Source organism: Streptomyces sp. NPDC102406, from assembly GCF_044765725.1.
Classification (GTDB): domain Bacteria; phylum Actinomycetota; class Actinomycetes; order Streptomycetales; family Streptomycetaceae; genus Streptomyces.
In genome coordinates this window covers 113,161-170,831 of sequence record NZ_JBIWKP010000006.1, presented here as the reverse complement: position 1 = coordinate 170,831, position 57,671 = coordinate 113,161, and the positions used below count along the sequence as shown (strand labels likewise).

At 68.5% G+C, this 57,671-nt stretch carries 50 protein-coding genes and 2 tRNA genes (1 of these 52 running past the window's edge); 33 read left to right on the top strand and 19 right to left on the bottom strand.

The features are described 5' to 3' along the window. Positions 1-67 precede the first annotated feature (67 nt). Positions 68-358, bottom strand: a complete 291-nt coding sequence (gene rpsF / locus ACIRF8_RS24790; RefSeq protein WP_006604399.1) for a 30S ribosomal protein S6 — start codon at positions 356-358, stop codon at positions 68-70. 286 nt (positions 359-644) lie between these two features. Between rpsF and ACIRF8_RS24785 the strand changes: the two genes are divergently transcribed. The 3 genes from ACIRF8_RS24785 (at position 645) to ACIRF8_RS24775 (ending at position 3,392) form a co-directional block, all read left to right on the top strand. Further along, positions 645-965 carry a hypothetical protein gene (locus ACIRF8_RS24785; protein WP_404217763.1) on the top strand — a complete coding sequence of 107 codons (321 nt, stop codon included), beginning with the start codon at positions 645-647 and terminating at the stop codon, positions 963-965. Positions 966-1,093: 128 nt separating this feature from the next. Beyond that, the gene (femX, locus tag ACIRF8_RS24780) at positions 1,094-2,215 is read left to right on the top strand and encodes a peptidoglycan bridge formation glycyltransferase FemX (protein WP_404217760.1); all 1,122 of its coding nucleotides are present in this window, start codon (positions 1,094-1,096) and stop codon (positions 2,213-2,215) included. A gap of 145 nt (positions 2,216-2,360) precedes the next feature. Further along, entirely contained in the window at positions 2,361-3,392 is a 1,032-nt protein-coding gene (locus tag ACIRF8_RS24775) for an alanine racemase (RefSeq protein ID WP_404217758.1), read from the top strand. Between the two features lie 86 nt (positions 3,393-3,478). Here ACIRF8_RS24775 and ACIRF8_RS24770 read toward each other — a convergent pair whose 3' ends face one another. Both ACIRF8_RS24770 and ACIRF8_RS24765 read right to left on the bottom strand, forming a co-directional pair. Further along, a complete protein-coding gene (locus ACIRF8_RS24770; RefSeq protein ID WP_404217756.1) occupies positions 3,479-4,984 on the bottom strand; it encodes a glycosyltransferase family 87 protein in 1,506 nt (501 codons plus the stop codon). A 95-nt stretch (positions 4,985-5,079) separates the two neighbouring features. Continuing rightward, positions 5,080-7,761, bottom strand: coding sequence for a transglycosylase domain-containing protein (locus ACIRF8_RS24765; protein WP_404217754.1), 2,682 nt, complete (start codon positions 7,759-7,761; stop codon positions 5,080-5,082). A gap of 374 nt (positions 7,762-8,135) precedes the next feature. Between ACIRF8_RS24765 and ACIRF8_RS24760 the strand changes: the two genes are divergently transcribed. The 3 genes from ACIRF8_RS24760 to ACIRF8_RS24750 all read left to right on the top strand — a co-directional run bounded on the left by ACIRF8_RS24760 (position 8,136) and on the right by ACIRF8_RS24750 (position 11,327). Then, positions 8,136-8,813 carry a helix-turn-helix transcriptional regulator gene (locus tag ACIRF8_RS24760; protein WP_404217752.1) on the top strand — a complete coding sequence of 226 codons (678 nt, stop codon included), beginning with the start codon at positions 8,136-8,138 and terminating at the stop codon, positions 8,811-8,813. A gap of 43 nt (positions 8,814-8,856) precedes the next feature. Next, complete coding sequence (locus tag ACIRF8_RS24755; protein WP_404217750.1) at positions 8,857-9,939, top strand: inositol-3-phosphate synthase; 1,083 nt, start codon at positions 8,857-8,859, stop codon at positions 9,937-9,939. A gap of 116 nt (positions 9,940-10,055) precedes the next feature. Continuing rightward, entirely contained in the window at positions 10,056-11,327 is a 1,272-nt protein-coding gene (locus ACIRF8_RS24750; RefSeq protein WP_404217748.1) for an MFS transporter, read from the top strand. 195 nt (positions 11,328-11,522) lie between these two features. Here the strand turns inward: ACIRF8_RS24750 and ACIRF8_RS24745 are convergent, their stop codons facing one another. Then, complete coding sequence (locus ACIRF8_RS24745; RefSeq protein ID WP_404217746.1) at positions 11,523-12,995, bottom strand: CCA tRNA nucleotidyltransferase; 1,473 nt, start codon at positions 12,993-12,995, stop codon at positions 11,523-11,525. A 221-nt stretch (positions 12,996-13,216) separates the two neighbouring features. On the opposite strand from ACIRF8_RS24745, the gene ACIRF8_RS24740 reads away from it, so the two are divergent. The 7 genes from ACIRF8_RS24740 (at position 13,217) to trxA (ending at position 22,845) form a co-directional block, all read left to right on the top strand. Next, positions 13,217-15,556 (top strand): DUF6049 family protein, encoded by a 2,340-nt coding sequence (locus ACIRF8_RS24740; RefSeq protein WP_404217744.1) that lies wholly within the window; start codon positions 13,217-13,219, stop codon positions 15,554-15,556. A gap of 45 nt (positions 15,557-15,601) precedes the next feature. Next, positions 15,602-17,845 (top strand): murein biosynthesis integral membrane protein MurJ, encoded by a 2,244-nt coding sequence (murJ, locus tag ACIRF8_RS24735; RefSeq protein ID WP_404217742.1) that lies wholly within the window; start codon positions 15,602-15,604, stop codon positions 17,843-17,845. A gap of 120 nt (positions 17,846-17,965) precedes the next feature. Then, complete coding sequence (locus ACIRF8_RS24730; protein WP_404217739.1) at positions 17,966-19,696, top strand: protein kinase family protein; 1,731 nt, start codon at positions 17,966-17,968, stop codon at positions 19,694-19,696. A 33-nt stretch (positions 19,697-19,729) separates the two neighbouring features. After that, positions 19,730-20,455, top strand: a complete 726-nt coding sequence (sigM, locus tag ACIRF8_RS24725; RefSeq protein WP_404217737.1) for an RNA polymerase sigma factor SigM — start codon at positions 19,730-19,732, stop codon at positions 20,453-20,455. Next, positions 20,452-21,345 (top strand): anti-sigma factor family protein, encoded by an 894-nt coding sequence (locus ACIRF8_RS24720; protein WP_404217734.1) that lies wholly within the window; start codon positions 20,452-20,454, stop codon positions 21,343-21,345. The genes sigM and ACIRF8_RS24720 overlap by 4 nt, the downstream gene beginning before the upstream one ends. Before the next feature lie 142 nt (positions 21,346-21,487). After that, complete coding sequence (trxB, locus tag ACIRF8_RS24715; RefSeq protein WP_404217732.1) at positions 21,488-22,465, top strand: thioredoxin-disulfide reductase; 978 nt, start codon at positions 21,488-21,490, stop codon at positions 22,463-22,465. Positions 22,466-22,512: 47 nt separating this feature from the next. Continuing rightward, the gene (gene trxA / locus ACIRF8_RS24710) at positions 22,513-22,845 is read left to right on the top strand and encodes a thioredoxin (RefSeq protein ID WP_404217730.1); all 333 of its coding nucleotides are present in this window, start codon (positions 22,513-22,515) and stop codon (positions 22,843-22,845) included. Between the two features lie 77 nt (positions 22,846-22,922). Here trxA and ACIRF8_RS24705 read toward each other — a convergent pair whose 3' ends face one another. The 9 genes from ACIRF8_RS24705 to rpmH all read right to left on the bottom strand — a co-directional run bounded on the left by ACIRF8_RS24705 (position 22,923) and on the right by rpmH (position 29,820). Then, positions 22,923-23,540, bottom strand: a complete 618-nt coding sequence (locus tag ACIRF8_RS24705) for a GNAT family N-acetyltransferase (RefSeq protein WP_404217728.1) — start codon at positions 23,538-23,540, stop codon at positions 22,923-22,925. Between the two features lie 303 nt (positions 23,541-23,843). Beyond that, positions 23,844-24,947 carry a ParB/RepB/Spo0J family partition protein gene (locus ACIRF8_RS24700; RefSeq protein WP_404217726.1) on the bottom strand — a complete coding sequence of 368 codons (1,104 nt, stop codon included), beginning with the start codon at positions 24,945-24,947 and terminating at the stop codon, positions 23,844-23,846. Continuing rightward, on the bottom strand, positions 24,944-26,020 hold the full coding sequence (locus tag ACIRF8_RS24695) for a ParA family protein (protein WP_404218193.1): 1,077 nt from the start codon (positions 26,018-26,020) through the stop codon (positions 24,944-24,946). The genes ACIRF8_RS24700 and ACIRF8_RS24695 overlap by 4 nt, the downstream gene beginning before the upstream one ends. A 254-nt stretch (positions 26,021-26,274) precedes the next feature. Next, a complete protein-coding gene (rsmG, locus tag ACIRF8_RS24690) occupies positions 26,275-26,991 on the bottom strand; it encodes a 16S rRNA (guanine(527)-N(7))-methyltransferase RsmG (protein ID WP_404217723.1) in 717 nt (238 codons plus the stop codon). Positions 26,992-27,096: 105 nt separating this feature from the next. Then, the gene (locus ACIRF8_RS24685) at positions 27,097-27,609 is read right to left on the bottom strand and encodes a protein jag (RefSeq protein WP_404217720.1); all 513 of its coding nucleotides are present in this window, start codon (positions 27,607-27,609) and stop codon (positions 27,097-27,099) included. Positions 27,610-27,636: 27 nt separating this feature from the next. Further along, complete coding sequence (yidC, locus tag ACIRF8_RS24680) at positions 27,637-28,935, bottom strand: membrane protein insertase YidC (RefSeq protein ID WP_404217718.1); 1,299 nt, start codon at positions 28,933-28,935, stop codon at positions 27,637-27,639. A gap of 8 nt (positions 28,936-28,943) precedes the next feature. Further along, entirely contained in the window at positions 28,944-29,294 is a 351-nt protein-coding gene (gene yidD, locus ACIRF8_RS24675; protein WP_404217716.1) for a membrane protein insertion efficiency factor YidD, read from the bottom strand. Beyond that, positions 29,291-29,662, bottom strand: coding sequence for a ribonuclease P protein component (gene rnpA / locus ACIRF8_RS24670; protein ID WP_404217714.1), 372 nt, complete (start codon positions 29,660-29,662; stop codon positions 29,291-29,293). The genes yidD and rnpA overlap by 4 nt, the downstream gene beginning before the upstream one ends. Before the next feature lie 20 nt (positions 29,663-29,682). After that, positions 29,683-29,820 carry a 50S ribosomal protein L34 gene (gene rpmH, locus ACIRF8_RS24665; RefSeq protein WP_006381191.1) on the bottom strand — a complete coding sequence of 46 codons (138 nt, stop codon included), beginning with the start codon at positions 29,818-29,820 and terminating at the stop codon, positions 29,683-29,685. Positions 29,821-30,225: 405 nt separating this feature from the next. Between rpmH and dnaA the strand changes: the two genes are divergently transcribed. From dnaA to ACIRF8_RS24620, 9 genes are all read left to right on the top strand, one after another. Then, positions 30,226-32,265: a chromosomal replication initiator protein DnaA gene (gene dnaA, locus ACIRF8_RS24660; protein ID WP_404217712.1), complete on the top strand. Its 2,040-nt coding sequence runs from the start codon at positions 30,226-30,228 to the stop codon at positions 32,263-32,265. Positions 32,266-33,166: 901 nt separating this feature from the next. Further along, the gene (gene dnaN / locus ACIRF8_RS24655; RefSeq protein ID WP_018529725.1) at positions 33,167-34,297 is read left to right on the top strand and encodes a DNA polymerase III subunit beta; all 1,131 of its coding nucleotides are present in this window, start codon (positions 33,167-33,169) and stop codon (positions 34,295-34,297) included. Positions 34,298-34,484: 187 nt separating this feature from the next. Next, positions 34,485-35,360, top strand: coding sequence for a phosphogluconate dehydrogenase (NAD(+)-dependent, decarboxylating) (gene gnd, locus ACIRF8_RS24650; protein ID WP_404217709.1), 876 nt, complete (start codon positions 34,485-34,487; stop codon positions 35,358-35,360). A 126-nt stretch (positions 35,361-35,486) separates the two neighbouring features. Further along, entirely contained in the window at positions 35,487-36,611 is a 1,125-nt protein-coding gene (gene recF, locus ACIRF8_RS24645) for a DNA replication/repair protein RecF (protein WP_404217707.1), read from the top strand. Then, the gene (locus ACIRF8_RS24640; RefSeq protein WP_404217705.1) at positions 36,608-37,174 is read left to right on the top strand and encodes a DUF721 domain-containing protein; all 567 of its coding nucleotides are present in this window, start codon (positions 36,608-36,610) and stop codon (positions 37,172-37,174) included. Before recF ends, ACIRF8_RS24640 begins: the two co-directional genes overlap by 4 nt. Before the next feature lie 275 nt (positions 37,175-37,449). After that, positions 37,450-39,522: a DNA topoisomerase (ATP-hydrolyzing) subunit B gene (gene gyrB, locus ACIRF8_RS24635; protein WP_404217703.1), complete on the top strand. Its 2,073-nt coding sequence runs from the start codon at positions 37,450-37,452 to the stop codon at positions 39,520-39,522. 42 nt (positions 39,523-39,564) lie between these two features. Beyond that, positions 39,565-42,174: a DNA gyrase subunit A gene (gene gyrA, locus ACIRF8_RS24630; protein WP_404217701.1), complete on the top strand. Its 2,610-nt coding sequence runs from the start codon at positions 39,565-39,567 to the stop codon at positions 42,172-42,174. 18 nt (positions 42,175-42,192) lie between these two features. Beyond that, positions 42,193-42,861 carry a DUF3566 domain-containing protein gene (locus tag ACIRF8_RS24625; protein ID WP_404217699.1) on the top strand — a complete coding sequence of 223 codons (669 nt, stop codon included), beginning with the start codon at positions 42,193-42,195 and terminating at the stop codon, positions 42,859-42,861. 122 nt (positions 42,862-42,983) lie between these two features. Continuing rightward, positions 42,984-43,057 (top strand) — tRNA-Ile (locus tag ACIRF8_RS24620). Positions 43,058-43,430: 373 nt separating this feature from the next. Here ACIRF8_RS24620 and ACIRF8_RS24615 read toward each other — a convergent pair. Further along, entirely contained in the window at positions 43,431-43,763 is a 333-nt protein-coding gene (locus tag ACIRF8_RS24615) for a DUF6344 domain-containing protein (RefSeq protein ID WP_404217697.1), read from the bottom strand. Positions 43,764-44,088: 325 nt separating this feature from the next. Here ACIRF8_RS24615 and ACIRF8_RS24610 point away from each other — a divergent pair, with 325 nt between their 5' ends. Further along, positions 44,089-44,217, top strand: a complete 129-nt coding sequence (locus ACIRF8_RS24610) for a DLW-39 family protein (RefSeq protein WP_003999697.1) — start codon at positions 44,089-44,091, stop codon at positions 44,215-44,217. 164 nt (positions 44,218-44,381) lie between these two features. Further along, on the top strand, positions 44,382-45,875 hold the full coding sequence (locus tag ACIRF8_RS24605) for a hypothetical protein (RefSeq protein ID WP_404217695.1): 1,494 nt from the start codon (positions 44,382-44,384) through the stop codon (positions 45,873-45,875). Between the two features lie 9 nt (positions 45,876-45,884). On the opposite strand, the gene ACIRF8_RS24600 is transcribed toward ACIRF8_RS24605, so the two are convergent. Both ACIRF8_RS24600 and ACIRF8_RS24595 read right to left on the bottom strand, forming a co-directional pair. Next, positions 45,885-47,852, bottom strand: coding sequence for a protein kinase (locus ACIRF8_RS24600; RefSeq protein ID WP_404217692.1), 1,968 nt, complete (start codon positions 47,850-47,852; stop codon positions 45,885-45,887). Between the two features lie 153 nt (positions 47,853-48,005). Then, positions 48,006-48,554: a helix-turn-helix domain-containing protein gene (locus ACIRF8_RS24595; protein WP_404217690.1), complete on the bottom strand. Its 549-nt coding sequence runs from the start codon at positions 48,552-48,554 to the stop codon at positions 48,006-48,008. Between the two features lie 183 nt (positions 48,555-48,737). Here ACIRF8_RS24595 and ACIRF8_RS24590 point away from each other — a divergent pair. Next, positions 48,738-48,810: transfer RNA gene (locus tag ACIRF8_RS24590), tRNA-Ala, on the top strand. 90 nt (positions 48,811-48,900) lie between these two features. On the opposite strand, the gene ACIRF8_RS24585 is transcribed toward ACIRF8_RS24590, so the two are convergent. Continuing rightward, a complete protein-coding gene (locus ACIRF8_RS24585) occupies positions 48,901-49,599 on the bottom strand; it encodes a DUF5324 family protein (protein ID WP_404217688.1) in 699 nt (232 codons plus the stop codon). A gap of 281 nt (positions 49,600-49,880) precedes the next feature. Here ACIRF8_RS24585 and ACIRF8_RS24580 point away from each other — a divergent pair, with 281 nt between their 5' ends. Together ACIRF8_RS24580 and ACIRF8_RS24575 are read left to right on the top strand one after the other, a co-directional pair. Next, positions 49,881-50,408 (top strand): peptidylprolyl isomerase, encoded by a 528-nt coding sequence (locus ACIRF8_RS24580; protein ID WP_404217685.1) that lies wholly within the window; start codon positions 49,881-49,883, stop codon positions 50,406-50,408. 126 nt (positions 50,409-50,534) lie between these two features. After that, positions 50,535-51,431: a rhomboid family intramembrane serine protease gene (locus ACIRF8_RS24575; RefSeq protein ID WP_404218191.1), complete on the top strand. Its 897-nt coding sequence runs from the start codon at positions 50,535-50,537 to the stop codon at positions 51,429-51,431. Positions 51,432-51,671: 240 nt separating this feature from the next. On the opposite strand, the gene crgA is transcribed toward ACIRF8_RS24575, so the two are convergent. Continuing rightward, complete coding sequence (gene crgA / locus ACIRF8_RS24570; protein WP_362907744.1) at positions 51,672-51,929, bottom strand: cell division protein CrgA; 258 nt, start codon at positions 51,927-51,929, stop codon at positions 51,672-51,674. Positions 51,930-52,082: 153 nt separating this feature from the next. Between crgA and ACIRF8_RS24565 the strand changes: the two genes are divergently transcribed. The 6 genes from ACIRF8_RS24565 (at position 52,083) to ACIRF8_RS24540 (ending at position 56,598) form a co-directional block, all read left to right on the top strand. Continuing rightward, positions 52,083-52,919 (top strand): DUF881 domain-containing protein, encoded by an 837-nt coding sequence (locus ACIRF8_RS24565; protein ID WP_404217682.1) that lies wholly within the window; start codon positions 52,083-52,085, stop codon positions 52,917-52,919. Positions 52,920-52,949: 30 nt separating this feature from the next. Continuing rightward, positions 52,950-53,627 (top strand): class E sortase, encoded by a 678-nt coding sequence (locus tag ACIRF8_RS24560; protein ID WP_404218189.1) that lies wholly within the window; start codon positions 52,950-52,952, stop codon positions 53,625-53,627. Positions 53,628-53,700: 73 nt separating this feature from the next. After that, positions 53,701-53,862 carry a hypothetical protein gene (locus ACIRF8_RS24555; protein ID WP_404217679.1) on the top strand — a complete coding sequence of 54 codons (162 nt, stop codon included), beginning with the start codon at positions 53,701-53,703 and terminating at the stop codon, positions 53,860-53,862. Continuing rightward, positions 53,859-54,524 carry an aminodeoxychorismate/anthranilate synthase component II gene (locus ACIRF8_RS24550; RefSeq protein ID WP_404217677.1) on the top strand — a complete coding sequence of 222 codons (666 nt, stop codon included), beginning with the start codon at positions 53,859-53,861 and terminating at the stop codon, positions 54,522-54,524. The genes ACIRF8_RS24555 and ACIRF8_RS24550 overlap by 4 nt, the downstream gene beginning before the upstream one ends. Then, on the top strand, positions 54,521-55,819 hold the full coding sequence (locus ACIRF8_RS24545) for a class E sortase (protein ID WP_404217674.1): 1,299 nt from the start codon (positions 54,521-54,523) through the stop codon (positions 55,817-55,819). The genes ACIRF8_RS24550 and ACIRF8_RS24545 overlap by 4 nt, the downstream gene beginning before the upstream one ends. A gap of 47 nt (positions 55,820-55,866) precedes the next feature. Beyond that, a complete protein-coding gene (locus tag ACIRF8_RS24540) occupies positions 55,867-56,598 on the top strand; it encodes a class E sortase (protein WP_404217671.1) in 732 nt (243 codons plus the stop codon). Between the two features lie 82 nt (positions 56,599-56,680). Here the strand turns inward: ACIRF8_RS24540 and pknB are convergent, their stop codons facing one another. Further along, positions 56,681-57,671, bottom strand: partial view of a Stk1 family PASTA domain-containing Ser/Thr kinase gene (gene pknB / locus ACIRF8_RS24535; protein ID WP_404217669.1) — the 3' end only. 1,037 nt of this gene lie beyond the right edge of the window; the window shows 991 of its 2,028 coding nt (coding positions 1,038-2,028); the start codon falls outside the window, past its right edge; its stop codon occupies positions 56,681-56,683.

Genomic DNA, 57,671 nt, shown 5'->3' with positions numbered 1-57,671 from the left:
CTCTCGGCGGGTTTGCTGCGGACTGCTTGCTGCTACTCGGATCCCGGATACCGCTGAACCAGGAGGTTCAGTGGGTCTCGGGACGGAGGACCTTGGTCCGGAGGACCGACTCGTTCAGGTTCATCTGTCGGTCGAGCTCCTTGACGACCGCAGGCTCGGCCTGGAGGTCGATGACCGAGTAGATGCCCTCGGGCTTCTTCTTGATCTCGTAGGACAGACGACGACGGCCCCAGGTGTCGACCTTCTCGACCTTTCCGTTGCCCTCACGGACGACGGAGAGGAAGTTCTCGATCAGCGGGGAGACAGCGCGCTCTTCGAGATCGGGGTCGAGGATGACCATCACTTCGTAGTGACGCATGTGGAACCCACCTCCTTTGGACTCAGCGGCCACGGTCGTTCCGTGGCAGGAGGGTTGTTATGCGTACGCAACGGTATCGGCCACCACTGACAATCGGGCCCTCCGAAGGAGAACCGCGGGTCAGGGGGTACTTGCCCCTTGCCGGGACATGGGCAGACACTGATGCAGACGGTACAGACTACCCGCACCCCGGCTTCCGGTTGAAATCCGGCAGCAGAGGTCCACAATCTGTATACGTCGGGTGTGTACGGCGCTACGATGCGCCGCCTTCCGCAGGAGGTGCCTCATGGCACATGCAATGCGACCGAACAGCACCAGCGCAGGCTCCCTCTTCGCCTCGGACGGCAAGTCCCATCCGCTCCCCGACACCCTGGTCGCCGTGACCGTGGTGCTCGGAGTGATCGCCGCCGTCACGTCGATCTGGAGCGGCCTCCATCTCCTGAGTTCCTGGACCGGCCTCGTCGGGATCCTGACGGGCGCCTACGGGCAGTTCGTCTCGGAGACGACCCGGGAGCGCTTCGCCCTGATCCTCGGCCTCGGGGCCGCGGCGGTCGGCTTCTTCATCGGAATGGCCCATGGCGGCCTCTTCGGAGGCGTCATCGGCTGAGGTCAGCACCCCCAAGGGGCCCGACCTCCCATACGGCCAGTCGGGGCGCTCCCAGGGCGCAGTAGGCTTCGCGCGAGAGCCGGAGCCCCTGTACCCATGGGGACACACCAGCCCGAGGAGCGCCCCGAATGAGCCTGACCCTGAGGACCATCAGCCGAGAGCAGCATCTGGCGTACATCCAGAGTCTGCCCGCGGCTAGCCACATGCAGGTCCCGGCCTGGGCAGATGTGAAGGCGGAGTGGCGCTCCGAGAACATGGGCTGGTTCGACGACAGGACCGGCGAGATGGTCGGCGCCGGCCTCGTCCTGTACCGCCAGCTCCCCAAGATCAAGCGATACCTGGCGTACCTCCCCGAGGGCCCGGTCATCAACTGGTACGCGCCCAACCTGGACGACTGGCTGCGCCCGATGCTCGCGCACCTGAAGCAGCAGGGCGCGTTCTCCGTGAAGATGGGTCCGCCCGTCGTCATCCGGCGCTGGGAGGCCCCATCGATCAAGAAGGGCATCCAGGACCCGGACGTGAAGCGGCTGCGCGACATCGAGGCCGACTTCATCGAGCCCCGCGCCTTCGAGGTCGCCGACAAGCTGCGCAAGATGGGCTGGCAGCAGGGCGAGGACGGCGGCGCCGGCTTCGGCGACGTACAGCCGCGCTACGTCTTCCAGGTGCCGCTCGCGAACCGCTCCCTGGAAGAGGTCCACAAGAACTTCAACCAGTTGTGGCGCCGCAACATCAAGAAGGCCGAGAAGGCCGGTGTCGAGGTCGTCCAGGGCGGTTACCAGGACCTGGAGGAATGGCAGCGCCTGTACGAGATCACGGCGGTGCGCGACCACTTCCGGCCGCGTCCGCTCTCGTACTTCCAGCGCATGTGGACGGCGCTGAACTCCGAGGACCCCAACCGCATGCGGCTGTACTTCGCGCGGCACGACGGGGTGAACCTGTCGGCGGCGACGATGCTCGTCGTCGGTGGGCACGTCTGGTACTCCTACGGCGCCTCGGACAACATCGGCCGCGAGGTCCGGCCCTCGAACGCGATGCAGTGGCGGATGCTGCGGGACGCCTACGCGCTCGGCGCCACCGTCTACGACCTGCGCGGCATCAGTGACTCGCTCGACGAGACCGATCACCTCTTCGGCCTGATCCAGTTCAAGGTCGGCACGGGCGGCGAGGCCGCCGAGTACCTCGGTGAGTGGGACTTCCCGCTCAACAAGCTGCTGCACAAGGCGCTCGACATCTACATGTCGCGACGCTGACTGTGGGCCGGGCACGGTGTCCCTGTGGGCCCGTCCCGGCACACCCGCTCCGCTTCGCTCGCGGACCCGGCACAATTCACGTAGCTCCAACGTCTCTCCACACCTCTGCTTCACCGCAGCCACGAGAAAGGTTCCGGGACCGGCCATGGCGCTCACGCTCTACGTCGACACCGCGCGCTGGCGGGCACACCACAAGCACGTGCTCGAGCAGTTTCCGGGGCTCGTCCCCGTCTGCAAGGGCAACGGTTACGGCTTCGGCCACGAACGGCTCGCGGAGGAGGCCACCCGCCTCGGCGCCGACATCCTCGCCGTCGGGACCACCTACGAAGCCGCCCGGATCAAGGACTGGTTCAGCGGTGATCTGCTGGTCCTGACCCCGTTCCGGCGGGGCGAGGAACCGGTTCCGCTGCCCGACCGTGTCATCCGCTCCGTCTCCTCCGTCGACGGCGTGCACGGCCTCGTCGGCGCCCGCGTCGTCATCGAGGTCATGTCCTCGATGAAGCGGCACGGCGTGACCGAGCAGGACCTGCCCCAGCTCGCGCACGCCATCCAGGACGTACGCCTGGAGGGTTTCGCGATCCACCTGCCGCTGGACCGGACCGACGGCTCGGACGCCGTCGAGGAGGTCATCGGCTGGATGGACCGGCTGCGGGCGGCGCGGCTGCCGCTGCACACCATGTTCGTCAGCCACCTCAAGGCCGATGAGCTGGCGCGACTGCAACAGCAGTTCCCGCAGACCCGCTTCCGCGCGCGGATCGGTACGCGGCTGTGGCTGGGGGACCACGACGCGACCGAGTACCGCGGTGCGGTCCTGGACGTCACGCGGGTCTCGAAGGGCGACCGGTTCGGCTACCGGCAGCAGAAGGCGGCCTCCGACGGCTGGCTCGTGGTCGTGGCGGGCGGTACGTCGCACGGCGTGGGTCTGGAGGCACCGAAGGCGCTGCACGGCGTCATGCCGCGCGCCAAGGGCGTCGCCCGCGCCGGCCTGGCGACGGTGAACCGGAACCTCGCGCCGTTCGTCTGGTCCGGCAAGCAGCGCTGGTTCGCCGAGCCGCCGCACATGCAGGTGTCGATCCTCTTCGTACCGTCGGACGCCGCCGAACCCAGGGTCGGCGAGGAGCTCGTGGCCCATCTGCGGCACACCACGACGCAGTTCGACCGGCTCGTGGACCGCTGAGCGGCATCTACTGAAGACGTACGGTTCGGGGCCGGGCACCTAATGTGCCCGGCCCCGATTTCGTTCCCTTCAGGCGCTTTGTTCTCTCACAGTGAACTGTCGGGCTCCTTGCCCCAGTTCACCGGTGGAAGTTCACCGCCATGGTGCGCGTGCCGCGGGGGATGGGCCGCGTAGCCGAGTACGAAGACGTCCTCGGCGCCGTCCAGCACTCCGCCCGACGGGTCGTCGTCGCCGGAGCGGCGCACGACGTCCCGGTCAGGCATCCAGATGTCGCGCACGATGACGGCGCACAGGTACAAGGTGCCCACCAGATGGGCTCCGATCGCCAGTTGGTAGCCGTCGGTCGGCAGCCCCTGATGCTTGTCGCCGCTGGTCGTGTAGGCGAGGTAGAGCCAGATCCCCAGGAAGTACGCGACCTCGCAGGCCTGCCAGATCAGGAAGTCCCGCCATTTCGGCCGCGCCAGGACGGCGAGCGGAATCAGCCACAGTACGTACTGGGGCGAGTAGACCTTGTTGGTGAGGATGAAGGCGGCGATGACCAGGAAGGCCAACTGCGCGAACCGGGGACGGCGCGGCGCGGTCAGCGTGAGGGCCGCGAGGCCGAGGCAGGCGAGCACCATCAGGGCCGTGGCCAGGGTGTTGACGACGTCGGTGTCGAGGGGCGAATCCATGTGCTGGGAGATGATCAGCCAGAAGGAGCCGAAGTCGACGCCGCGTTCCTGGCTGAACGTGTAGAACTTCGACCAGCCGTCGTGGGCGAGGAGCATCACCGGCAGGTTCACCACCAGCCACGAGACGACCGTGCCGATCGTCGCGATGCCGAACGACCGCAGCTTCCCGGCCCGCCAGCAGAGCACGAACAGCGGACCGAGCAGCAGGAAGGGGTAGAGCTTCGCCGCGGTCGCGAGTCCGAGCAGCACCCCGAAGGCGAGGGCGCGGCCACGTGACCACATCAGCATCGCGGCCGCTGTGAGGGCCACTGCGAAGAGATCCCAGTTGATGGTGGCGGTCAGCGCGAACGCGGGCGCCAGAGCGACCAGGAGGCCGTCCCAGGGGCGCCTGCGGTGGGTGCGGGTGACGCAGACGGCGATGACCACGGCGCAGATCATCAGCATCCCGGCGTTGACCATCCAGTACACCTGTTCCTGGTGCTGGATGGTGCCGCTGCCCGGGGTCAGCCAGGAGGCGACCTCCATGAAGACCCCGGTGAGGACCGGGTACTCCAGGTACTCCATGTCGCCGGGCAGCTTGTCGAAGTACGGCACCAGGCCGTCGGCGAAACCGCGTCCCTGGTAGAGGTGCGGGATGTCCGAGTAACAGGCGTGCGTGTACTGGGAGCTCGCTCCGTAGAACCAGGACCCGTCGTAGCAGGGGAACTTCTGGATCATGCCGAGCGCGAACATGCCGAGCATCACCAGGGCGATGACCCGCACGGGGCTCCACCATGACCGGCCGAGCAGTGCCCGGCGCCCCAAGGGGCCGCCGATGAGTTCGCTGCCTGCCGCCGCGACCTCGTCCTCCCCGGTCGGCCGTACCGGCTCCGGCTCCGACCGGTTCACATGCGTCGTCTCTGCACTGGGCATGCCGCACATCCTGCCGTACGCGGCTGGGAAGACGGCGAGGGCCGCCGCACCCGGTCGGTGCGACGGCCCTCGGTCCGCGGCGTCAGCCTGCTGCTTCGCGCGGCTTATCCCGTCCCTCCGAAGAGGCCGCCGCCCCCGTTCTCATTGCCTCTCGGATTCCCGTTCCCGTCGGTGGCGCTCGCCGTCGGCGACGGGGTCACCCCGCCGTCGGTGGTACCACCCGAGTCGGTTCCTCCGTTGCCCACGCCGCCGTTGTCCTTGCAGCCCCAGTCCCAGGCCTTGCACGTCTCGCTGGCGGACGGGGTCGGCGTCGGCGTCGGGCTCGGGGTGGGCTTGGCCTCCTCCGTCTCGGTCGGGGTGGGGGTCGGGGTGGGGGTCGGCGTCGGGGTCGGCGTCGGGGTGCCGACGATCTCGCCGATCTTCTCGGGCTCGGGGAAGTCCTTGTGGTCCACGCCCTTCAGGGCGGCGGCCATGTAGTCCTTCCAGATCTGCGCCGGGATGTCACCACCGTGGATGGAGGGCACCCCACCCGTGCCGTTCATGGACAGGAGCTTCCTGCCGTTGGACCGCGGGTCGGTACGGAACAGCGTGACGGCCGTCGAGAGTTCCGGGGTGTAGCCCACGAACCAGGCCGACTTGTTCTCGTCCGTCGTACCGGTCTTGCCGGCGACGGGGAAGCCGATGTCCGCGACCTTCTTACCCGTACCGTTCTTCACCACGTTCTGCAGGACATCGGTGACGTTGTCCGCCACCGACGCGTCCATGGCCCTGGACTGCTTCGGCTCCTCGAACCCGGGAAGCTCGCGGCCGTCCTTGTCCACTGCCTTGGTCACGGAGTACGGGTCGTAGTGCTTGCCGGACGCGGCGAACGCACCGTAGGCGTCGGCCATGCGGATGGCGCTCGGCGTGGACGTACCCAGGGAGAAGGAGGCGTTGTTCAGGTTGCCCTGGTCGAAGCTGGTGTCGAGGATGCCCGCCTTCTCGGCCAGGTCGCGCGTCTTGTCCAGACCCACGTCGATGCCGAGCTGGACGAACGGCGAGTTGACCGACTGCTCCATGGCCTTGCGCAGGGTGATGTCGCCCCACACCCTGGTGCTCTCGTTCTTCTGCCGGAACGGCGTGCCGTCGGCCGCTCGGATGGGCTCACCGTTGCGGTCCTTGATCACCACGAGGTCGTTGCCGTTGTACAGGCTCATCGGCGAGATCGGCTGCCCACCCGACTTGTACGTGCCGTACTGCATCGCCGAGGCCAGGACGAAGGGCTTCCAGGTGGAGCCGACCGGTACACCCGCCGTGTTGGCGTTGTTCGTGTAGTGGTCCTTGTCGTACCCCGCACCGCCGTACAGCGCCACGATCCTGCCGGTGTTCGGATCCACCGAGCTGGCGCCGAACTGCACGTACTTGTCCTTGGCGCGCTTCTCGGGATCGAGGAAGCTGTCCTCGGTGGCCTTGACCGCCTTCTCCATCTGTTCGACCTTCTTCTTGTTGAAGGTCGTATAGATCTTGTACCCGCCCTTCTCCAGGGCGTCGGGGGCGATCCCGCTCTTCTTCAGGACGTAGTCCTTGGCGATGTCCACCAGGTAGCCGGTCTGCCCCGAGAGGACGGACTTCTGCTTCTTGATCTTCGGGAAGCCCTTCAGGCCGCTGCGCTCGGCCTCCGACATCTTCCCGACCTCGACCTCACGGTCGGCGATCCACTTCCAGCGCGCCTCGGCACGCGCCCGGTTGGCGGTCGGCGTCGCGTTGTCGCCGATGCCGCCGTCGGGGTTGTAGAGGTTCGGGCCCTTGAGCACCGAGGCGAGGAAGATGCTCTGCTCGGGCGTGAGGTTCCTGGACTCGGTGTCGAAGTAGGCCCGCGCGGCAGCCTGGATGCCGTAGGCGTTGCGACCGAAGTACGCGGTGTTGAGGTAGCCCTTGAGGATGTCGTCCTTGTCGACCGTGGCGCCGACCTTCACCGAGATGAAGAGTTCCTTGGCCTTACGGGAGATCGACTGGGACTGGTCGTCCAGCATCGCGTTCTTCACGTACTGCTGGGTGATGGTCGAGCCGCCCTGCGTCTGACCACCGCGCGCCATGTTGAACATCGCGCGCGCGATACCCATGGGGTCGACGCCGGAGTCGTCATAGAACGAGGCGTTCTCCGCCGAGATCACCGCGTTGCGCATGGACTTCGGAATGTCCTCCAGCGGCACGATCTGGCGGTTCTGCTGGCCACCTGTCGCGGCCATCTGCGTGTTGTCGTCCCAGTAGAAGACGTTCGACTGGGCCTGGGCCGCCTGCGCCTCGATCGGCACCGACACGACCAACAGACCGATGCCGAACGCCGCGACCCCCAGGAACAGGAAACCGAAGCAGGTGCCCGCGACCTGCTTCCACGACGGCACGAAACGCGCGGGGCCGGACTTGCCGGAGCGCGGGTAGTCGATGAACCTCTTCTTCTGCGGACGCCCTGAGCCACGGCCCCTGCCGCGTCCCGGGCCGCTCGGTGCGCCACCACCGCGTCGGCCTCCGCCGCCGGCGCCGCCCCCCTCGGGGGCGCCCCTGCGCCTTCCTCCGCTGCCGCGCTGGGCGGCCCGACGGGCCTCCGCCCGGCCGCCCCAGGGGCGGTCCTCCTGCGGGCCGTCGTACGAGCCCGACGTGGTCGGGTCCTCGTAGGAATCGGAGGGTGACGCGGTATTGCCGCGCGGTGCCGCGCGGCGGCCCGACGGTCCTCCTGACGCTCCGCGACGGGCCGCGGCGCGCCCGCCGCCCTGCGGCTGCGGCGGTTTGCGACGGTGCTCGCTCATCGAACGACTACTCCTCGGGCAGGCGCGGCCTGGCGCGCCTGGAAACGGCGTCTGGTTTCCGGTCCCCCCGAAATACGGATGTGCCATTCCCGGCACTCACCCGCACTGCACCCGGGGCAACGACGCCCCCCGGCGTCACTTGGTTCCCGGCGGTCTGCATGGCGGACAGACTACGCACCGCCAAAACCCTCTGCGGGCCGAAGTTCACCCCAAATCAGGCAAGTTGCATCCTATGAATCGGCGATGTGACGCCGTTCACTTTGATCCCCCTTGTCGCGGTCGCAGGGTCGTTCTATCGTGCTGATGTATCGAGTCGATACATCAGCACGACATAAAGAGTCGATACAAGGGACCGCGACAGAGAGGAGGCGACGATGAGCCGACGTTCCGGCATCCTCGAGTTCGCCGTACTCGGACTGCTCCGCGAGTCCCCGATGCACGGCTATGAGCTGCGCAAACGACTCAATACGTCACTGGGGGTCTTCCGCGCCTTCAGTTACGGGACGCTGTACCCCTGCCTCAAGACGCTGGTCACCAACGGCTGGTTGATCGAGGAACCGGGTGCCGGCCCCGCCGACGCCCCCGCTCCACTCGCGGGGCGTCGCGCGAAAATCGTCTACCGGCTGACGGCAGAAGGTAAGGAGCACTTCGAGGACCTGCTCTCGCAGACCGGCCCCGACGCCTACGAGGACGAGCACTTCGCCGCGCGATTCGCCTTCTTCGGGCAGACATCACGCGACGTGCGCATGCGCGTTCTCGAAGGCCGCCGCAGCCGGCTGGAGGAGCGACTCGAGAAGATGCGCCTCTCCTTCGCCCGCACCCGCGAGCGTCTGGACGACTACACACTCGAGCTCCAGCGACACGGCATGGAGTCCGTGGAGCGCGAAGTGCGCTGGCTGAACGAGCTCATCGAGAGCGAGCGCGCGGGCCGTGACCAGCGAAGGCCCGGCCCGGGGGACGCAGCTCAGCAGGACACATCTGGAGAGACGGGCGGCCTGCCCCGGCACCGGGACAGCACCCGGCCGGATCCGTCCGACGACACCGCCACGTGAAGTCCGGTCAGGACTTCACCAGTACACACAGGGAGCAACCGGAATGGGTTCGGTTCGCGTAGCCATCGTTGGCGTGGGCAACTGCGCCGCCTCGTTGGTGCAGGGCGTCGAGTTCTACAAGGACGCTGACCCGGAGACCAAGGTCCCCGGCCTCATGCACGTCCAGTTCGGCGAGTACCACGTCGGCGACGTCGAGTTCGTCGCCGCGTTCGACGTCGACGCGAAGAAGGTCGGTCTGGACCTCGCGGACGCCATCGGCGCCTCCGAGAACAACACCATCAAGATCTGCGACGTGCCGAACACCGGCGTCCAGGTCCAGCGTGGCCACACGCTCGACGGGCTCGGCAAGTACTACCGCGAGACGATCGAGGAGTCCGCCGAGGCCCCGGTCGACGTTGTCCAGATCCTCAAGGACAAGCAGGTCGACGTTCTCGTCTGCTACCTGCCCGTGGGTTCCGAGGACGCGGCGAAGTTCTACGCCCAGTGCGCCATCGACGCCAAGGTCGCCTTCGTCAACGCCCTTCCGGTCTTCATCGCCGGCACCAAGGAGTGGGCGGACAAGTTCACCGAGGCGGGCGTCCCGATCGTCGGCGACGACATCAAGTCGCAGGTCGGCGCGACCATCACGCACCGTGTGATGGCGAAGCTGTTCGAGGACCGCGGTGTCCGTCTTGAGCGCACCATGCAGCTCAACGTCGGCGGCAACATGGACTTCAAGAACATGCTGGAGCGCGACCGCCTCGAGTCGAAGAAGATCTCGAAGACGCAGGCCGTCACCTCGCAGATCCGCGACCGCGAGCTGGGCGAGAAGAACGTCCACATCGGCCCGTCCGACTACGTCGCATGGCTCGACGACCGCAAGTGGGCGTACGTCCGCCTTGAGGGCCGTGCCTTCGGTGAGGTCCCGCTGAACCTTGAGTACAAGCTCGAGGTCTGGGACTCCCCGAACTCCGCCGGTGTCATCATCGACGCCCTGCGCGCCGCGAAGATCGCCAAGGACCGCGGTATCGGCGGCCCGATCCTCTCCGCGTCCTCGTACTTCATGAAGTCCCCGCCGGTGCAGTACTTCGACGACGAGGCCTACGAGAACGTCGAGAAGTTCATCAGGGGCGAGGTCGAGCGCTGACCTTCCTCCCGCGGCGCTGTTTCACGTGAAACAGCGCCTGCTCGAGGGTTCTTTCAGGCCCCCGGATCGCACCCGTCGTGCGTCCGGGGGCCTTGCCCGTGTGTGAGGCTGTGCCCATGGCTGTCGTCCGTGACCTGCGCGTCCTGTTGCACCTGCGCGACTTCCGGCGCCTGCTCGCGGTGCGCCTGCTCTCCCAGGGCGCGGACGGCGTGTACCAGGTCGCACTCGCCACGTACGTCGTTTTCTCCCCGGAGAAGCAGACATCTCCCGCCGCCATCGCCTCGGCGATGGCCGTTCTGCTGCTGCCGTACTCCCTCGTAGGCCCGTTCGCAGGCGTTCTGCTGGACCGTTGGCGCCGTCGGCAGGTCTTTCTCCACGGCAACCTCCTGCGCGTACTGCTGGCTTCGGCGACGGCCGCCCTCATGCTGAGCCACGCACCGGACTGGCTTTTCTACGCGTCCGCTCTCTGCGTCACCGCGGTCAACCGCTTCGTCCTGGCCGGGCTCTCGGCAGCGTTGCCACGGGTCGTGGACGCCGACCGCCTCGTCCTGGCCAACTCGCTCTCCCCGACGGCCGGGACGCTCGCCGCGACTCTGGGTGGCGGCCTGGCCTTCGTCGTGCGGCTCCTGGGGCCGGACTCGGACGCGGCGGTCGTGCTGCTCGCCGCGGCGCTCTATCTCTGTGCCGCGCTCGCTTCGCTCCGCATGGACATACGCCTGCTCGGACCGGACCAGGAACTGGTGCGGCCCGGGCTCGGAACCGCCCTGGCCGGTACCGCGCGGGATCTCCTCGCCGGCGTACGCCATCTCTCCTCCAGGCTGCCCGCGGCACGCGCCCTGGTCGCCATGACGGTGATGCGGTTCTGCTACGGCGCCCTGCTCGTCATGGTGCTGATGCTGTGCCGGTACGCGTGGTCGTCCACGGAGTCCGACGGCCTGGCCCTGCTGGGTCTCGCGGTGGGTCTCTCGGGGGCCGGGTTCTTCGTCGCGGCAGTCGTGACCCCCATGGCCGTGGGCCGTTTCGGGGCGGGCGGCTGGATCGTGGTCTGCGCCGGAGTGGCCGCCGTGCTGGAACTGGGCCTGGGCCTGCCCTTCGCCCCCGCTCCGACCTTGGTGGCCGCGTTCGTCCTGGGTCTCACCACGCAGGGAGCGAAGATCGCCACCGATACGGTCGTGCAGTCATCGGTGGACGACGGCTTCCGCGGCCGGATCTTCTCCGTCTACGACGTGCTGTTCAACATCTCGTTCGTCGGTGCGGCTGCCGTCGCGGCGCTGATACTCCCGGCCGACGGCCGCTCCGTCCCCTTGGTCGTACTCGTCGCGGGGCTCTACGGAACGGTCGCACTGGTCATGGCCCGCTTCTCTCCGCGGGTGAAGGACGCGGTCTGAGCTGCGTCCGACGGACGGGTCGGTGTTTGACGGGCGGGTCGACGTATATGGGCGGGTCGACGTATACGGGCGGGTCGGCGTATACGGGCGGGTCAGTGTTTCACGTGAAACACCGCATCTTCCGTATACGCCGCTGGGGCTCTGTTTCACGTGAAACAGAGCCCCAGCGGCGTTGTGCGCGTCGCAGTGCGCGTCTCAGTCCTGCGGGCGCTGGGCCCACCACTCCTTGAGAGCGGCCACCGCCGCGTCGTGCTCCATCGGCCCGTTCTCCAGGCGCAGCTCCAGCAGGAACTTGTACGCCTGGCCGATGGCCGGGCCCGGCCTGATACCCAGGATCTCCATGATCTGGTTGCCGTCGAGGTCCGGACGGATCGAGTCCAGCTCCTCCTGCTCCTGCAGCCGGGCGACACGCTCCTCAAGACCGTCGTAGGCGCGGGACAGAGCGTTGGCCTTGCGCTTGTTGCGTGTCGTGCAGTCGGACCGGGTCAGCTTGTGCAGCCGCTCCAGCAGCGGGCCCGCGTCGCGCACGTAGCGGCGCACAGCGGAGTCCGTCCACTCGCCGGTGCCGTAACCGTGGAAGCGCAGGTGCAGCTCGACGAGGCGCGAGACGTCCTTGACCAGCTCGTTGGAGTACTTGAGCGCGGTCATGCGCTTCTTCGCCATCTTTGCGCCGACCACCTCGTGGTGGTGGAAGGAGACGCGGCCGTCGTCCTCGAAGCGGCGCGTGCGCGGCTTGCCGATGTCGTGCAGCAGAGCGGCGAGACGCAGCGTCAGGTCAGGCCCGTCGGTCTCCAGCGCCATGGCCTGTTCGAGCACGATCAGCGAGTGGTCGTAGACGTCCTTGTGCCGGTGGTGCTCGTCACGCTCCAGACGCAGCGCGGGCAGCTCGGGCAGGACGTGATCGGCCAGGCCGGTGTCGACGAGCAGGGTGAGGCCCTTGCGCGGGTGTGCCGAGAGGATCAGCTTGTTCAGCTCGTCCCGGACACGCTCCGCCGAGACGATCTCGATCCGGCCGGCCATGGCCTTCATCGCGGCGACGACGCCGGGGTCCACCTCGAAGTCGAGCTGGGCGGCGAAGCGCGCGGCCCGCATCATCCGCAGGGGATCGTCGGAGAAGGACTCCTCGGGCGTGCCCGGTGTGCGCAGGACGCGCGCCGCCAGGTCGTCGAGGCCTCCATGCGGGTCGATGAAGTCCTTCTCCGGGAGGGCGACGGCCATCGCGTTGACGGTGAAGTCGCGGCGGACGAGGTCCTCCTCGATGGAATCGCCGTAGGACACCTCGGGCTTGCGCGAGGTGCGGTCGTACGCCTCGGAGCGGTACGTGGTGACCTCGACCTGGAAGCTCTGGTCGACGTCGCCGACGCGGGCGTTCTTCTGGCAGCCGACGGTGCCGAAGGCGATCCCCACCTCCCACACCGCGTCGGCCCACGGGCGCACGATCTTCAGTACGTCCTCGGGGCGGGCGTCGGTGGTGAAGTCCAGATCGTTGCCGAGCCGGCCGAGCAGTGCGTCCCGGACCGAACCACCGACCAGGGCGAGGGAGAACCCGGCCTCCTGAAATCGGCGGGCGAGTTCGTCCGCGACAGGCGAGACCCGCAGCAGCTCGCTGACCGCGCGGCGCTGCACCTGGCTCAGGGTGCTGGGATTGTCTTCATTGGCGTTCGGCACAACAGGCAAGGGTACGTGGCCCCGGGCGCCCCGGCCGAACCGTTTGCCGGGGTCGCGGCGAGCCCCCGGACGGGGCCCCCTACCCTGGCTCCACGATCTTGTGGAGCGGACCGTGGCACTCAGCCACAGCGCTCCTCGTTACCATGCGTGGACACATCTGCGACCACTGACGACGACGAGGGACGGACGAACGCGTGGCCGAGGCGGCAGACTTCCCAGGGATGAGTCCCTCACCTGCCCGCCGTCTGCTGCGGCGCACCGGCGTACTGCTCGCAGCGGCGCCGCTGCTGGCCGCGCTGCCCCTGCTGCCCGATGCGTCCCCCGCGGCGGCGTCCACCACAGCGACCGCCGCCGCCGACGCGACCGGCACGAAAACCGTCGACGTGGCGGTGAACCAGCTCTCCCCTGTCGCGCCGACCGCCCAGGACACCCTCACGGTCCACGGCAAGGTCACCAACAACGGCAGGCAGGCCGTCACCGGCGCGCACGTGGGCCTGCGGGTCGGCGCCTCCTACGGCGGACGCACGGCGATCGACGACGCCGCGAAGAGCGGCACGGGGGGCGCCCCCGACGGCACCGAGATCGCGAGCAAGTACGCCGAGAAGGTCGCGCGGCTCGCTCCGGGCGCCACACGGGACTTCTCCCTGTCGGTGCCGGTCAAGGAGTTGCACCTCGGGGCCGACGGCGTCTACCAGATCAGTGTCGCCCTCATGGGCCAGACCGCCGCCCAGCCGTACACGCAGACGCTCGGGATCCAGCGGACCTTCCTGCCCTGGCAGCCCGAGGGAGCGGACGTCAGGACCAGGACGACCGCTCTGTGGCCCCTGATCTCGGATACCCACCTCACCGCCGAGACGGGGACGAACGAGCAGCAGACGCCCGTCTTCAACGACGACAGCCTCGCCCGTCAGATCGGCCCCGGCGGGCGCCTCCAGCAGATGCTGGCGCTCGGCGACGACCTCGATGTCACCTGGGTGATCGACCCCGACCTGCTGGCCTCGGTCGACGCGATGACGGAGGCGTACACGATCAAGGGCGTGGACGGGAAGTTCACGTCCGGCAAGGACCAGGCGATCGCCAAGGAGTGGCTGAACGACCTCCAGAAGGCCGTCCAGGACCAGAAGGTCGTCACGCTCCCGTTCGCCGATCCGGACCTGGCGTCGCTCGCGCACACCGGGACGAAGGTCACCGGCTCCCTGGGACACCTCAAGGACGCCACGGACGCCGCTGTGGCGACCGTGGACACGATCCTGCACGTGAAGGCCGACACGTCCTACGCCTGGCCGGCCGAGGGCGCCGTCGACCCGGACATCGTGAAGGTCGCCACGTCCGCGGGCGCCAACAAGATCATCGCGCGCAGCGACACCTTCCGGGAGACCGGCGACCTCTCGTACACACCGTCCGCCGCGCGTCCCATCGGCGGCGGTGCCACGGCCGTGGTCGCCGACGCCCGGCTGTCGACCGCCTTCCAGGGCGACATGGCGCGCGCCGAGAACTCCACGCTCGCCGTCCAGGAGTTCCTAGCCCAGAGCCTCATGCTCACCATGCAGACGGACAAGCAGCGCAGCGTCGTCGTGGCGCCCCAGCGGATGCCCACGTCCAGCCAGGCGCACGCGCTGGCCCAGGCACTGCACGCGCTTCAGGACGGCACCTGGTCGCAGCCCCAGAGCCTGGCGGCCGCCACCAAGGCGAAGCCCGATCCGGGCGCGACCACGCGTGTGCCCTCGACCCGGGCCTACCCGGCGTCCCTGCGCAAGCAGGAACTGTCACGTGCGGCGTTCGAGCAGATCCAGGGCACCCAGGGAGACCTCGAGAACTTCAAGGTCGTCCTCACCGACCAGTCCCGGGTGGTGACCCCGTTCGGCCGGGCGATCGACCGGGAGATGTCCACGTCCTGGCGAGGCAGGGCCGGGACCTCCGCATCGTTCCGCGACGGTGTGTCGACGTACCTCTCCGACATCACCAACCAGGTCGCGCTGATCGAGAAGTCCGGCGTACGCCTGTCGGGGCGCAGTGCGACCATCCCGGTGTCGGTGCAGAACAACCTGTGGCAGGACGTCGACCACCTGGTGCTGCGCCTCACGTCCGCCAACGGCACCCGCCTGAAGATCGGTGACGGTGTCTCCGAGGACAAGGCGGTGAAGATCGCCAGTGGGCACAGCCAGTCCGTGAAGTTCACCACCACGACCAAGGCCACGGGTCCGATCACCGTCTACGCCCAGCTCTACACCGAGGACAACCAGCCCTACGGCCGCCAGATCGCCTTCAAGGTGGACGCCACCGAGATCACGCCGACCGTGATGCTCGTCATCGGCGGCGGCGTCCTGTTGCTGGTCCTGGCCGGTTTCCGCATGTACACCCAGCGCAAGCGCGCCGCGGCCGCCCAGCCGCAGGAGGACGAGCCGCAGGGTGACGCAGCGGTGGCGGTGGACGGTGAGCCCGAGGAAGCGCCGGCCCCCGCGGGAGAGGCGGACGTTCCGCAGCAGCCGAGTGACCCGACGGCTGACACCTCTTCGGAAAGCGCGGCCCCGTCGGGCACGGGTGAGAGAGTGGACCGTTGAGCGATGTCGTGGCCGGTGGGCCGGGGACGATGAGGTGGGGTATCCATGAACGCGCCGTACAACGGTGACCGTGGCCAGGGCTCGGGTGGCTCTGCCGCGGGCGATGGCCGCCCGTACACCGATCCGCACGGGGCCGAGGGACAGGCCCCGGCGGCCCGGCCCGCCCCCGACGCCTATCCGCAGGACGCCTACCTCCAGGACGCGTACCGCCAGGATCCGTACCGGGCGCACGACCTCTCCGCCCAGGACCCGGTGACCGAGGCGCTGTACGACCGCGCCGCGCATCCGCCGCCGCCCCCGGGGACGTACCAGGAACCGCCGCCGCTGTACGCGCCGCCGCCCTCGAACCAGTACCAGCCCGACCCCCGCGTGTGGGCGCAGACGCCCGCGCCGGAGCCGGAAGGCCCCTCCCAGTACCTGCCGTACGGCGACGACGCCCGGACGACCCAGTTCGTCGGCGTCGACGACCTGGTGACGCAGGCCGGCGAGGAGCGCCACGAGCCGGACGCCTTCGCACACCTCTTCCGCGACCAGCAGCCGGGTTACAGCGGTGGTTACGCCCCGGCCGAGCCGCCGGTCGACGACCCGACCCGCGTCCTCGGCCAGGTCCCGCCGCCTCCGCCGCCCGCCGCGGCTCCCGCACCCGCCCCGAAGAAGGGTGGCCGTGCGGCGGGTCTGATGAAGTCGAGCGCGGTGATGGCGGCGGGCACGCTGGTCTCCCGTCTCACCGGCTTCGTCCGGACCGTGATCATCACCGCGGCACTGGGCTCCGGGATGCTCGGCGACACCTGGACCGTCGCCTACACGCTGCCCACGATGATCTACATCCTGACCGTCGGCGGCGGCCTGAACTCGGTGTTCGTGCCCCAGCTCGTCCGCTCCATGAAGGAGGACGAGGACGGCGGCGAGGCCTACGCGAACCGCCTGCTCACCCTCGTCATGGTCGCGCTCGCGGTCATCGTCGCGATCGTGGTCTACGCGGCTCCCCTGCTGATCAAACTGATGTCGGTCCCCGTCGCCAGCGACCCGGACGCCAACAACGTGGGCATCACCTTCGCCCGCTACTGCCTGCCCACGATCTTCTTCATGGGCGTGCACGTGGTCATGGGCCAGATCCTGAACGCCCGCGGGAAGTTCGGGGCGATGATGTGGACCCCGGTCCTCAACAACATCGTCATGATCTTCACGTTCGGCCTGTTCATCTGGGTCTACGGGACCGCGGCCGACTCGGGCATGCACGTGACCAACATCCCGCCGGACGGCGTCCGCCTGCTGGGCATCGGCACGCTGCTCGGTCTGACCGTGCAGGCCCTGGCGATGGTCCCGTACCTGCGCGAGACCGGCTTCCGCTTCCGCCTGCGCTTCGACTGGAAGGGTCACGGTCTGGGCAAGGCCGTGAAGCTCGCCAAGTGGACCGTGCTCTTCGTGCTCGCCAACCAGGCGGGCGTCCTCGTCGTCACCCAGCTCGCCACGGCGGCCGGCAAGGCCTCCGACGTCAACGGCACCGGCATCATGGGCTACTCGAACGCCCAGCTCATCTGGGGCATGCCGCAGGCCATCATCACCGTCTCGGTCATGGCCGCCATGCTGCCGCGCATCTCCCGCGCGGCCCACGACGACGACCCCGGCGCGGTCCGCGACGACATCTCCTCGGGCCTGCGCACCTCGGCCGTGGCGATCGTCCCGGTGGCCTTCATGTTCGTCGCGCTCGGCGTCCCGATGTGCACCCTGCTCTTCGGCTCCAGCGGCCCCGACGCCGCCCAGTCGATGGGCTACATCCTGATGGCGTTCGGCCTCGGCCTCATCCCGTTCTCGGTGCAGTACGTGGTGCTGCGCGGCTTCTACGCGTACGAGGACACCCGCACCCCCTTCTACAACACGGTCATCGTCGCCGCGGTCAACGCCGCCGCCTCGGCTCTGTGCTACGTGATCCTTCCCGCTCGCTGGGCGGTCGTCGGGATGGCATTCTCGTACGGTCTCGCGTACGCGATTGGGGTGGGTGTCGCGTGGCAACGACTGCGCAAGCGGCTCGGCGGCGACCTGGACGGCGCGAACGTGGTCCGTACGTACGCCCGGCTCTGCCTCGCCTCCGTGCCCGCCGCGGTCATCGGCGGCGGAATCGGGTACGCGCTCACCATGGTGCTCGGCCACGGCGCGGTCGGTTCGATCGCTGCGCTGGTCGTCGGCGGTGCGGCGCTGCTGGGCGCCTTCTACGTGGCCGCTCGCAAAATGCGGATCGAGGAGTTGAATTCGATGGTTGGTATGGTCCGCGGGCGACTTGGCCGCTGATTCGGCCGCGATCGCGCACAACCTTCGGCGACCACTGCGTGTCGTGCATAGCGCCGGACTGTGGGCACAATTGGCTTTGGCGTCGGAGTGATTGCAACGGATGGGGAGGCAGGAGCGACGGTGGCGGAACGGAGCACGGCTGCCGTCGACGTGGCCGACAACGGCGGTGACGAACCGCTGACCGCCGAGGCGGACAAAACGGAGCAGGCCACGGCCGACGGGGTGGCCGACATCGGGGAGCGTCAGATCACGGCACGCGAGGAGCGAGCGGACACCGCGGAGACGGGGACCCATGTGGCTCCCCCCACGACCGCGCCGCCCGAGCTGCACAGCGGTCACAAGCTCGCCAGACGCTACCGACTCGAAGAATGCGTCACTCGTCTGGACGGTTTCAGTAGCTGGCGTGCGGTCGACGAGAAACTTCGCCGCGCCGTCGGCGTCCACCTCCTGCCCGCCGACCACCCCCGAGCCCGCTCGGTCCTGGCCGCGGCCCGCTCATCGGCACTGCTCGGCGACCCACGCTTCGTACAGGTCCTGGACGCGGTCGAGGAGAACGAGCTCGTCTACGTCGTGCACGAGTGGCTGCCCGACGCCACCGAACTGACCGCGCTGCTCGCCGTGAGCTCTCTCGAGGCGCACGACGCGTACCAGATGGTCAGCCAGGTCTCCTACGCGATGGCCGCCGCGCACCGTGAAGGCCTCGCGCATCTGCGGCTCACGCCCAGCGCCGTGCTGCGCACCTCCACCGGCCAGTGGCGCATCCGCGGCCTCGCCGTGAACGCCGCGCTGCGTGGCATCACCTCCGACACCCCGCAGCGCACCGACACCGAGGCGATCGGCGCGCTCCTGTACGCCGCTCTGACCCAGCGCTGGCCCTACGAGAACGACGCGTACGGCCTCTCCGGGCTGCCCAAGGGCGTCGGACTCATCGCTCCCGACCAGGTGCGGGCCGGTGTCCACCGTGGCCTCGCGGAGCTCGCCATGCGCGCGCTCGCCAACGACGGGGCGACCGCGTCCCGCCAGGAACCGCCGTGCCTCACGCCCGAGGACCTGGTGAAGGCCATCGGCGAGATGCCCAAGATCCGCCCTCCGGAGCCCGCGTTCACCGCGCCGCCCGAGTACCAGCGGACCACGTACCAGCAGGGAACGTACGGGCGCCCCGCCGCGCCCGGCGCCACGCAGCCCGTCCCGACCCCGCCGCCCCCGTTGCAGAGTCGTACCGGGAAGGCTTTGAAGTGGGCCGTCTCGGCGTTGTTGATCGCCGCTCTGGGTCTCGGCAGTTGGCAGCTCGCGGACGCCCTCATGGACCGGAACAGTTCCGGAGGGGAATCGAAGACCACGCACACCACGGACGGTGGCGGCGGCAAGGACGACAAGAAGCCCGTGAAGCCGATCACCATCGCCACCGCCCAGGAGTTCGTCGCCCAGGGCGACGCCCAGGCGCCGGAGAACGTCGCGCAGACCTACGACGGCGACAGCTCCACCTTCTGGCGCACCAAGTCGTTCCTCGACGGCCCCGAGATGGTCATAAAGCCCGGCGTCGGCATCGTCTACGACCTCGGCTCGGCCCAGGACGTGTCCGCGGCCTCGATAGGGCTCCGTTACGGCGGGGACCACACCACGATCTCGCTGTACGCGTCGGACTCCCTCTCGCCCGCCTCGGTGAACGGCCTGAAGCAGATCGGGGCCAAGTCCACCAGCACGACCCAGACGGCGAGCATCAAGGCCAAGAAGCCGGTCAACACACGCTATGTGCTCGTCTGGCTGACCGCTCTGCCCCACGCAGGCAAGGATGGCTACAGCAACGCCGGCTACAAGCAGGGCATCACGGACGTGAAGTTCACCGGCTGACGCATCGGAGCTCGCGGGGGAGGGGGTTCGGCAGTGGACGACGCCTATGGCGACATCAGCGACCAGGACCTCCTCACCCGCCACGTCGCGGGAGACAAGGACGCCTTCGGGGAGATCGTCCGACGCCACCGCGACCGGCTCTGGGCCGTGGCCCTGCGGACGCTCGGCGACCGGGAGGAAGCCGCCGACGCCGTGCAGGACGCCCTGGTCTCCGCCTATCGTGCCGCGCACACCTTCCGCGGACAGTCCGCCGTGACGACGTGGCTGCACCGCATCACCGTCAACGCCTGCCTTGACCGGGCCCGGAAGGCCGCCTCCCGGAGAACCTCGCCCGTGGAGGACGCGGAGCGCCTCGACCAGCTCATGGAGCCGCACGAATCCGCAGCCGCACCCGCGGAGCGCAACGACCTCCACCGGGAGCTTCTGGCAGCCCTCGGATCGCTGCCGCCGGATCAGCGGGCCGCTCTCGTCCTCGTCGACATGCAGGGCTACCCCGTGGCGGAGGCCGCCCGGCTCCTCGACATCCCCACCGGCACCGTCAAGAGCCGCTGCGCCCGCGGTAGAGCCAGACTCCTGCCCCTCCTGACCCACCTCCGCACGGAGGACGGTGACCAAGGAAGTGATCAGAGGAGTGGCGAGAACCCACCTCCCCCGAGGAACCGGAAGCGGGGGAAATCCGTCCCACCCGCAGCGGGGCCTCAGGACGAGACAGGACCCAATGATTCGACTGCGGTGAAGGGCGGAGGTGGGCGAGCGTGACATCCACGACCGACACGGCAGAGCACCCGGACGTCACCGAGATCTCCGACCTCGCCGAGGGACTGCTGCCCGCATCCCGTACGTCCGACATCCGGCAGCACCTCGAAGGCTGTGACCTGTGCGCCGATGTCTACGCCTCGCTGGAGGAGATCCGCGGTCTGCTCGGCACTCTGCCGGGACCACCGCGCATGCCTGAGGACGTCGCCGGTCGCATCGACGCGGCACTGGCTGCCGAAGCGCTCCTGTCGGCGGAGGTTGTTTCACGTGAAACGCGTGAGCCTGTTTCACGTGAAACACCACTCATCGACGCTTCCCCACTCACAGCGCCTACGGTGGACCGCCCATCGGGCCGTTCCCACGCTGCCGTCGGCCCAGGGCGCAAGACCCGTCCTTCGCGGCGGCGCAGGGGCGCCGCTCTCGGGGCGGTCCTGACGGCGGCCGCACTCGGCGTAGGGGCGCTGCTCCTCCAGAACGGGGACGGGACGCCGACCGCCGGGAAGACCCGCAGCGCGGACACGTTCGCCGAGGAGTCGCTGGACACCAAGGTGTCCGAGCTGATCGGCCCGGGCGGTGAGAGCGCTGCGCCCCTCGCGACGGAGAAGCCGTCCTTCGGCACGCGGGACAGCGGTCCCAAGTCACCGCAGTCGGTCCCCCTGCCGAAGCGCGCGGTCGCGGTGCCGGCCTGCGTCCAGCTCGGGACCCACCGCAACGAGGATCCGATCGCAGCGGAGGAGGGCACGTACGAGGGGAAGAGCGCCTATCTCGTCGTGTTGCCCCACAAGACCGATCCGGCTCATCGCGTCACCGCCTTCATCGTGGACTCCGCCTGTGTGAAACAGGCCGCCTCCGCGGGCACACTGCTGTACACCCACGACTACGACCGCGACTGAGGGGCACCCGAACGCATCCCCGACGTGCGCCCGGACACGTCGGGAATGCGCGCCCCGTAGGATCCGTTGGGTGGGGTGAGAGTCCTGAGAAGAGACTCCCCCGGCAGTACGCAGCAGTCCCGCAGAGACGAGGAATCAAGCCGTGAGCGACGTCCGTAACGTGATCATCATCGGCTCCGGGCCCGCCGGCTACACGGCGGCGCTCTACACCGCGCGCGCGTCGCTGAAGCCGCTGGTGTTCGAGGGCGCCGTCACCGCCGGCGGCGCACTGATGAACACCACCGAGGTGGAGAACTTCCCCGGCTTCCAGGACGGCATCATGGGCCCCGAGCTCATGGACAACATGCGTGGCCAGGCGGAGCGCTTCGGCGCCGAACTCGTGCCCGACGATGTCGTGGCCGTCGACCTGACCGGCGACATCAAGACCGTGACGGACACCGCCGGCACCGTGCACCGTGCGAAGGCCGTCATCGTCACCACCGGCTCCCAGCACCGCAAGCTCGGCCTGCCCAACGAGGACGCGCTCTCCGGCCGTGGCGTCTCCTGGTGCGCGACCTGCGACGGGTTCTTCTTCAAGGACCAGGACATCGCCGTGATCGGCGGTGGCGACACCGCGATGGAGGAGGCCACCTTCCTCTCGCGCTTCGCCAAGTCCGTGACGATCGTGCACCGCCGCGACACCTTGCGCGCCTCCAAGGCCATGCAGGAGCGTGCCTTCGCCGACCCGAAGATCAAGTTCGTCTGGGACAGCGAGGTCGCCGAGATCAAGGGTGACCCGAAGCTCGCCGGTCTGACGCTGCGCAACCTCAAGACGGGTGAGACGTCCGAGCTGCCGGTGACGGGCCTGTTCATCGCGATCGGTCACGACCCGCGGACGGAACTCTTCAAGGGCCAGCTCGACCTGGACGACGAGGGCTACCTGAAGGTGCAGGCCCCGTCGACCCGTACGAACCTGACCGGTGTCTTCGGCGCCGGCGACGTGGTGGACCACACCTACCGGCAGGCGATCACGGCGGCGGGTACCGGCTGCTCCGCCGCTCTCGACGCCGAGCGCTTCCTTGCCGCGCTCACCGACGGCGAATCCCCCGAGCCGGAGAAGACGCCGACCGCCAGCGTCTGATCTCGAACTTCCCCTCCCGTAATCACCAAGAAAATGAGGAGCCCGCTGTGGCCGGCAACCTGAAGAACGTGACAGACGCCTCCTTCGACGAGGACGTCCTGAAGAGCGACAAGCCCGTCCTGGTCGACTTCTGGGCCGCTTGGTGCGGTCCGTGCCGTCAGATCGCACCGTCGCTGGAGGCCATCGCCTCCGAGTACGGTGACAAGATCGAGGTCGTCAAGCTCAACATCGACGAGAACCCGGGCATCGCCGCCAAGTACGGTGTCATGTCGATCCCGACCCTGAACGTCTACCAGGACGGCGAGGTCGCCAAGACCATCGTCGGTGCCAAGCCGAAGGCCGCCATCGTGCGCGACCTCGAGGACTTCATCTCCGAGTAGTCCGAAGCCGCTGTTTCACGTGAAACACGAAGGGCCAACCCGGTCGGGTTGGCCCTTCGGCGTACGCAGGGGTCTCGCTACAAAGGCCGCAGGGCGGGCTCCTTCTGCACGACACCCAGCAGCCGGTCCAAAGCCATCTCGACGTCCTCCTTCCAGGAGAGCGTCGTCCGCAGATCCAGGCGCAGCCTTGGATACGCGGGATGTGGCCGGACCGTCTTGAAGCCGACGGCCAGCAGGTGATCGGCCGGAAGCAGGCAGGCCGGCTCTTTCCACTGCGCGTCGCCGAAAGCCTCGATGGCCTTGAAGCCCCGGCGCAGCAGATCCTTGGCGACAGTCTGCACGATGACCCGGCCGAGCCCCTGGCCCTGGTAGCCCGGCATGATCCAGGCCGTCATGAGCTGCACGGCGTCGGGGGAGACCGGGCTGGTGGGAAACGCCGTGGAGCGAGGGACGTAAGCGGGCGGAGCGTAGAGCACGTATCCGACGGGGACGTCATCGACATAGACGACGCGGCCGCAGGAGCCCCACTCCAACAGGACCGCGGAGATCCACGCTTCCTTCTCCAGCTCCGGTGTGCCCGCTTTTACCGCGGCCTGACCGCTGACTGGGTCCAGCTCCCAGAAGACACACGACCGGCAACGCTTGGGAAGGTCCGGAAGGTTGTCCAACGTGAGCGGTACGAGCCGACGCCCCATGTAGGCAGATCCTCGCTTCCTTCGCCCGCGGCGATGCGAGCGGCTGTCAGAGCGTCCCGCTCCCTGAGCAGGCTGCCGATGAATCCACCGACGGCACCCAGCCCGAGCCCCACGGTCATCAGTCCGGTGCGACTCACCGCTCGCATGCACTCGCCTCCCCTGTCATGTGCTGTCAGGTGAACGCGCTCTTCCCGGTCGCATCGTAACCACGATGCGATGCTCTCGATACCGTAGGGAAGCAAAGAGCGGGCCGTGTTCCGGCACACACCGGACACGGCCCGCTCATCACTGACGTGCGGACGGTCAGCCCTGCTCGTCGTCCTCGCTGCCTTCGGCAAGACCGTTCTGGAGGACCGGTCCTTCGCCCGGGGCGAGCGTCCCGAGGATGCGCTCCAGATCCTCCATCGAGGCGAACTCGACGACGATCTTGCCCTTCTTCTGTCCCAGATCGACCTTCACCCGGGTCTCGAACCGGTCCGAGAGCCGCGTGGCGAGAACGTTCAGGGCCGGAGACACCCGCCCGCCGGCCCGCGGTCCCTTCGCCCGGGCCGTGCTCGTGGGACGCGAACCCATGAGGGTCACGATCTCCTCCACGGCCCGCACCGACAGCCCTTCGGCCACGATGCGGTGGGCGAGCCGGTCCTGCTCCTCGGAGTCGTCGACGGAGAGCAGCGCACGGGCGTGGCCCGCGGACAACACGCCAGCCGCGACGCGCCGCTGCACCGCAGGCGACAGCTTCAGCAGACGCAGCGTGTTGGACACCTGCGGACGCGAGCGGCCGATGCGGTCCGCCAACTGGTCATGCGTGCAGTTGAAGTCCTTGAGCAGTTGGTCGTAGGCCGCGGCCTCTTCCAGCGGGTTCAACTGTGCACGGTGCAGGTTCTCCAGAAGCGCGTCGAGAAGAAGCTTCTCGTCCTCCGTGGCCCGCACGATGGCCGGGATCCGTTCGAGCCCTGCCTCGCGGCAGGCCCTCCAACGGCGCTCACCCATGATGAGCTCGTAGCGCCCGGGCCCTACCTGCCGTACGACGACCGGCTGAAGCAGGCCGACTTCCTTGATGGACGTGATGAGTTCGGCGAGGGCGTCCTCGTCGAACACGTCACGCGGCTGCCGGGGGTTCGGCGTGATGGCATCGAGCGGCAACTCGGCGAAGTATGCCCCCGCCGGGCTCTCGAAACCGTCCACCCCATTGCTGGTCGGCTCTTGGTTCTCACGGGAAACCTGGGCCTGCGGCAGTGATGTCACCTTGGCCGCCGCCACTCCGCGCTCCGCTGTCAGCACCGGCATCGCCGCCTGGGAGGCCGGGACTCCTCCTGGCTGACCCGTCGCTACCGTCTTCTCCGGCGTGGGGGCAGCCGGGATCAGTGCGCCGAGCCCACGGCCCAGTCCCCTCCGTCGATCACTCACTGAATACCCTCCGGCGTGCTGTGCTGGTCAAGTGGGGTGCCCGCGTGGGCTTGCTGGGCGTCGTAGTGGATCCCGACCCCGCGCAGCGCCATCTCCCGCGCCGCTTCGAGGTAGGAGAGCGCACCGCTCGACCCGGGATCGTAAGTGAGCACCGTCTGCCCGTAGCTCGGCGCCTCCGAGATACGGACGGAGCGGGGGATGCTCGTACGCAGCACCTCGTCACCGAAGTGGTTGCGGACCTCGTCGGCGACCTGAGAGGCCAGCCGCGTGCGGCCGTCGTACATGGTCAGCAGGATCGTGGAGACGTGCAGAGTCGGATTGAGGTGGCCTCGCACGAGATCCACGTTGCGCAGGAGCTGGCCCAGCCCTTCCAGTGCGTAGTACTCGCACTGGATCGGGATGAGGACCTCGGCCCCGGCGACCAGGGCGTTGACCGTCAGAAGCCCGAGCGACGGCGGACAGTCGATGAGGATGTAGTCCAGCGGCTGCTCGTACGCCTGGATGGCTCGCTGGAGGCGGCTCTCACGTGCCACCAGCGAGACCAACTCGATCTCCGCGCCGGCGAGGTCGATGGTGGCGGGAGCACAGAAGAGGCCTTCGACGTCGACGACGGGCTGGACCACTTCCGACAGCGGTCTGCTATCGACCAGCACGTCGTAGATGGATGGCACGTCGGCGTGATGGTCGATACCCAGAGCCGTGGAGGCGTTGCCCTGCGGGTCCAGGTCGACCACCAGAACGCGTGCGCCGTGCAGCGCGAGCGAAGCCGCAAGGTTGACCGTCGTCGTGGTCTTGCCGACCCCACCCTTCTGGTTGGCCACCACCATGATGCGGGTCTGCTCCGGGCGTGGCAGACCGTCGCCCGCACGACCAAGAGCGTCTACTGCCAGTTGGGCAGCACGACCGATGGGTGTGTCGTCCATCGGGGTCGGTGTTTCACGTGAAACATCCTCCCCCGCCGATTCGGTGCGGGGACCGGGGACCGGATCGGTCATCGGTCCCGCGATGTTGGCGTCGGACCGCAAGGATTCACTCTCCTCGACTTCAGGCTCGCAATGAACAGAGCCTCCCATGCCGTCGGGGTCGAGAACCAGCGAGGCCCGGTCTTCTGTGGACGAATCCCCTTCTGTGGACAACCCAGTGCCCACATCGAGGGATCCAAGAGGTCTACGGTCGCGGGGAGCAGTCGCTGCGCGGCCGCGACTGATGATGCCATTCAGCAGTGAGCGACGTTTCACGTGAAACACGATGCACGCGAGCCCGACGCTCTCACGCGCGACACCCCGGCTTGCGTACGTTTGGCAGCTTGTCTGGAGTACTGCCGCGATCAGCGCCTGCGACGGGTGCGACTTGCGCGGGCCGCCTTGGCACGCTTGGCCGCGAAGCGGACGCCGCCCGGGCTCTCGCCCACCTCCACACGCACCACGGTGGAGAGCGGTTCGACCACACCCTCACCGACGTGCAGGACCGAGGTGTCCACCGCGCCGAGCTTGCTCAACGCCGTAGCCGCGCTCTGCAGCTCCTCCTCGGCGGTGTCGCCCTTGAGGGCCAGCATCTCTCCGTAGGGCCGAAGCAGCGGCACGCCCCAGGCGGCGAGCCGGTCCAGCGGCGCCACGGCACGAGCCGTGACGACATGGACGGGCGTCAGCTTGCCGAGCACTTCCTCGGCTCGCCCCCGTACCACCGTCACGTGGTCGAGTCCGAGCAGCTCGACGACCTCGGTCAGGAAAGTCGTACGACGCAACAGCGGCTCAAGAAGCGTGATCTTCAGATCCGGCCGGACCAGGGCCAGCGGAATGCCGGGCAGCCCGGCGCCCGAACCGACGTCGCACACGGTCACGCCTTCGGGAACCACCTCGGAGAGCACAGCGCAGTTGAGAATGTGCCGCTCCCACAGACGCGGCACCTCGCGAGGCCCGATGAGGCCGCGCTGCACCCCCGCGTCGGCGAGAAGCTCCGCGTACCGGACGGCATCGGAGAAGCGCTCGCCGAATACCGCCCGTGCCTGCTCCGGAGCCGGGGGGAGTTCTGCTGACTCCGTCACGGGGACCGTCCTTCCGTACCGCATAACCGCACTGGGTGGCTGACTACAGGCTGACAAAGATCGGCCCCGCCTGCGAACAGACGGGGCCGGGAAGCAACGTGCCGATCAGGCAGGAAGCACGACGACGAAGCGCTGCGGCTCCTCGCCCTCGGACTCGCTGCGCAGGCCGGCGGACTTGACCGCGTCGTGCACGACCTTGCGCTCGAACGGCGTCATGGGCTGCATCCTGACCGGCTCGCCGGTGTTCTTGACCTCGGCCGCGGCCTTGGCGCCCTGCTCGGTGAGCTCGGCACGCTTCTGGGCGCGGTATCCCCCGATGTCCAGCATCAGGCGGCTGCGGTCACCGGTCTCGCGGTGCACGGCGAGCCGGGTCAGCTCCTGGAGCGCCTCGAGGACCTCGCCGTCACGGCCGACCAGCTTCTGGAGATCGCGGCCGCCCTCGTCACTGACGATGGAGACGGCGGCGCGGTCGGCCTCGACGTCCATGTCGATGTCACCGTCGAGGTCGGCGATGTCCAGCAGACCCTCGAGGTAGTCCGCAGCGATCTCGCCCTCCTGCTCGAGGCGGGTCATGGTGTCGCCGGCCTCAGGAGCAGCGGAGGTGGTGCCTTCCGTCACGGGATGGACTCCTTCTTACGTCGAGGGTTACTTCTTGGACGAGGACTGGGATCGCTGCTGACCCTTGCGCTGGCCGGACTTGGCCTTGCTGCGGCCGTTCGAACCCGCGGGCTTGGCGCCGGTCTGCTTGGCCGCGGGGGTGGCGTCCTGCGGCTGGGCCTTCTTCTCCAGCGAGGGCTTCGCCGGCGAGGAGGTCTCGGGCTTGGCGCCCGGCACGGCGCCGACACCGGTCTGACGCTGCGACTTGGACTGACGCTTGGGCTGCTGCCGCTTCGGGGTACCGGCGGGCGTACCGTCCTCGTCCAGGACCTCCGTGACGGTGGAGCTCTTCACCACGGTGCCGTCGGCCTGCGCCGCGAGACCGGCCTTGCTCAGGCCGTTGATGAACTTGCGTTCCTGCTCGTTGCGGTCGCGGCCCTTGGCGACGATGCCCTTGACGATGTTGCGCTCACGCTTGGTGCGGGTCGCGCTGTGCGTGATGACGTGCTTCTGAAGGCCCTCGAGCATCTTGGCCTGCGCCTTGCTGCCCGGCGTGGGGTTCCGGCTGATCACGTACATCTGCTGGCCCATGGTCCACACGTTGGTGGTCAGCCAGTAGACGAGGACACCGACGGGGAAGTTGATACCCATGAACAGGAAGATCAGGGGGAAGACGTACATCAGCATCTTCTGCTGCTGCATGAACGGTGTCTTCACCGTGAGGTCGACGTTCTTCGTCATGAGCTGACGCTGCGTGTAGAACTGCGACGCCGACATCAGAACGATCATGATGGCGGTGACCACGCGGACGTCGGTCAGCGAGGCGCCCATCTTGGCGATCTCGCTCGCGCTGTCCGTGAACTTCGCGGCCAGCGGGGCACCGAAGATGTGCGCCTTCTGGGCGCTGTCCAGCAGCGACTGGTCGATGACGCCGATCTTCTTGTTGTCGGCGATACCGGACAGCGTGTGGTAGAGCGCGAAGAAGAACGGCGACTGCACGAGGATGGGAAGGCACGAGGAGAGCGGGTTGGTGCCCGTCTCCTTGTACAGCTTCATCATCTCTTCGGACTGACGCTGCTTGTCGTTCTTGTAGCGCTCCTGGATCGCCTTCATCTGCGGCTGGAGCAACTGCATGTTCCGGGTCGCCTTGATCTGCTTCACGAAAAGCGGGATCAGGCAGATCCGGATCAGCACCACCAGGGAGACGATCGACAGACCCCAGGCCCAACCGGTGTCAGGGCCGAAGACGGCCCCGAAGACCTTGTGGAACTGGACGATGACCCAGGACACCGGGGTCGTGAGAAACGCGAAGACACCGGAAATCGCGTTGACGATATCGGAAATCATGTCCCTGATCAGGCTCCTTGGGCATTGGGCGAAGTCGCTGCGGACGGGCTGTCCTGGGCAGAGGGGCTTTCGCCCGGGGCGACGGAGGCCGCTTTCTTGTCCCCGCGCAAGGCGTCGCGGAGCATCTCGTGCCAGCGTGGACGCTTGCGCGGTGGAACGTGGTCGACACCGCCGGGCGACCATGGATTGCACCGGAGGATGCGCCAGGCGGTGAGGGCTGTTCCCTTGATCGCACCGTGCCGGTCGATGGCCGTGAAGCCGTAGTGGGAGCACGACGGGTAGTACTTGCACACCGGACCGAGCAGCGGACTGATCGTCCACTGATAGATCTTGATCAAAGCGAGCAGTGGGTACTTCATCGCGCGCCCCCTCCCAGCAGCCGCTGAAGGGCGGCGTCCAGGTCTCGGGCCAGCTGTGCGTGGGTGGCGTCGCCCGCCGGGGGCAACGCGCGTACGACTACCAGGCTACCTGGGGGCAACAAGGCCAATCGGTCTCGCATGAGGTGGCGGAGTCTGCGCTTGACCGCGTTCCGTACGACGGCTCCACCCACGGCTTTGCTCACGACGAAACCCGCACGCGATGGGGAAACGCTCTCCCCAAGCGCGTGCGGGTCCGTTGAACCGCTGCGTAGATGGACGACGAGTAGCGGGCGGCCGGCCCGCCGTCCTCGTCGTACTGCGGTCGCGAAGTCCTCGCGCCGCCTCAGCCGATGCTCGGTAGGCAGCACGTCATGACCTGATTACGAGATCAGGCGGACAGGCTGGCGCGACCCTTGCCACGACGGTTGGCGAGAATCGCACGACCGGCGCGGGTCCGCATGCGAAGGCGGAAACCGTGGGTCTTGGCGCGACGACGGTTGTTCGGCTGGAAGGTGCGCTTGCTCACTCGGGGGCTCCAGAAAATCGGGTGGTGGCGGGACATCGCCTGGCTGTCACCGTGCGCCCACGAGTAGCTCGCAATACGCCCGAGTGCACCGCTCCACAGCTCTCGCGAACGAGAGACCGTGATCTTGCCCATCGGAGGCAGGCGGCAGCAGCCATCGACAACTCGACCTGGTCACGGTACGCGCGGCTACGCCATCCGGTCAAACCGGGTTCGCGCGGGAGACACTGTCCACAGGCTGGGGACAACAACTTGAACCGTAGCGGTCACGCTGACTACCGTGGCTGAACTCCGATTCGTTCCCTTCTCACCACCCCACCCGATTTTCTTCCCGACACGGCTTCGGCCTTCCCACCCATCCCGTCCCAGGAATCACACGTTCGTGGGACCAGCGAGAGAGCGTGCCCTGTGGCTGATGTACCTGCCGATCTTGCCGCAGTGTGGCCACAAGTTCTGGAGAAACTCCTCGGGGAAGGTCGCGGGCAGGGCGTCGAGACGAAGGACGAACACTGGATCCGGCGCTGCCAGCCCTTGGCGCTGGTCGCCGACACCGCCCTCCTCGCGGTGCCCAACGAATTCGCGAAGGGCGTACTCGAGGGCCGGCTTGCCCCGGTCCTCGGCGACACGCTGAGCCGCGAGTGCGGGCGCCCCATCCGCATCGCGATCGCCGTCGACGACACCGTGGGCGAGACGCCCGCGCCCCCGGCCCCACCGGCCCAGCAGCACCGCTACGAGGACCCCGAGCCGGCCTCCGCCCCCGGCCAGCCCCGTGACCCGTACGAGAACCGCGACGCACGCGAGTCGTACGAGAACCGCGACTCCTACGACGGCTACGAGCGCCGCGGCCCGGAGGAGCACGGCCAGGGCCCGCGCGGCGAGCAGCCCGGGACGCCCCGCCCCGACCAGCTCCCGACCGCCCGCCCCGCCTACCCGGACTACCAGCGCCCCGAGCCGGGCGGCTGGCCGCGGCCCCAGCAGGACGAGTACGGCTGGCAGCAACAGCGGCTCGGTTTCCCGGAGCGCGACCCGTACGCCTCGCCCCCGCAACAGCCGCAGCACGACTACCGGCAGCAAGAGCGTTCGCCCTACGAGCAGCATCCGTACGAGTCCGAACGCCGCTACAACCAGCAGCCGGAGCGCTCGCCCTACGAGCAGAAGCAGGGAGAGCGCCCCTCTTATGAGGAGCGGCCTTCCTATGACGAGCGGTCCTCTTATGAGGAGCGCGGTTCCTACGACTCCTCGCGCGAGCGCCAGCACCGGCGTGACCCCGGCGAGCTGTCGATGGGTGGCCGTCACGGCCAGGACAGCGGCCCCTCAGGGCCCGGCTCCGGCGGTCCTGGCGGCCGCGGGGTGCCCAGCGGCGCTCCGGGCCCGTTGGCCGCGCAGCCCGCGCCGGCGACGGGCCCCGGCGAGCCGACCGCCCGCCTGAACCCCAAGTACCTCTTCGACACCTTCGTCATCGGCGCCTCGAACCGGTTCGCGCACGCCGCCGCGGTCGCCGTCGCCGAGGCACCGGCCAAGGCGTACAACCCGCTGTTCATCTACGGGGAGTCGGGACTCGGCAAGACCCACCTCCTGCACGCCATCGGGCACTACGCCCGCAGCCTCTACCCGGGCACGCGGGTGCGGTACGTGAGCTCCGAGGAGTTCACCAACGAGTTCATCAACTCCATCCGCGACGGCAAGGGCGACAGTTTCCGCAAGCGCTATCGCGAGATGGACATCCTTCTCGTCGACGACATCCAGTTCCTCGCGGACAAGGAGTCGACGCAGGAGGAGTTCTTCCACACCTTCAATACGCTCCACAACGCCAACAAGCAGATCGTGCTCTCCAGCGACCGGCCGCCCAAGCAGCTCGTGACGCTGGAGGACCGGCTGCGCAACCGGTTCGAGTGGGGCCTGATCACGGACGTCCAGCCGCCCGAGCTGGAGACCCGTATCGCGATCCTTCGTAAGAAGGCGGTGCAGGAGCAGCTCAACGCGCCGCCGGAGGTGCTCGAGTTCATCGCGTCCCGCATCTCACGCAACATCCGTGAGCTAGAAGGGGCGTTGATCCGGGTCACGGCCTTCGCGTCGCTCAATCGACAACCTGTGGACCTGGGGCTCACGGAGATTGTCCTCAAGGATCTGATCCCCGGCGGTGAGGACGCGTCGCCGGAGATCACGGCGACGGCCATCATGGCGGCGACGGCCGACTACTTCGGTCTGACGGTGGAGGACCTCTGTGGTTCCTCCCGCAGCCGCGTCCTGGTGACGGCCCGCCAGATCGCGATGTACCTGTGCCGGGAGCTGACCGACCTCTCCCTGCCGAAGATCGGCGCCCAGTTCGGCGGCCGCGACCACACGACCGTGATGCACGCAGACCGCAAGATCCGCGCGCTCATGGCCGAGCGGCGCTCGATCTACAACCAGGTCACCGAGCTCACCAACCGCATCAAGAACGGCTGACAGCGGCCCAGTACGACCTCGCAGGGCGCTTCGGGATCGACTCCCGGAGCGCCCTTCTTCGTGTCCGGGGGCGGTCGCGGCGGCCGACGCGGGTCCGTGCGCACGGCGCCGGTGTTCGATTACTGGCCGCGTTACGGGTGTTCTCCACAGATGTGCCGTATTTCTTCGGTCCACAGCCTGGGGACCGAGAAGTTGTCCAGACTGTGTCCACAGGCCGACCAGGTGACATGCCATCAAGCCAGGTCAGGTGGGTGTGGATTGGTGGAAAAAAAATCTCCACAGGCTGTGGACAGACTTTTCCTCCACAGGCTGTGCGCGTCGTTGTCCACCGCCGCCCCACAGGATGTCAGCTCTTGTGCACAGCGATCAGGAGCTTCTCCACACGGCTGTCCACTGTTCGGCAACGTGACGCGCCCCGTCACCTCGGCGAGTGAAAGGCGTCACACCGAGAGGGTCGGTTGGCCTGTGGGGAACGTGGGTAAAGCTGGGGACGGCCCTGGGGAGAAGTACCCCTTGCCTGTGCATCGGGTGTGCAGAACTTTTCGCTGTCCACAGAAGAAGCCGGTTGTCCACCGCCCCGGCCCACAGGCCCGGTGGACAAAAAACCGCCTCTGACCTGCGAACTAAGGGTTATCCACGGTTTCCACAGCCCCTACTACTACTCCCAACTAGAGAGAGCTGGGAATCCGTTTCGAAGTGGGGGCTGTGCACAACTCGCTCCCGGCGGCTCGTCCGCCGCTCGGCACGACTTGACCCCGACAGGCACCGACTGTCAGTGCGGTGCGTCAGACTGGTCCCCGGTGTTCTCCCCATCGGTGGGCCGAGCGACACCACGTCTGACGACGAGACCGATGACCAAGCAGGGCGAGAGCAGCCAGCAACACGCAGGAGGCGGCTTACGGTGAAGATCCGGGTGGAACGCGACGTACTCGCGGAGGCAGTGGCCTGGGCGGCGCGCAGCCTCCCGGCACGACCGCCTGCGCCTGTCCTCGCGGGCCTTCTCCTGAAGGCCGAGGAGGGCGCACTCAGCCTGTCGAGCTTCGACTACGAGGTCTCGGCACGCGTCTCTGTGGACGCGGAGATCGACGAAGAGGGCACGGTGCTCGTCTCCGGCCGCCTTCTCGCCGACATCTGCCGTGCCCTGCCCAACCGTCCGGTGGAGATCTCCACAGACGGTGTACGAGCGACGGTGGTCTGCGGCTCCTCGCGGTTCACCCTCCACACCCTCCCTGTGGAGGAGTACCCGGCGCTGCCGCAGATGCCGACCGCCACGGGCACCGTCCCCGGCGAGGTCTTCGCCTCGGCCGCCCAGCAGGTCGCCATCGCCGCAGGCCGCGACGACACGCTGCCCGTCCTCACCGGTGTGCGCATCGAGATCGAGGGCGACACGGTGACGCTAGCCTCCACCGACCGCTACCGCTTCGCGGTCCGCGAGTTCCTGTGGAAGCCCGAGGACCCCGAGGCGTCCGCGGTGGCCCTGGTGCCCGCCAAGACGCTCCTGGACACCGCCAAGGCGCTCACGAGCGGTGACACGGTCACCCTGGCCCTGTCAGGGTCGGGCGCGGGCGAGGGACTCATCGGCTTCGAGGGCGCGGGCCGCCGCACCACGACGCGCCTCCTGGAAGGCGACCTGCCGAAGTACCGCACCCTGTTCCCGACGGAGTTCAACTCCGTGGCCGTCATCGAGACCGCCCCCTTCGTGGAGGCCGTCAAGCGCGTGGCCCTGGTCGCCGAGCGCAACACGCCGGTGCGGCTCAGCTTCGAGCAGGGCGTGCTCATCCTGGAGGCGGGCTCCAGCGACGACGCACAGGCTGTGGAAAGGGTCGACGCCAACCTGGAGGGCGACGACATCTCGATCGCCTTCAACCCGACCTTCCTGCTGGACGGCCTGAGCGCGATCGACTCCCCGGTCGCCCAACTGTCGTTCACGACGTCCACCAAGCCCGCGCTGCTCAGTGGCAAGCCGGCCGTGGACGCCGAGGCGGACGACGCGTACAAGTACCTGATCATGCCGGTGCGTCTTTCGGGCTGAGCCGAGTGCGAGCCGGGTCGCTCGGGTGCGCCCGAGCGACCCGTGTCCACAGGCTGTGCGTGAGGTGCCTCCTCGCCCGAAAGGCGTGGGCGGCGTCCCCAGGTTTAGGCTCGGACGCAGGTACGACCACACGGCCACGTGCCGGTACGTGCCACCTCACGCCCCGTCGCAACGTAAGGAACCACTGATGGAGCTCGGTCTCGTCGGCCTCGGCAAGATGGGCGGCAACATGCGCGAGCGCCTTCGCCGCGCAGGCCACACCGTCATCGGCTACGACCGCAACCCGGACCTCGCGGACGTCCACAGCCTCGAAGAACTCGTGGGCGCGCTCAAGGGCCCGCGGGTCGTCTGGGTGATGGTGCCCGCCGGCGCCGCGACCCAGTCCACGGTCGACGAGCTGGCCGAGTACCTCCAGCCCGGCGACGTCGTGGTCGACGGTGGCAACTCGCGCTGGACGGACGACGAGAAGCACGCCGCCGAGCTGGGCGTCAAGGGCATCGGCTTCGTCGACTGCGGTGTCTCCGGCGGCGTCTGGGGCCTGGAGAACGGCTACGCCCTGATGTACGGCGGCTCGGCCGAGGACGTGGCCAAGGTCCAGCCGATCTTCGACGCTTTGAAGCCGGAGGGCGACTTCGGTTCGGTGCACGCGGGCAAGGTCGGCGCGGGCCACTTCGCCAAGATGGTCCACAACGGCATCGAGTACGCGATGATGCAGGCCTACGCCGAGGGCTGGGAGCTCCTGGAAGCCGTGGACTCGGTCACCGACGTCCGCGAGGTCTTCCGCTCCTGGCAGCAGGGCACGGTCATCCGCTCCTGGCTGCTCGACCTCGCGGTCAACGCCCTCGACGAGGACGAGCACCTGGACAAGCTGCGCGGTTACGCACAGGACTCCGGTGAAGGCCGCTGGACCGTGGAGGCCGCCATCGACAACGCCGTTCCGCTGCCCGCGATCACCGCGTCGCTCTTCGCGCGCTTCGCCTCGCGGCAGGACGACTCGCCGCAGATGAAGATGATCGCGGCGCTGCGCAATCAGTTCGGCGGCCACGCCGTCGAGAAGAAGTGACGCACAGCGGCACCACGAGCTGACGCACCGCACCACTGAAAACACCGAACCACCGAACCACCGAAACACTGAACAACCCGCTGATCCACAGCAGTAGCGAAATCCGGGGGAGGTCGGCCCACGACCATGCACGTCACGCATCTGTCGCTGGCCGACTTCCGCTCGTACGCCCGGGCCGAGGTCGCTCTCGACCCGGGCGTCACCGCGTTCGTGGGCCCGAACGGGCAGGGAAAGACCAATCTCGTCGAGGCCGTCGGCTACCTCGCCACACTCGGCAGCCACCGCGTCTCCTCCGACGCCCCCCTGGTCAGGATGGGCGCCGAGCGTGCCGTCGTCCGCGCCCAGGTGCGCCAGGGCGACCGCCAGCAGCTCATCGAGCTCGAACTGAACCCCGGCAAGGCCAACCGCGCCCGCATCAACAGGTCCTCGCAGGTCAGGCCCCGTGACGTGCTGGGCATCGTACGGACCGTGCTGTTCGCCCCGGAGGATCTCGCCCTGGTCAAGGGCGACCCCGGTGAGCGACGCCGCTTCCTCGACGAGCTGATCACCGCCCGCTCGCCCCGCATGGCCGGCGTACGGTCCGACTACGACCGCGTCCTGAAGCAGCGCAACACGCTCCTGAAGTCCGCCGCGCTCGCCCGGCGCCACGGCGGCCGTTCCATGGACCTGTCCACCCTCGACGTGTGGGACCAGCACCTCGCGCGCGTGGGCGCGGAACTGCTCGCCCAGCGGCTCGACCTGATCGCGACACTCCAGCCGCTGGCCGACAAGGCGTACGAGCAGTTGGCGCCCGGCGGTGGGCCGGTCGCCCTCGACTACAAGCCGTCCTCACCGGAGATCGTCGGGCACGCGCGCGAGGAGCTGTACGAGCAGCTTCTGGCCGCCCTGGAGAGCGCGCGCAAACCGGAGATCGAACGCGGCGTGACCCTCGTCGGCCCGCACCGCGACGAACTGCTCCTCAAGCTCGGCCAACTCCCCGCCAAGGGGTACGCGAGCCACGGCGAGTCCTGGTCGTACGCGCTGGCGCTGCGGCTGGCCTCGTACGACCTTCTGCGGGCCGAGGGGAACGAGCCGGTGCTCGTCCTCGACGACGTCTTCGCGGAGCTGGACACGCGCCGCAGAGAGCGTCTCGCGGAGCTCGTGGCGCCCGGGGAGCAGGTCCTGGTGACCGCGGCGGTCGACGACGACGTACCGGGCGTGCTCACCGGCACGCGCTATGTCGTCTCCGAGGGGACGGTGGAGCGGCAGTGAGCGAGGGTGTGCCCGGCGGAGGAGCCGCCGAAGGCGATCCGAAGAAGGCGGAAGCGGTGCCGGAGCCCTCCGGCGTCGACCTCGCCCGCGTCGCCCTCCGCGCGGCGAGGGAGGCCGCACGCGCGCGTGGTGCCGCGGCGCAGCAGAAGAAGCAGGTCCGCCGAGGGGGCAGCCTGCGTTCGGGAGCGCGCTCCGACGGACGGGACCCGATGGGGCTCGGGCCCGCCATCAACCGGCTGATCACCGAGCGCGGCTGGGAGACGCCCGCCGCGGTCGGCGGTGTCATGGGCCGCTGGCCGCAGATCGTCGGCGAGGAGCTCGCCCGGCACTGTGTGCCGCAGAAGTACGACGAGGACGAGCGCGTCCTGGTGGTGCAGTGCGATTCCACGGCTTGGGCGACACAGGTGCGCATGCTGGCCGTGCAGCTCGTCAAGCGCCTCAACGAGGACCTCGGGCACGGCACGGTACGGCGTATCGACATCAGGAATCCCGGCGGTGGCCCCCGTCGCTACGGCCCCCTGCGAGCCCCCGGAAGCACAGGTCACGGCGACACCTACGGGTGAGAGCGCGCCCACACTCGCTGGGGGTTGACACCCCGAAGCGCTGAGTGCCGCTGTGAGCCTCCTGGAGCCCCGCTCCGCATATGGGGAGTCGGCCGAGACCGGTTGAGGGCGGCACATGAGGACTCAGGTACCGCCAAACCCCCATCACTGTCGGCGCTACCGGTAGACTGGAAGCTAATCCCGCCCCACTTGTGGGACGCACCGAGCAACGCTGACAAGGGCTTACCGAACCAACACGCCGCAGCCGCACCGGCCATCAACCGGGAGCTTGGCTTGTGCTGTGCCAGAAAGGGCGCTTCGTGGCCGATTCCGGCAACCCCAACGAGAACATTCCGTCCACCGACGCAGACGCGCACGCGCGCGTAGGGGCAACAGAGTCCTCCTACGACGCCAGTGCGATCACCGTCCTCGAAGGGCTGGACGCGGTCCGCAAGCGACCCGGCATGTACATCGGCTCGACCGGTGAGCGTGGCCTGCACCACATGGTGCAGGAGGTTGTGGACAACTCCGTCGACGAGGCCCTGGCCGGGCACGCGGACACGATCGACGTCACGATCCTTCCCGACGGCGGCGTCCGCGTCATCGACAACGGCCGCGGTATCCCCGTCGGCATCATCCCCTCCGAGGGCAAGCCGGCCGTCGAGGTCGTGCTGACGGTCCTGCACGCGGGCGGCAAGTTCGGCGGCGGCGGCTACGCCGTCTCCGGTGGTCTGCACGGCGTGGGCGTCTCCGTGGTGAACGCCCTGTCCACCAAGGTCTCCGTCGAGATCAGGACCGAGGGCCACCGCTGGACGCAGGACTACAAGGCGGGTGTCCCGACCGCTCCGCTCGCCAAGCACGAGGCCACCGACGAGACCGGCACCACGGTCACCTTCTGGGCCGACGGCGACATCTTCGAGACCACCGAGTACTCCTTCGAGACGCTGTCGCGGCGCTTCCAGGAGATGGCCTTCCTCAACAAGGGCCTGACGATCAAGCTCACGGACGAGCGTGACTCGGCCAAGGCCGTCGTGGGCGCCGACACCGCCGACGCCCCGGAGACCGGCGAAGCGCGTTCGGTGACGTACCACTACGAAGGCGGCATCGTCGACTTCGTGAAGTACCTCAACTCCCGCAAGGGCGAGGTCGTCCACCCCACCGTGATCGACATCGAGGCCGAGGACAAGGAGAGGCTGCTCTCCGTCGAGGTCGCGATGCAGTGGAACACGAGCTACAGCGAAGGCGTCTACTCCTTCGCCAACACGATCCACACGCACGAGGGCGGCACCCACGAGGAGGGCTTCCGCGCCGCGCTGACCGGTCTCATCAACCGGTACGCGCGCGACAAGAAGCTGCTGCGCGAGAAGGACGACAACCTCACGGGTGACGACATCCGCGAGGGTCTGACCGCGATCCTCTCGGTCAAGCTGGGCGAGCCGCAGTTCGAGGGCCAGACCAAGACCAAGCTGGGCAACACCGAGGCGAAGACCTTCGTCCAGAAGGTCGTGCACGAGCACCTGACGGACTGGCTCGACCGCAACCCGGTCGAGGCCGCGGACATCATCCGCAAGTCCATCCAGGCGGCCACCGCGCGCGTGGCGGCCCGTAAGGCGCGCGACCTGACTCGCCGCAAGGGCCTCCTGGAGTCGGCGTCGCTGCCGGGCAAGCTCTCGGACTGCCAGTCGAACGACCCCACCAAGTGCGAGATCTTCATCGTCGAGGGTGACTCCGCCGGTGGCTCGGCCAAGTCCGGCCGCAACCCGCAGTACCAGGCGATCCTCCCGATCCGAGGCAAGATCCTCAACGTCGAGAAGGCGCGGATCGACAAGATCCTCCAGAACCAGGAGATCCAGGCACTGATCTCCGCCTTCGGCACCGGGGTCCACGAGGACTTCGACATCGAGAAGCTGCGCTATCACAAGATCATCCTGATGGCGGACGCCGACGTCGACGGCCAGCACATCAACACCCTGCTGCTGACCTTCCTCTTCCGCTTCATGCGGCCCCTGGTCGAGGCCGGCCACGTGTTCCTCTCCCGGCCGCCTCTGTACAAGATCAAGTGGGGTCGTGAGGACTTCGAGTACGCGTACTCGGACCGCGAGCGCGACGCTCTCATCGAGCTGGGCCGCCAGGCCGGCAAGCGCATCCGCGACGACTCGGTCCAGCGCTTCAAGGGTCTCGGTGAGATGAACGCCGAGGAGCTGCGCATCACCACGATGGACCAGGAGCACCGCGTGCTCGGCCAGGTCACCCTGGACGACGCCGCCCAGGCCGACGACCTGTTCTCCGTCCTCATGGGCGAGGACGTCGAGGCACGCCGCTCGTTCATCCAGCGCAACGCCAAGGACGTCCGCTTCCTCGACATCTGAGTCGGTCTCAGCTGACCGCCGCAGAAAGGATCTTCACCAGCAATGGCCGACGAGAACACTCCCAGTACGCCTGAAGAGGGCGTCATCGCGCAGCGTGTCGAGCCCGTCGGGCTCGAGACGGAGATGCAGCGCTCGTACCTCGACTACGCGATGTCCGTCATCGTGTCCCGTGCGCTGCCCGACGTACGCGACGGCCTCAAGCCCGTCCACCGCCGTGTCCTGTACGCCATGTACGACGGTGGCTACCGGCCCGAGAAGGGCTTCTACAAGTGCGCCCGCGTCGTCGGCGACGTCATGGGCAACTACCACCCCCACGGCGACTCCTCGATCTACGACGCCCTGGTCCGCCTCGCCCAGCCCTGGTCCATGCGCATGCCGCTGGTGGACTCCAACGGCAACTTCGGCTCCCCGGGCAACGACCCGGCGGCTGCCATGCGGTACACCGAGTGCAAGATGGCGCCGCTGTCCATGGAGATGGTCCGCGACATCGACGAGGAGACCGTCGACTTCACGGACAACTACGACGGCCGCTCCCAGGAGCCGACCGTCCTCCCGGCCCGCTTCCCGAACCTGCTGATCAACGGTTCGGCGGGCATCGCGGTCGGCATGGCCACCAACATCCCGCCGCACAACCTGCGCGAGGTCGCGGCCGGCGCCCAGTGGTGCCTGGAGAACCCGGAGGCCTCGCACGAGGAGCTCCTGGACGCCCTCATCGAGCGCATCAAGGGCCCCGACTTCCCGACCGGCGCTCTCGTGGTGGGCCGCAAGGGCATCGAGGAGGCGTACCGCACCGGCCGCGGCTCCATCACGATGCGCGCGGTCGTCGAGGTCGAGGAGATCCAGAACCGCCAGTGCCTGGTGGTCACCGAACTCCCGTACCAGGTCAACCCGGACAACCTCGCCCAGAAGATCGCCGACCTCGTGAAGGACGGCAAGGTCGGCGGCATCGCGGACGTCCGCGACGAGACGTCGTCCCGTACCGGCCAGCGCCTGGTCATCGTGCTGAAGCGCGACGCGGTCGCCAAGGTCGTGCTGAACAACCTCTACAAGCACACCGACCTCCAGACGAACTTCGGCGCCAACATGCTGGCGCTCGTCGACGGCGTACCGCGCACGCTGTCCCTCGACGCGTTCATCCGCCACTGGGTGAGCCACCAGGTCGAGGTCATCGTCCGGCGCACCAAGTTCCGGCTGCGCAAGGCCGAGGAGCGCGCACACATCCTGCGCGGCCTCCTGAAGGCCCTGGACGCCATCGACGAGGTCATCGCCCTCATCCGGCGCAGTGACACCGTGGAGATCGCGCGAGAGGGCCTCATGGGCCTTCTGGAGATCGACGAGATCCAGGCCAACGCCATCCTGGAGATGCAGCTCCGCCGGCTCGCCGCCCTGGAGCGCCAGAAGATCGTCGCCGAGCACGACGAACTCCAGCAGAAGATCAACGAGTACAACGCGATCCTGGCCTCGCCCGAGCGGCAGCGCCAGATCATCAGCGAGGAACTCCAGCAGATCGTCGACAAGTTCGGCGAGGACCGGCGCTCCAAGCTGGTGCCCTTCGACGGCGACATGTCCATGGAGGACCTGATCGCCGAAGAGGACATCGTCGTCACCATCACGCGCGGCGGTTACGTCAAGCGCACCAAGACGGTGGACTACCGCTCGCAGAAGCGCGGCGGCAAGGGCGTGCGCGGCACGAAGCTCAAGGAAGACGACATCGTCGACCACTTCTTCGTGTCGACGACCCACCACTGGCTGCTGTTCTTCACCAACAAGGGCCGCGTGTACCGCGCCAAGGCGTACGAACTCCCCGACGCCGGGCGTGACGCGCGTGGACAGCACGTCGCCAACCTGCTCGCCTTCCAGCCCGACGAGGCGATCGCCGAGATCCTCGCGATCCGCGACTACGAGGCGGCGCCCTACCTGGTCCTCGCCACAAAGGCGGGCCTTGTGAAGAAGACGCCCCTCAAGGACTACGACTCGCCGCGTTCCGGTGGTGTCATCGCCATCAACCTGCGCGAGACGGCGGACGGTTCAGACGACGAGCTGATCGGCGCCGAACTGGTCTCGTCCGAGGACGATCTGCTGCTCATCAGTAAGAAGGCGCAGTCGATCCGCTTCACCGCGACGGACGACGCGCTGCGTCCGATGGGCCGTGCCACTTCCGGTGTGAAGGGCATGAGTTTCCGTGAGAGCGACGAACTGCTCTCGATGAATGTCGTCCGGCCGGGTACGTTCGTCTTCACCGCCACCGACGGTGGGTACGCGAAGCGGACCAACGTCGACGAGTACCGCGTCCAGGGTCGCGGTGGCCTCGGCATCAAGGCCGCCAAGATCGTGGAGGACCGCGGCTCGCTCGTGGGTGCGCTGGTGGTCGAGGAGACCGACGAGATCCTCGCCATCACGCTGTCCGGCGGTGTGATTCGTACGCGAGTCAACGAGGTCAGGGAGACGGGCCGTGACACCATGGGCGTCCAACTGATCAATCTCGGCAAGCGCGATGCCGTCGTCGGCATCGCTCGTAACGCCGAGGCCGGTCGTGAGGCCGAGGAGGTCGACGGTGACGCCGCGGACGCGGACGGCGCCGAGACCGATGTAACGGCCCAGGACGAGACGGCCGTCGGAACGGACGAGGGCGAGCAGTCCTCGGCCGAGTAGCACGAGGAGAGAGTCATCGTGAGCGGAGCCACGGGCGCAGGCTCTACCGGAACATCCACCGGTAAGGAAACCGAGGGCGGCCGTGGCACCGCTCAGGACTCGAAGGACTCGTACGAGTCTCATGGATCCCAGGGGGGAACTGTGACGGACACCCGAGGTCCGCAGGCACAGCAGTACGCGGACGGCGGCGGTGCCCTGCCCGGGGAGCGGCAGCAGCCGCAAGGCTCGGCCCAGCCGTACCACCCGCCGCAGGCCTATCAGGCCGCGCCGGCGGCAGCGGTGCGCAGGCCGCGTACGGGGGCGAGCACCACGCCCCGCACCCGCAAGGCCCGCCTGCGGGTCGCCAAGGCCGACCCGTGGTCGGTGATGAAGGTCAGCTTCCTGCTGTCCATCGCGCTCGGCATCTGCACGATCATCGCGGCTGCGGTCCTGTGGATGGTCATGGACGCCATGGGCGTCTTCTCGACGGTCGGCGGCACGCTGTCCGAGGCCACCGGCTCGAACGAGTCCAACGGCTTCGACCTTCAGTCGTTCCTCTCGCTGCCGCGCGTGCTGATGTTCACGACCGTCATCGCGGTCATCGACGTCATCCTGGCGACGGCGCTCGCGACGCTCGGCGCCTTCATCTACAACCTTTCCGCCGGCTTCGTCGGCGGCATCGAGCTCACGCTCGCCGAGGACGAGTAGGCGGCCCCACCGGCTCATGAACGCCGCTGGTGGGCGGGCCAGGACTATCGATTTTGGGACTGGCCCCCTGGTGCGCTAATCTTCAGAGGTCAGCGCGCGGGACACACACCGCAAAGCGCGGCGGGGCTATAGCTCAGTTGGTTAGAGCGCATCCCTGATAAGGATGAGGCCACAGGTTCAAATCCTGTTAGCCCCACATTGCGAGAAGACCCTCAGTCGAACCGGCTGGGGGTCTTTTGCGTCTACGGCTGACGTCACCGTGCCGGGTGCGGTGAGCATGGCATGGGCAGCCGTGCGCAGGCATGACAAAAGGGCCCGCTCAGCCGGAAGTGGCTGGGGCCTGGTCTGTCACTGGGATTGTTCTACGTCTGTCGTTACGTCTGTCGTTACGTCCGTCGTAGAGAGGCGCTACGGCTGTCTCTCCGCGAGTTCTCTGCCTAGGCGGCGATTGGCTTGCCGCCTGTGGGCTGAGTCGTTCTCTTCTTGCCGGCTACTGCTCTGCTCGGATTACTTGCACTACTTGCACTACTTGCACTTCTCGTACCACTCGTACTGCGTCTGTTCTTGGGTTACGGCTGGGCCGTCAGTGCTTCGGTCGTCAGGACCGTGTCGCTGTCGGACTGCTCGGCGTCGGACGGCGGGCGGTGGCGGCAGCTCGGGGACGAACCGTGGGCCTCGGCGCGGATGCGCTGCTTCATCGTCGGTGGCAGGGACCGCTTGAAGGTCCAGGAGGGCCGGGCCGAGGTGGCGGCGGGGGCGCTCACCGCGGTGCTGTGGGCCTCCTCCGTCTGCTGGACCGGAGCGGACGCCGCGGCCGGGCTGACGAGGCCGAGCGCGGAGAAGAGCGCGATGAAGGCTGAGATGACGACGGTCCACAGCGTCATGACCCGGTTCTTGGTCATGGTCCCTCACTTTCGGGTTGGGCGATTTGCGTACTTTCCTCATGATGTGTACGCGGGGTTCGGAGTGCGGGACCGACGCTCGTGGCGCGTCGATCTTCCGATGAACACCACTCGGATGGGCGCAAGGGCACCAAAAACGGCGCTTGGGGGCAGATTTCCCCGGTTCGTAGGGGAATGGCGAGTGATCAGTGGAGTGTGATCATCCGGTTCTACTGCTCGGATCCGGACGGGAGTTGAGGTGGATCCAGGTCACCGATCGATATCGGTCGGTGTGTATAGTCGGGCGCCAGAAGTCCCCTACGTCAAGGAAAGACGAGGTCGCGCGGTGAAGAAGCTTCTCCTGGTCGCACTGGCCGCCATCGGCGGGCTCCTCGTGTACCGCCAGATCCAGGCGGATCGCGCCGAGCAGGATCTGTGGACGGAGGCGACTGACTCCGTGCCCACGGGTTCGTGAGTATCGACAACAGTCTCTTCGCAGGCCCCGGTCGCATCAGCGGCCGGGGCTTTGTGCTGTCCGGGAGCGGCTTGTGTGCCGCCTCCTCGCGTGGCCGTGCATGAGTGGCGGGATTCCGGCGCACGCCGGACAGTTCGCGCCCTGTAACGGCAGGATGGCCCCCCATGGGGAGACTCATGAGGCGGCTGGTGGAGGAATGGCGCGGCCGGGGGGTGCCCGCGGTCGCGGCCGGGGCGGGGCTGTGCGTGGCGCTCGTGCTGCCAGGCACGGGAGTGGCAGCGGCGGCCGGCGAGACCGATCCGTACGTCTATGCCGAGGGAGCCAGGACGGTACCCGCGGCACGGAACAGCACTGAGGCGTCGCGGCTCAGGACGGGCGCGACCTACCGGAGTTCGCTCGGTACCGGTATGAGTGGCGTCGCGTACTACAGCGTCGAACTGGACGGGGCCGCCAACGCGTACGTGTCGGTGGTCGCCGTGCCGCCGCTCGGGCCCCGGGTGAGGGCGGCCTACTCGGACGGCATCACCGTGACGCTGCAGGATCGCGACGGCAACCGCTGCGACTCCGAGCGGGCCACCTTCCGCTCCGGTGCCTACCCGCGGCCCGTCGCGGCCGCCGCCGAGCGCCTCGTACGGCCGGGAGCCTTGCGATGCCAGGCGGCGGGGACGTACTACGTGGCTGTGGAACGGAGGGCGGACGCCGAGTCCACTCAGGAGACGTGGGGGCTCGAACTGAGGGTGGCCACCGAACCGGGACTGGTCTCCGCGGCACCGACCGAGGGGCCCAAGGTCTGGCCGTCGGCCTCGGCGCAACCGCCGACGGGCAAGGCGGCGCGGCGTACGGGCGGCACCTCCTTCAACGACGCGGTGGCGTTGCGGGCCGGGGTGTGGAAGGACGGTGTCCGTCCCGGTCAGAGCCGCTTCTACCGGGTGCCGGTGAACTGGGGGCAGCAGCTCTTTCTCGACGCCGAGCTGGGCGGCACGGCGGGGGACGGGGCGCGGAGGGGGATCGTGACGGGGGCGCTCGACATGGAGCTGTACAACCCGGCGCGGGCGACGGTGGCGGCCAAGGGGGCGCCGTACGCGGGCGATCCGACGTCCGCCGCGTTGGAACCGCTGCCGCCCGTGGCGTACGAGAACCGCTACCTGATGCGGGACGACCAGGCGGCGATGCGACTGGCGGGCTGGTACTACCTCAAAGTCACTCTCAACCCCGCGATGGCGGAGAAGTTCGGGGACGAGGAGTCGGGGCTGACGCTACGGGTGACGGTCGACGGTGATGAGCGGCAGGCGCCCGACTATGTGCGGGACCCGGGGGAGTTCCAGGTCACGGAGAAGGACCGGGAGGCCGCGCGGCGGGGGGAAGGCGGCGCGGTGTGGGAGGGCGCGGGCTCGGGCGACGGTGATGCCGGGGAAGGGCGCGGCGACGGGGCGTCCGGCGACGCGGGATCGGGGGGCGGTTCCGAGGCCGGGGCTTCCGGCTCGGGTTCCGCCGACTCGTCCTCGTCCACCTCCTCGTCCACTTCTTCGTCCGCGTCGGCGGACAGCGGCCGGATGATGCTGCTGGGCGTGGCCGGACTGGGGACCGGGACCGTGCTGGTGTTGTGGCTCGGGGTGTGGCGGGTGGTGGCGGTACGGCGGTTGCGGGCCGGAAGCTGAGGGCGCGGGTCAAGTCTGGGACAGGGCCCAGAAGCCCACGGCGAAGCAGAGTACGGCGATGAACAGGACCGGGACCGTCACTTTCGGGGGCGGTCCCGGTCGGCGTCGCGGAACTTTTTTGGCCCGGCGGGGAACCTTTTCGCCACCGGATGAGTACAGAGAGTGACGGACTTGGTCGTGTGTGGCCACGGTGGTCAGCGTGTGCGTCAGGCGGGGGGACGGGGAGAGGGCATGGGAGACGGGGGCGTGCGGAAGGGGCCGCGGGCCATGCACCGGATCGGCCGGGCCGGGCCGCGGGGCCGGGTGCGGGTTCGGGTTCGGGTTCGGGTCCGGGAGTGGCTGCGTGGGCGGTGGCTGGTGGCGCGGCGGCTCGGGCAGCGGGACTGCGGGGACGGGGTGGACCGAGGGCATCGGCGGAACCGAGGGCTGCGGGGGTTGCGGCGGTGGCGGAGGAAGCTGATCGCCGACCGGCGTGGGGTCCGGGACCGGGGCCGGGGGAGGCAGGTGGAAGCTTCCCGTCTCCGACATCGAGGTGGGGGAGGGATCAGGCCCCGTCCTCGGCTGGGACGGCTCCGCCCTGAAGGCGGGGTGGGGGCCGGGCTCGGAATGGGATCCGGGGTCGGCCGGGAGGGGGAGGCCAGGGTCGGAGTCGGGCCGGGAGTCGGAAGCGGCCTCTGGGCCGGACCCGGACCCGAGGTCGGAGCGGGACCCGAGGTCGGAGCGGGACCCGAGGTCGGAGCGGGGCCCGAGATCGGAAGCGGACCCGAAACCGGAGCGGGATCCGAGATCGGAGCCGGACCCGAGGTCGGAGCCGGACCCGAGGTCGGACCCGGACCCGAGATCGGACCCGGACCCGGACCCGGACCCGAAACCGGACTCGGACCCGAAACCGGAGCGGGACCCGAGATCGGAAGCGGATCCGAGATCGGAAGCGAGCCCTGGGTCGGAAGCGAGCCCTGGGTCGGAAGCGAGCCCTGGGTCGGAAGCCGGACCGGGGGCGGAAGGGAAGCCGGCGTCGGAGTCGGGCTGGTGCGGGGGCGCGGGCATGACCGGGGTCGTCGTCGTGGCATCCAGGGGGCGCGCCCTGCGGCCCCGGACCGGGGGACCGCTCGGCCCGAATCCCGTTGGCAGTGGCCCGAGTTGGTCGAAGACCTCGATCAGCTCGTCGTCGGGGCCCGGTTCGGGCAGCAGCTCCGAGGCGTCGAGAAGCGCCTTGCGCGCCCCCGTCGCCGTACGGAACCGGGCCTCGGGGTCCGGCTGCAACAGCCCGGCGAGGACGCCCCACAGCGGGCCCGGAACGCCGACGGGGGCGGTCGGTGTGCCGTGGTCCGCGAAGTGCTCGATCAGCGCTTTGGCATCCGGCTTGGCGCCTTCGAGGAGGTAGAGCGCGACCAGGCCCGCGGCGAAGAGGTCCGCGGGGAAGTCCGGCTCCGCGCCCATCGCCTGCTCGGGCGCGAAGTAACCGGGCGTCCCCACCACGTAGTTGGTCTCGGTGAGACGCGGCTCACCCTTGCGCATCGCGATGCCGAAGTCGGACACGCGCAGATGCGGCAGGCCGGTACCGGTGGCGTCGAGGAGGATGTTGGCAGGCTTGATGTCGCGGTGCACCACGCCCTCGGCGTGCACGGCGGAGAGTCCGGACAGGAGCTGGTCGAGCAGGACACAGACGAAATGCGGCGGCAGAGGACCGTAGTCACCGACCAGATGGACCAGCGAACCGCCCGCGACCAGGTCCATCGTGAAGAGGACCTTGTCGTCGTCCGCGGCCCAGCTCGCCGGGGCCAGGACATGCGGGTGGTCGATGCGCAGCGCCTGTTCGCGCACGAAGCGCAGCAGGGTGTGGGCATCGCTCTGCTGCAACACCTTCGCCGCCACATAGCGGCGGCGCCGGTGGTCCCAGGCCCGCCAGACCGCGCCCACTCCCCCGCGTCCGATCGGGTCGGCCAGTTCGTACCGGCCGGCGAAGACCTCACCCATGGTCGTGCGTCGCTCCCCTCCCGGGCCCGCGATGCGAAAGGCCCCCCTGGACATCGCGCCCCCCACGGACCTCGTGCGAGGACGTCCGGGCCGCTCCGCGACCGCAGCCCGACGCGGTCACGGAGCCGGACCCGGCGCTGTGCCAGGCCGGTGTCAGTTCTGGTGTGCCTGGTAGTGGGCGACCGCGTCGGAGGTGCGCCCCGCGCCGTACACCCGGAGGAACTCTGCCAGTTCGGGGTGGGTGGGGGCGAGGGAGTCGGCGGCGTCGATGATGTCGCCGGCCGCCGAGACGGAGCGCAGGAGCGACTGGATCTCACGCACCACACGCTTCACGGTCGGTGCACCGGAGCCGGACGCCGTCTGGCCGGTGTTGGTGAGCACCGACCCGCCCTGCGACTTCCGGATCTCGTCCATACGCTCGGTGGCCTCGGCGGCGCTGACACTGCCGTCGGCGACCTGGCCCGCGAGATCCTGGAGAAGCTGCACGCGCTGCACCACCGCGGGATTGCCGATCTTGGCGCGCTGGCCGCTCATCAACTGGGACAGCATGGGCGCGGACAGCCCGAGGACACCCGCCAGACGGGCCTGGTTGAGACCGAGGTCCTCGATCAGCTTACGGAAGAGCGCCCCCAGCGGCTCTCCGTACCAGCTCCGCTGGAGCTCCCTGGCTCTCGCGGTAGCTTCCTGTTGTGCGGCGTCCATTGCGTCTCCCCATCGCTTCCCCAACTACGGTGCTTCGCTGCCGCGAAGCACGTGGGGCATCTTACGGAGAGTGGTCGCTCGCCGGGACCCCCAATCCTTTTTCGGGATCCGGGGGGTGACCCGGTACTCTGGTCTGCGGTGCTCGCCCGAGGAGCTGATCCTTCGGTGGCACGCACCCGTTTCGGGGCCTTAGCTCAGTTGGTAGAGCGCTGTCTTTGCATGGCAGATGTCAGGGGTTCGACTCCCCTAGGCTCCACAGCCCGAAGCCCCTGCGGCCAGGTCCTCCCTGGCCGCAGGGGCTTCGTCGTGCGCGGGGGTCCCGCGAGGCGGGGCGGTCGGGCTCCGCTCAGCGGGCTTCTTCCGGGCCCGCTTCCGCTTCCGCCTGCTTGGCCTGGACCTCCGGGTCGAGGACGTCCTGGCCGCTGCTCTCGACCGGGGTCAGCGGGGCGCCGTCGGGCACTTCGGTGGCCGCCGGCGGCTCGACCAGCCAGTCCGGGTTCGCCTGCTTGTCCCACCACTTGTACGCGGCGAACGCACCGCCCGCCACCAGGCCGATCACCGCAAGGCCCTTGGCGAGGCGACCGGCGCGGGCCCGGCGCTCGTGCTTGCGTACGAGCTTCTGGATCTCCTTGGGGGAGACCTGTCCGCGCAGGGCGGCGAGCGCGGCGATGCTGCGGGCCGTCGCCTCCTCGCGCACCGGCTGGGCCGACGCCACGGCCTGCTCGATGCGGGGCTTCGAGTACTCGGCGGCCTGCCGGGCCGCCTGGCGGGTACGGACGGCCGCTTCGTGCGCGGCCTGGTCGACCTTCGGCGGGACATGAGTGCGTGCCTGCTCAAGACGCGGAGCCAGGTGTGCGCCGTACTGGGCCCGCGCCTGCTGGGCGGCCTGCGAGACCTTGGGGCCGAGTACGACGCGCGCTTCGTGCGCGTACTGCGTCGCACGGTCCTTGGCCGTCTCTGCGTAGGGCGCCACCACGTCCGCGGCGTGCAGCACGCTGTCCTTCGCCGAGCCGGTCGCGGCGCGCACGCTGTCGATGCGGGTCACGGGATCCTCCTCCTCGGTGGCGTACAGGTTTTTCACCTTTCCACCCTTTCGCGGATCATGCCTGCCGGTACTCGATGCGGTGGTAAGGCCTGATAAGGCTTGGTAGGGCTGGTAAGGCGGTAAGCAGCGGTAAATGAGGCCTGGCGACGACAATGCCACGGATCGTGGCAGGGCGCGCCTCTTCGGTTACGAGTAGACCGGTTTCGGGCCGCTGAAACCTCCGGGGTCCGCCGGAGCCGTGGGAGGATCGGCGGAGCACAGAAAACAACGGAAGGCAGGCCGTGGCCGAGCAGCTGTACGCCACCCTCAAGACCAACTTGGGCGACATCGAGGTCAGGCTCCTGCCGAACCACGCGCCCAAAACGGTCAAGAACTTTGTGGAACTCGCCAAGGGCGAGCGCGAATGGACCAATCCGGAGACCGGCGAGAAGAGCAAGGATCCGCTCTACGACGGCACGATCTTCCATCGCGTGATCAGCGGTTTCATGATCCAGGCCGGTGACCCGCTGGGCAACGGCACGGGTGGTCCCGGCTATCAGTTCCCGGACGAGTTCCACCCCGACCTGGCCTTCACCAAGCCGTATCTGCTGGCCATGGCCAACGCGGGTCCGGGGACGAACGGGTCGCAGTTCTTCATCACGGTCTCGCCCACCGCGTGGCTGACGCGGAAGCACACCATCTTCGGCGAGGTCGTCGACGAGGCGGGCCGGAAGGTCGTCGACGCCATCGCCGCCGTGCAGACGAATCCGCGGACCGACCGGCCCGTCAAGGACGTCGTCATCGAGTCGGTCGTCGTCGAGACGCGCTGACGCGGCGCGACCGGCCCCCGGGGAACCAATCCGCCCCGCCCGTCCGTAAGGATGAGCGGGGCGGTGCGTTGCCCGCGCGGCGTCGGCGCCGCGTACGAGACCGCTTCACTGGAGGGGACCACCGACATGGACCAGGCGCCCGGCAGCCCGCAGGAACCGCAGGGCGCCCAAGAGCTGCCCGGCTGTTACCGGCATCCGGACCGGCAGACCGGTGTCCGCTGCGTCCGCTGCGAGCGGCCCATCTGTCCGGAATGCATGATCGACGCGTCGGTGGGGTTCCAGTGCCCCGAGTGCGTCCGTGGCGGTTCCGGGGCCGGGCCCGCGCCGAGCGCCAGTCGGCCGCGGACCGTCGCCGGGGGCACGATCGCCGCGGACCCCCGCCTGATGACCAAGATCCTCATCGGGATCAACGTGGCGGTCTTCCTCGCGGTCCAGGTGAGCGACACGCTGCTCGACCGGCTCGTGCTGGTCGGCGCCTGGCCCCCCGCCCCCTTCGCACCCGACCAGGGCGTCGCGGGCGGCGAGTGGTACCGCCTGGTGACGACGATGTTCACGCACAACGAGGTGTGGCACATCGCGTTCAACATGCTCAGCCTGTGGTGGCTCGGCGGCCCGCTGGAGGCGGCGCTCGGCAGGGCTCGTTACCTGGCGCTGTATTTCGTGTCCGGGCTGGCCGGCAGCGCCGTGGCCTACGCCTTCGGCAACCCCAGCGGCGCGACCCTGGGGGCGTCGGGCGCGATCTTCGGGCTCTTCGGCGCGACGGCCATCCTGATGCGGCGGCTCAACTACGACCTGCGGCCGATCATCGCCCTGCTCGTCATCAACCTGCTCTTCACGTTCGCCCCGGGCTTCAACATCTCCTGGCAGGCCCATATCGGCGGTCTGGCCGGTGGCCTGATCGCCGGTTACGCCATGGTGCACGCCCCGCGCGAGCGCCGGGCACTGGTGCAGTACGGGACCTGTGCGCTGGTGCTCCTGGCTGTGCTCGCCACTGTGGTGATCAGGACGATTCAGCTCACTTGAGCCCTGCTGTCCACCGATGGTGACCGATGTTGTCCACAGCGTGTGCCGGATCTTGTGCATGGAGTGGAGAACGGCCGCGCCCCTCGCCCTTGACCTGGGTTTTCCCAGGAAGGGCAAGGGGCGAACAGATGGACGAGCGTAACCTCGCCGGTCACACCGGCGTCAACGGCCGAGGGGTTATCCACAGATCGTCTGACCTTTTCAACACGCTGTGGAAAACACCTGTGGATAACGGTGTGGTCACTTCCACTGCGTGGAGACGCCGAAGCCGGCGGCGATGAAGCCGAAGCCCACCACGATATTCCAGTTGCCGAGGGCGTCGAGCGGCAGGGAGCCGTCGGTGACATAGAAGACCACGATCCAGGCGAGCCCGATGAGGAACATCGCGAGCATCACCGGGGCCACCCAGCCGCGGTTGGTCAGCTTGATATTGGCTGCCTGCTTCGACGCCGGCGGCGGCGTGTAGTCGGCCTTCTTGCGGATACGTGACTTCGGCACGAGGGTCTCTCCTGTCGATGCGCTGCGTGGCCGCGCAGGGGACGTGGGCTGGCTCCGGAGCAGCGTACAAGGGGAAGTTCAGATGAATCCGAGCGCTCCCCCGGGCGTCCGTTAGCGTAGTGCTTCCGCGGCGTCGAAGGAGATAAGGGTACGTTGAGCAATTCTGCCGACCCTGACGAAGACCGGGGCAAGGACCATGACAAAGGCCCTGTCACCGCCCATGCCGACGGCCCCGGCACACATCACGGGAGCGGATCGCGTGGGCGCTTCCGGCCCGTGCGGCTGCTCACCGTGGGTGTTTTCGCCCTTGCCGGGCTCATCTTCTTCACCAGTTTCAATACGGCCAAGGGCACCAATATCCGTACGGATGCCTCCCTTTTGAAGCTCTCCGACCTCATTCAGGAGCGCAGCCACAAGAACAAGGAGTTGGAGGAGGGGAACAGCGGGGTCCGCGATGACGTCGAGGCTCTGGCCGAGCGCGACGACGGATCGACGAAGGCCGAGGACGCGAAGCTGGACGCCCTGGAGAAGGCCTCGGGGACGAAGAAGCTCAAGGGCGACGCCGTCTCCGTCACGCTCGATGACGCACCCCCCAACGCCACCGCCAAACTCCCCGGCTATCCCGAGCCCCAGCCGAACGACCTGGTCATCCACCAGCAGGACCTCCAGGCGGTGGTGAACGCCCTGTGGCACGGCGGCGCCCAGGGCATCCAGGTGATGGACCAGCGCCTCATCTCCACCTCCGCCGTGCGCTGCGTGGGCAACACCCTGATCCTCCAGGGCCGCGTCTACTCCCCTCCCTACAAGATCACCGCGGTCGGCGACCCGGAGAAGCTGAAGCGGGCCGTCGCCGCCTCCCCCGAGATCCAGAACTACATGCTCTACGTCAACGCGTACGGGCTCGGCTGGAAAGTCGAGGACGACGGGGCGGTGACTCTGCCCGCGTACTCGGGCACAGTGGATCTCCACTACGCGAAGCCGGTGCAGTAGGACCCGAGCCGGGGGAGGCCGTCGGTGTCGGTGCGAGTCGTCGTCAGGACACTGAGCGAGCTGTGCATCACCGTCGGCGCCGTGATCGTGCTGTTCGTCGTCTACGTCCTGTTCTGGACCGGCGTGAAGGCCGACAGCGCGATGGACCACCAGATCGACGTCCTCCAGGACCAGTGGGCCGCGCGACCCGTCGCCACCGCCTCGCCCCCGGCGTCCCCGCCGAGACCGACGGCGTACGAGGACGGAAAACCGTTCGCTGTGATGCGGATTCCGCGGCTTGGTTTCACGTGGAACAAGCCCGTGCTGGAGAACACGACGGTCCGGACCCTGAAGAAGGGGCTCGGGCACTACTCCGGCACGGCGCAGCTCGGGCAGAAGGGGAACTTCGCGGTCGCCGGGCATCGACGCACGTACGGGGACCCGTTCAAGGACTTCCCGCGGCTGCGCCCCGGGGACGCGGTGGTGCTGACCGACGGGACGACCTGGTTCACGTACCGCATCGATACGAAGCCGTACAAGACCGTGCCCGGCGATGTCGCGGTCGTCGATCCCGTACCGCGCAAGTCCGGGTACACGCGGCCGGGACGCTATCTGACCCTCACCACCTGTGAGCCGGAGTGGGGGCACAGTCACCGGCTGATCGTCTGGGCGCATCTGGATGCCACTCAGCCCGTGGAGGCCGGGAAACCGGAGGCCCTGCGCCGTTAGTCTGGTGCCGTACGGCGACGGCTGATGCTGTGCGGCGATGGTGTTGAGGGACTGTCAAAGGGGAGCGACCGGCATGTACGGCTGGATCTGGCGGCATCTGCCGGGGAACGCGTGGCTGAGGGCGGCGATCTCGATCGTGCTCGCCCTGGCCGTGGTCTACATCCTCTTCCAGTACGTCTTCCCGTGGGCCGAGCCGTTGCTGCCCTTCAACGATGTGACGGTGGACGGCCAGTGAGCACGCTCGAGACCCGTGAACCCCGCAGGACCCGCATTCTCGTCGTCGACAACTACGACAGCTTCGTCTTCAACCTCGTCCAGTACCTGTACCAGCTCGGCGCCGAGTGCGAGGTGCTGCGCAACGACGAGGTGAGCACGGCGCACGCGCAGGACGGCTTCGACGGCGTGCTGCTCAGCCCCGGTCCTGGCGCCCCCGAACAGGCGGGTGTGTGCATCGAGATGGTGCGGCACTGCGCGGCGAGCGGCGTCCCCGTCTTCGGCGTCTGCCTCGGCATGCAGTCGATGCAGGTCGCGTACGGCGGCGTGGTCGACCGGGCACCGGAGCTGCTGCACGGCAAGACCTCGCTCGTACGGCACGAGGGCAGGGGCGTCTTCGCGGGCCTGCCCGACCCGTTCACCGCGACCCGCTACCACTCGCTGGCTGCGGCTCCCGGCACGGTTCCGGCCGAGCTGGAGGTCACCGCGCGCACCGAGGACGGCATCGTGATGGGCCTGCGCCACCGTGAACTGCCCGTCGAGGGCGTCCAGTTCCACCCGGAGTCCGTCCTCACCGAGCACGGGCACCTGATGCTGGCGAACTGGCTCGCCGAGTGCGGCGACAAGGAAGCGGTGGGCCGGTCGGCCGGGCTCGCGCCGGTCGTGGGCAGGGCCTCGGCGTGACCGCGCTGCGCCCCGAGCAGGACGGCGCCGGCGGGTTCGAGGAAGCCGTCAGGGGCCTTCACGACCCGCTGAACGACCCGTTGCCGGGGCAGCATCCGTCGCCGTGGTTCCGGGCGGCGGACGCGCAGCAGGAGACGGAACCGCAGGCCTCCGGGCAGGCCCGGGAGCGGCCGGAGCCGGAGCCCGAGTGGTACGACCCCGAGGGGTACGCGCAGGACTGGTACGCGGGGGCTCCCGTCACACCACAGCCCACCACACCGCGGCCCAGCACATCACAGCCCGCCGTACCGCGGACTCCCGCACCGCAGCCCGCCGCACCGCGGACTCCCGTACGGGACGACGAGACGGTGGCGCTGCGGACCGCAGACACGCGGCGAATAGGCGCGCCCTCCCCCCGGAGCGAGCCGGAGCCGGAGCAGGGGCCCGGGGCCGGGGTGCCTGTCGCGACCGGTGGCCGGGCCGCGCGCAGGAAGGCCGCGAAGAAGGGCGGCGGCAGGCGGCGGGCGGGCGAGCAGTCCCAGGAAGCCGCCTCCTCGTCCTCCGAGGTCTCCGGGCCCGGGCAGGACGGTGACGGCAAGCCGCTGACGCGTGTCGAGGCGCGGCGGGCGGCGCGCGCCGCCAAGCCCACCACCGGCGTCATCGTGAGCCGTGTGATCGGTGAGGTCTTCATCAGCATCGGGGTGCTGATGCTGCTGTTCGTGACCTACCAGCTCTGGTGGTCGAACATCCGGGCCCACAACCTCGCGGGCAACGCCCGGCACCACCTCGAGGACGACTGGGCGAACGGCAAGGGGAAGCCCGACACGTTCCAGCCCGGGCAGGGCTTCGCGATCCTCTACATCCCGAAGCTGGACGTCGTGGTGCCGATCGCCGAGGGCATCAGCAAGACGAAGGTCCTCGACAAGGGCATGGTCGGGCACTACGACAAGGACAGCATTCCGACCGCGATGCCCGACGCGCGGACGGGGAACTTCGCGCTCGCCGGGCACCGCAACACGCACGGCGAGCCGTTCCGGTACGTCAACCGGCTCCAGCCGGGCGACCCGATCGTCGTCGAGACGCAGGACAAGTACTACGTGTACAAGATGTCGAGCCTTCTGCCGCAGACGGCTCCGTCGAACACGGCGGTGATCGATCCGGTGCCCGTGGGCTCGGGCTTCACGAAGCCCGGCCGGTACATCACGCTGACGACCTGCACCCCGGAATTCACCAGTACGTATCGCATGATCGTCTGGGGCAAGATGGTCGAGGAGCGGCCGCGCAGCAAGGGCAAGCCGGACGCGCTCGTCGGCTGACCGGCGGCGGTATCGGGGACATCAGCACAGGGACGGGGCACAAGGCAGTGGCAGCGACGACCGACCACGAGGAAGAGGCCGACACGAGAGCCGCCGCGCCGCCGCGGCGCGGGCGCGTGGCGATGGCGGTCAGTGTCTTCGGTGAACTGCTCATCACGGCCGGCCTGTTGCTCGCCCTGTTCGTCGTCTACTCGCTGTGGTGGACGAACGTGGTGGCCGACCGAGCCGCGCACAAGCAGGGCGACAAGGTCCGTGACCACTGGTCGCAGGCGACCGGACCCGGGGCGCTGGACACGAAGGACGGCGTCGGGTTCCTGCATGTGCCGGCGATGGGCAAGGGCGAGGTGCTGGTCGAGAAGGGCACGTCGTCCAAGGTCCTCAACGACGGCGTCGCCGGTTACTACACGGACCCCGTGAAGGCGTCCCTGCCGACGACCGGCAAGGAGGGCAACTTCTCGCTGGCCGCGCACCGGGACGGGCACGGCGCCAAGTTCCACAACATCGACAAGATCGAGAAGGGCGACGCGATCGTCTACGAGTCCCGGGACAAGTGGTACGTCTACAAGGTGTACGACATCCTGCCGGAGACGTCGAAGTACAACGTGGACGTGCTGGGGCGGATCCCCAAGGAGTCGGGCGTGAAGAAGGCCGGGCACTACATCACGCTGACGACGTGCACGCCGGTCTACACGTCGCGGTACCGGTATGTGGTGTGGGGCGAGCTGGAGCGGGTCGAGAAGGTCGACAGCGAGCGGACACCGCCCAAGGAACTGCGGTAGCAGCACGCAAGACGGAGCCCCGGCCCCCTGTGAAGGGGGGCCGGGGCTCCGTCATGTGCCGCGCGTCGCGGGTGGCTGCCGATCAGTCCCGGTTGCCGAGGCCGCCGAAGAAGCCGCCGCCGTCGTCGCCACCGTTGCCGCCGTTGCCGCCGCCGTTGTCCCCGCCGCCACCACCGCCGATCGTGGTCAGGGTGACCGTGGTCTTGGCCGGGTCGGACGGGGTGTTGGCCGCCGGGTCCTGCTGCATGACCCGGGCGTTGTCGCTCTGGTCGCTGCCGCCGGCGAACTGGATGTTGGTGAAGCCCGCGTCCTGGAGGATCTTCTTGGCGTCCTTCACGGTCTGGCCGAGGACGCTCGGGACCGGCTTCTGCGCGGGCGCCTTGGCGACCTTCAACTGGACCGTGGAGCCCGGGTCGGCCGTGGTGCCCGCCGCGAGGTTCTGCGAGAACACCTTGCCGGCCTCGACCGTGGAGTTCTCCTCCTCGGTGCAACTGGCCTTCAGGTCGCTGGCCTCGAGCTGGGAGGTGGCCTGCTCGCAGGTGAGGTTGCCGCCGGAGACGTTGGGGACCGCGGTGGTCGCCTTCTCCTTGGCGACGGTCAGGGTGATCTCGGCACCCTTCTCCAGCTTGGTGTCGCCCGCGGGGTCCTGGTCGATGACCTTGCCCGGGGTCCGATCGGACTCCTGGGTCTTCTTGTTGATGTTGGTGAAGCCCTTGTCGTTGAGCGTCTTCTCGGCCTCGTCGTAGGAGAGGCCCTGCACGTCCGGGACCGCGATCTTCGGCGCGCCCGTCGACATGCTGACGGTGATCGTGCCGTTCTTGTCGAGCTTGCCGACGGCCGGGTCCTGCTTGCAGACGCGCTTGGCGGGCTGGTCGGCGCAGGCCATGCTGTCGCCGCGGACGACCTTGAGGTCGATGTTCCCGGCCTTCTGCTGGGCGCCCTGGAACGTCTCACCGACCAGGTTCGGTACGGCGACCTTGCCGTCGTCCCCGCCGCTGCTGCTGATGTACTTCCCGATGAGGATCGCGCCGACCAGGACGAGGATGCCCGCCAGCACGAGCAGGATCGTCGAC

Coding starts and splice junctions, on each gene's coding strand:
- rpsF (WP_006604399.1), bottom strand. CDS start 358: ATGCGTCACTACGAAGTGATGGTCATCCTCGACCCCGATCTCGAAGAG.
- ACIRF8_RS24785 (WP_404217763.1), top strand. CDS start 645: ATGGCACATGCAATGCGACCGAACAGCACCAGCGCAGGCTCCCTCTTC.
- femX (WP_404217760.1), top strand. CDS start 1,094: ATGAGCCTGACCCTGAGGACCATCAGCCGAGAGCAGCATCTGGCGTAC.
- ACIRF8_RS24775 (WP_404217758.1), top strand. CDS start 2,361: ATGGCGCTCACGCTCTACGTCGACACCGCGCGCTGGCGGGCACACCAC.
- ACIRF8_RS24770 (WP_404217756.1), bottom strand. CDS start 4,984: ATGTGCGGCATGCCCAGTGCAGAGACGACGCATGTGAACCGGTCGGAG.
- ACIRF8_RS24765 (WP_404217754.1), bottom strand. CDS start 7,761: ATGAGCGAGCACCGTCGCAAACCGCCGCAGCCGCAGGGCGGCGGGCGC.
- ACIRF8_RS24760 (WP_404217752.1), top strand. CDS start 8,136: ATGAGCCGACGTTCCGGCATCCTCGAGTTCGCCGTACTCGGACTGCTC.
- ACIRF8_RS24755 (WP_404217750.1), top strand. CDS start 8,857: ATGGGTTCGGTTCGCGTAGCCATCGTTGGCGTGGGCAACTGCGCCGCC.
- ACIRF8_RS24750 (WP_404217748.1), top strand. CDS start 10,056: ATGGCTGTCGTCCGTGACCTGCGCGTCCTGTTGCACCTGCGCGACTTC.
- ACIRF8_RS24740 (WP_404217744.1), top strand. CDS start 13,217: ATGAGTCCCTCACCTGCCCGCCGTCTGCTGCGGCGCACCGGCGTACTG.
- murJ (WP_404217742.1), top strand. CDS start 15,602: ATGAACGCGCCGTACAACGGTGACCGTGGCCAGGGCTCGGGTGGCTCT.
- ACIRF8_RS24705 (WP_404217728.1), bottom strand. CDS start 23,540: ATGGGGCGTCGGCTCGTACCGCTCACGTTGGACAACCTTCCGGACCTT.
- ACIRF8_RS24695 (WP_404218193.1), bottom strand. CDS start 26,020: ATGGGAGGCTCTGTTCATTGCGAGCCTGAAGTCGAGGAGAGTGAATCC.
- yidC (WP_404217718.1), bottom strand. CDS start 28,935: ATGATTTCCGATATCGTCAACGCGATTTCCGGTGTCTTCGCGTTTCTC.
- yidD (WP_404217716.1), bottom strand. CDS start 29,294: ATGAAGTACCCACTGCTCGCTTTGATCAAGATCTATCAGTGGACGATC.
- gnd (WP_404217709.1), top strand. CDS start 34,485: ATGGAGCTCGGTCTCGTCGGCCTCGGCAAGATGGGCGGCAACATGCGC.
- recF (WP_404217707.1), top strand. CDS start 35,487: ATGCACGTCACGCATCTGTCGCTGGCCGACTTCCGCTCGTACGCCCGG.
- gyrA (WP_404217701.1), top strand. CDS start 39,565: ATGGCCGACGAGAACACTCCCAGTACGCCTGAAGAGGGCGTCATCGCG.
- ACIRF8_RS24615 (WP_404217697.1), bottom strand. CDS start 43,763: ATGACCAAGAACCGGGTCATGACGCTGTGGACCGTCGTCATCTCAGCC.
- ACIRF8_RS24605 (WP_404217695.1), top strand. CDS start 44,382: ATGGGGAGACTCATGAGGCGGCTGGTGGAGGAATGGCGCGGCCGGGGG.
- ACIRF8_RS24600 (WP_404217692.1), bottom strand. CDS start 47,852: ATGGGTGAGGTCTTCGCCGGCCGGTACGAACTGGCCGACCCGATCGGA.
- ACIRF8_RS24595 (WP_404217690.1), bottom strand. CDS start 48,554: ATGGACGCCGCACAACAGGAAGCTACCGCGAGAGCCAGGGAGCTCCAG.
- ACIRF8_RS24575 (WP_404218191.1), top strand. CDS start 50,535: ATGGACCAGGCGCCCGGCAGCCCGCAGGAACCGCAGGGCGCCCAAGAG.
- ACIRF8_RS24555 (WP_404217679.1), top strand. CDS start 53,701: ATGTACGGCTGGATCTGGCGGCATCTGCCGGGGAACGCGTGGCTGAGG.